The 55,438-nt window shown below is 64.4% G+C and carries 55 protein-coding genes, 2 tRNA genes and 1 other RNA gene (2 of these 58 running past the window's edge); 19 read left to right on the forward strand and 39 right to left on the reverse strand.

Going from position 1 to position 55,438, the window contains the following annotated elements; genetic code table 11:
- The 8 genes from murD to rnpB all read right to left on the reverse strand — a co-directional run.
- A protein-coding gene (gene murD, locus B3H47_RS08860) for a UDP-N-acetylmuramoyl-L-alanine--D-glutamate ligase (protein WP_286986757.1) crosses the window boundary here: on the reverse strand, positions 1 to 402 show its 5' end (the start). It extends 1,143 nt beyond the left edge of the window; the window shows 402 of its 1,545 coding nt (coding positions 1–402); the start codon lies at positions 400 to 402; the stop codon falls past the left edge of the window.
- Positions 399 to 1,577 (reverse strand): phospho-N-acetylmuramoyl-pentapeptide-transferase, encoded by a 1,179-nt coding sequence (gene mraY / locus B3H47_RS08865; RefSeq protein ID WP_013104531.1) that lies wholly within the window; start codon positions 1,575 to 1,577, stop codon positions 399 to 401. The genes murD and mraY overlap by 4 nt, the downstream gene beginning before the upstream one ends.
- The gene (gene murF, locus B3H47_RS08870; RefSeq protein WP_286986758.1) at positions 1,567 to 4,494 is read right to left on the reverse strand and encodes a bifunctional UDP-N-acetylmuramoyl-L-alanyl-D-glutamate--2,6-diaminopimelate ligase MurE/UDP-N-acetylmuramoyl-tripeptide--D-alanyl-D-alanine ligase MurF; all 2,928 of its coding nucleotides are present in this window, start codon (positions 4,492 to 4,494) and stop codon (positions 1,567 to 1,569) included. Before murF ends, mraY begins: the two co-directional genes overlap by 11 nt.
- Entirely contained in the window at positions 4,491 to 6,281 is a 1,791-nt protein-coding gene (locus B3H47_RS08875) for a peptidoglycan D,D-transpeptidase FtsI family protein (protein WP_286986759.1), read from the reverse strand. The genes murF and B3H47_RS08875 overlap by 4 nt, the downstream gene beginning before the upstream one ends.
- Entirely contained in the window at positions 6,278 to 6,613 is a 336-nt protein-coding gene (ftsL, locus tag B3H47_RS08880; RefSeq protein WP_276706056.1) for a cell division protein FtsL, read from the reverse strand. The genes B3H47_RS08875 and ftsL overlap by 4 nt, the downstream gene beginning before the upstream one ends.
- 10 nt (positions 6,614 to 6,623) lie before the next feature.
- Positions 6,624 to 7,577 carry a 16S rRNA (cytosine(1402)-N(4))-methyltransferase RsmH gene (gene rsmH / locus B3H47_RS08885; protein ID WP_286986760.1) on the reverse strand — a complete coding sequence of 318 codons (954 nt, stop codon included), beginning with the start codon at positions 7,575 to 7,577 and terminating at the stop codon, positions 6,624 to 6,626.
- Positions 7,578 to 7,583: 6 nt separating this feature from the next.
- Entirely contained in the window at positions 7,584 to 8,012 is a 429-nt protein-coding gene (gene mraZ / locus B3H47_RS08890; RefSeq protein ID WP_013104526.1) for a division/cell wall cluster transcriptional repressor MraZ, read from the reverse strand.
- Positions 8,013 to 8,335: 323 nt separating this feature from the next.
- Positions 8,336 to 8,680: RNase P RNA component class A (gene rnpB / locus B3H47_RS08895), an RNA gene on the reverse strand.
- Between the two features lie 148 nt (positions 8,681 to 8,828).
- On the opposite strand from rnpB, the gene B3H47_RS08900 reads away from it, so the two are divergent.
- On the forward strand, positions 8,829 to 9,620 hold the full coding sequence (locus tag B3H47_RS08900) for an MBL fold metallo-hydrolase (RefSeq protein ID WP_286986761.1): 792 nt from the start codon (positions 8,829 to 8,831) through the stop codon (positions 9,618 to 9,620).
- A gap of 46 nt (positions 9,621 to 9,666) precedes the next feature.
- Here B3H47_RS08900 and pyrC read toward each other — a convergent pair whose 3' ends face one another.
- The 6 genes from pyrC to B3H47_RS08930 form a co-directional block, all read right to left on the reverse strand.
- Positions 9,667 to 10,749: a dihydroorotase gene (pyrC, locus tag B3H47_RS08905; protein ID WP_286986762.1), complete on the reverse strand. Its 1,083-nt coding sequence runs from the start codon at positions 10,747 to 10,749 to the stop codon at positions 9,667 to 9,669.
- A gap of 69 nt (positions 10,750 to 10,818) precedes the next feature.
- A complete protein-coding gene (locus B3H47_RS08910) occupies positions 10,819 to 11,553 on the reverse strand; it encodes an amino acid ABC transporter ATP-binding protein (RefSeq protein WP_156055283.1) in 735 nt (244 codons plus the stop codon).
- A gap of 66 nt (positions 11,554 to 11,619) precedes the next feature.
- On the reverse strand, positions 11,620 to 12,306 hold the full coding sequence (locus B3H47_RS08915; protein WP_013122133.1) for an amino acid ABC transporter permease: 687 nt from the start codon (positions 12,304 to 12,306) through the stop codon (positions 11,620 to 11,622).
- The gene (locus tag B3H47_RS08920) at positions 12,306 to 13,034 is read right to left on the reverse strand and encodes an amino acid ABC transporter permease (RefSeq protein WP_013104520.1); all 729 of its coding nucleotides are present in this window, start codon (positions 13,032 to 13,034) and stop codon (positions 12,306 to 12,308) included. Before B3H47_RS08920 ends, B3H47_RS08915 begins: the two co-directional genes overlap by 1 nt.
- 86 nt (positions 13,035 to 13,120) lie before the next feature.
- On the reverse strand, positions 13,121 to 14,014 hold the full coding sequence (locus B3H47_RS08925) for a transporter substrate-binding domain-containing protein (protein ID WP_013122132.1): 894 nt from the start codon (positions 14,012 to 14,014) through the stop codon (positions 13,121 to 13,123).
- 98 nt (positions 14,015 to 14,112) lie between these two features.
- The gene (locus B3H47_RS08930) at positions 14,113 to 15,951 is read right to left on the reverse strand and encodes an ABCB family ABC transporter ATP-binding protein/permease (protein WP_156054158.1); all 1,839 of its coding nucleotides are present in this window, start codon (positions 15,949 to 15,951) and stop codon (positions 14,113 to 14,115) included.
- Positions 15,952 to 16,092: 141 nt separating this feature from the next.
- Here B3H47_RS08930 and B3H47_RS08935 point away from each other — a divergent pair, with 141 nt between their 5' ends.
- Positions 16,093 to 16,497, forward strand: coding sequence for an acyl-CoA thioesterase (locus B3H47_RS08935; RefSeq protein WP_013104517.1), 405 nt, complete (start codon positions 16,093 to 16,095; stop codon positions 16,495 to 16,497).
- Between the two features lie 85 nt (positions 16,498 to 16,582).
- Here B3H47_RS08935 and B3H47_RS08940 read toward each other — a convergent pair whose 3' ends face one another.
- The 6 genes from B3H47_RS08940 to B3H47_RS08965 form a co-directional block, all read right to left on the reverse strand.
- Positions 16,583 to 17,200 (reverse strand): 50S ribosomal protein L25/general stress protein Ctc, encoded by a 618-nt coding sequence (locus B3H47_RS08940; protein WP_013104516.1) that lies wholly within the window; start codon positions 17,198 to 17,200, stop codon positions 16,583 to 16,585.
- 104 nt (positions 17,201 to 17,304) lie between these two features.
- On the reverse strand, positions 17,305 to 18,276 hold the full coding sequence (locus tag B3H47_RS08945) for a ribose-phosphate pyrophosphokinase (protein WP_013104515.1): 972 nt from the start codon (positions 18,274 to 18,276) through the stop codon (positions 17,305 to 17,307).
- Positions 18,277 to 18,382: 106 nt separating this feature from the next.
- Positions 18,383 to 18,459, reverse strand: a tRNA-Gln gene (locus B3H47_RS08950).
- 84 nt (positions 18,460 to 18,543) lie between these two features.
- The gene (gene ispE, locus B3H47_RS08955) at positions 18,544 to 19,575 is read right to left on the reverse strand and encodes a 4-(cytidine 5'-diphospho)-2-C-methyl-D-erythritol kinase (RefSeq protein WP_286986763.1); all 1,032 of its coding nucleotides are present in this window, start codon (positions 19,573 to 19,575) and stop codon (positions 18,544 to 18,546) included.
- Between the two features lie 20 nt (positions 19,576 to 19,595).
- Positions 19,596 to 20,123 carry a lipoprotein insertase outer membrane protein LolB gene (locus B3H47_RS08960; protein WP_286986764.1) on the reverse strand — a complete coding sequence of 176 codons (528 nt, stop codon included), beginning with the start codon at positions 20,121 to 20,123 and terminating at the stop codon, positions 19,596 to 19,598.
- Between the two features lie 56 nt (positions 20,124 to 20,179).
- Entirely contained in the window at positions 20,180 to 21,886 is a 1,707-nt protein-coding gene (locus B3H47_RS08965; protein WP_286986765.1) for a tetratricopeptide repeat protein, read from the reverse strand.
- A 108-nt stretch (positions 21,887 to 21,994) separates the two neighbouring features.
- Here B3H47_RS08965 and mutM point away from each other — a divergent pair, with 108 nt between their 5' ends.
- From mutM to B3H47_RS08985, 4 genes are all read left to right on the forward strand, one after another.
- Complete coding sequence (gene mutM / locus B3H47_RS08970) at positions 21,995 to 22,870, forward strand: bifunctional DNA-formamidopyrimidine glycosylase/DNA-(apurinic or apyrimidinic site) lyase (RefSeq protein ID WP_286986766.1); 876 nt, start codon at positions 21,995 to 21,997, stop codon at positions 22,868 to 22,870.
- A gap of 59 nt (positions 22,871 to 22,929) precedes the next feature.
- Positions 22,930 to 24,855, forward strand: a complete 1,926-nt coding sequence (locus tag B3H47_RS08975; RefSeq protein ID WP_286986767.1) for a dynamin family protein — start codon at positions 22,930 to 22,932, stop codon at positions 24,853 to 24,855.
- Positions 24,856 to 24,935: 80 nt separating this feature from the next.
- A complete protein-coding gene (gene mutY, locus B3H47_RS08980; protein WP_286986768.1) occupies positions 24,936 to 26,051 on the forward strand; it encodes an A/G-specific adenine glycosylase in 1,116 nt (371 codons plus the stop codon).
- Entirely contained in the window at positions 26,048 to 26,917 is an 870-nt protein-coding gene (locus B3H47_RS08985) for a DUF429 domain-containing protein (RefSeq protein ID WP_286986769.1), read from the forward strand. The genes mutY and B3H47_RS08985 overlap by 4 nt, the downstream gene beginning before the upstream one ends.
- 28 nt (positions 26,918 to 26,945) lie before the next feature.
- Here B3H47_RS08985 and B3H47_RS08990 read toward each other — a convergent pair whose 3' ends face one another.
- The 3 genes from B3H47_RS08990 to B3H47_RS09000 all read right to left on the reverse strand — a co-directional run bounded on the left by B3H47_RS08990 (position 26,946) and on the right by B3H47_RS09000 (position 29,893).
- Positions 26,946 to 28,082 (reverse strand): PilT/PilU family type 4a pilus ATPase, encoded by a 1,137-nt coding sequence (locus B3H47_RS08990; protein ID WP_156054149.1) that lies wholly within the window; start codon positions 28,080 to 28,082, stop codon positions 26,946 to 26,948.
- Between the two features lie 60 nt (positions 28,083 to 28,142).
- Positions 28,143 to 28,781, reverse strand: a complete 639-nt coding sequence (locus B3H47_RS08995; protein ID WP_013104505.1) for a Crp/Fnr family transcriptional regulator — start codon at positions 28,779 to 28,781, stop codon at positions 28,143 to 28,145.
- Between the two features lie 65 nt (positions 28,782 to 28,846).
- A complete protein-coding gene (locus tag B3H47_RS09000) occupies positions 28,847 to 29,893 on the reverse strand; it encodes a type IV pilus twitching motility protein PilT (RefSeq protein ID WP_013104504.1) in 1,047 nt (348 codons plus the stop codon).
- Between the two features lie 150 nt (positions 29,894 to 30,043).
- Between B3H47_RS09000 and B3H47_RS09005 the strand changes: the two genes are divergently transcribed.
- Positions 30,044 to 30,775 carry a YggS family pyridoxal phosphate-dependent enzyme gene (locus B3H47_RS09005; protein ID WP_286986770.1) on the forward strand — a complete coding sequence of 244 codons (732 nt, stop codon included), beginning with the start codon at positions 30,044 to 30,046 and terminating at the stop codon, positions 30,773 to 30,775.
- A 20-nt stretch (positions 30,776 to 30,795) separates the two neighbouring features.
- Positions 30,796 to 31,062 (forward strand): acylphosphatase, encoded by a 267-nt coding sequence (locus B3H47_RS09010; protein ID WP_286986771.1) that lies wholly within the window; start codon positions 30,796 to 30,798, stop codon positions 31,060 to 31,062.
- Here the strand turns inward: B3H47_RS09010 and B3H47_RS09015 are convergent.
- Genes B3H47_RS09015 through ettA form a run of 3 tightly spaced genes read right to left on the reverse strand, consistent with a single transcriptional unit; the run spans position 31,050 to position 34,199 of the window.
- Complete coding sequence (locus B3H47_RS09015; RefSeq protein ID WP_286986772.1) at positions 31,050 to 32,135, reverse strand: 3-deoxy-7-phosphoheptulonate synthase; 1,086 nt, start codon at positions 32,133 to 32,135, stop codon at positions 31,050 to 31,052. The two genes, B3H47_RS09010 and B3H47_RS09015, sit on opposite strands and share 13 nt — an antisense overlap.
- 31 nt (positions 32,136 to 32,166) lie before the next feature.
- Positions 32,167 to 32,520, reverse strand: a complete 354-nt coding sequence (locus B3H47_RS09020) for a thioredoxin domain-containing protein (RefSeq protein WP_286730003.1) — start codon at positions 32,518 to 32,520, stop codon at positions 32,167 to 32,169.
- Between the two features lie 14 nt (positions 32,521 to 32,534).
- Complete coding sequence (gene ettA / locus B3H47_RS09025) at positions 32,535 to 34,199, reverse strand: energy-dependent translational throttle protein EttA (RefSeq protein WP_286986773.1); 1,665 nt, start codon at positions 34,197 to 34,199, stop codon at positions 32,535 to 32,537.
- A gap of 271 nt (positions 34,200 to 34,470) precedes the next feature.
- Here ettA and B3H47_RS09030 point away from each other — a divergent pair, with 271 nt between their 5' ends.
- Both B3H47_RS09030 and B3H47_RS09035 read left to right on the forward strand, forming a co-directional pair.
- Positions 34,471 to 36,048: a DEAD/DEAH box helicase gene (locus B3H47_RS09030; RefSeq protein WP_286986774.1), complete on the forward strand. Its 1,578-nt coding sequence runs from the start codon at positions 34,471 to 34,473 to the stop codon at positions 36,046 to 36,048.
- A 116-nt stretch (positions 36,049 to 36,164) separates the two neighbouring features.
- The gene (locus B3H47_RS09035) at positions 36,165 to 36,479 is read left to right on the forward strand and encodes a DUF3817 domain-containing protein (RefSeq protein ID WP_013104478.1); all 315 of its coding nucleotides are present in this window, start codon (positions 36,165 to 36,167) and stop codon (positions 36,477 to 36,479) included.
- 20 nt (positions 36,480 to 36,499) lie between these two features.
- Here B3H47_RS09035 and B3H47_RS09040 read toward each other — a convergent pair whose 3' ends face one another.
- The 5 genes from B3H47_RS09040 to B3H47_RS09060 form a co-directional block, all read right to left on the reverse strand.
- Positions 36,500 to 36,976: an LEA type 2 family protein gene (locus B3H47_RS09040; protein ID WP_286731782.1), complete on the reverse strand. Its 477-nt coding sequence runs from the start codon at positions 36,974 to 36,976 to the stop codon at positions 36,500 to 36,502.
- A 2-nt stretch (positions 36,977 to 36,978) separates the two neighbouring features.
- Positions 36,979 to 37,524, reverse strand: coding sequence for an adenine phosphoribosyltransferase (locus B3H47_RS09045; protein ID WP_286986775.1), 546 nt, complete (start codon positions 37,522 to 37,524; stop codon positions 36,979 to 36,981).
- Positions 37,525 to 37,548: 24 nt separating this feature from the next.
- Positions 37,549 to 38,373 carry a hypothetical protein gene (locus B3H47_RS09050; RefSeq protein ID WP_286986776.1) on the reverse strand — a complete coding sequence of 275 codons (825 nt, stop codon included), beginning with the start codon at positions 38,371 to 38,373 and terminating at the stop codon, positions 37,549 to 37,551.
- A 52-nt stretch (positions 38,374 to 38,425) separates the two neighbouring features.
- Positions 38,426 to 39,862, reverse strand: coding sequence for an MFS transporter (locus tag B3H47_RS09055; protein WP_286986777.1), 1,437 nt, complete (start codon positions 39,860 to 39,862; stop codon positions 38,426 to 38,428).
- Between the two features lie 89 nt (positions 39,863 to 39,951).
- A complete protein-coding gene (locus B3H47_RS09060; RefSeq protein WP_276728945.1) occupies positions 39,952 to 40,761 on the reverse strand; it encodes an EAL domain-containing protein in 810 nt (269 codons plus the stop codon).
- Between the two features lie 143 nt (positions 40,762 to 40,904).
- Here B3H47_RS09060 and B3H47_RS09065 point away from each other — a divergent pair, with 143 nt between their 5' ends.
- From B3H47_RS09065 to miaB, 5 genes are all read left to right on the forward strand, one after another.
- Positions 40,905 to 42,782, forward strand: a complete 1,878-nt coding sequence (locus tag B3H47_RS09065) for a M61 family metallopeptidase (RefSeq protein WP_286986778.1) — start codon at positions 40,905 to 40,907, stop codon at positions 42,780 to 42,782.
- Positions 42,783 to 42,819: 37 nt separating this feature from the next.
- Positions 42,820 to 43,605 carry an enoyl-CoA hydratase gene (locus B3H47_RS09070; protein WP_286986779.1) on the forward strand — a complete coding sequence of 262 codons (786 nt, stop codon included), beginning with the start codon at positions 42,820 to 42,822 and terminating at the stop codon, positions 43,603 to 43,605.
- Positions 43,606 to 43,636: 31 nt separating this feature from the next.
- Positions 43,637 to 43,713 (forward strand) — tRNA-Met (locus tag B3H47_RS09075).
- 159 nt (positions 43,714 to 43,872) lie between these two features.
- Positions 43,873 to 44,238, forward strand: a complete 366-nt coding sequence (locus B3H47_RS09080) for a hypothetical protein (protein WP_286986780.1) — start codon at positions 43,873 to 43,875, stop codon at positions 44,236 to 44,238.
- A gap of 14 nt (positions 44,239 to 44,252) precedes the next feature.
- Positions 44,253 to 45,596 carry a tRNA (N6-isopentenyl adenosine(37)-C2)-methylthiotransferase MiaB gene (miaB, locus tag B3H47_RS09085; protein ID WP_286986781.1) on the forward strand — a complete coding sequence of 448 codons (1,344 nt, stop codon included), beginning with the start codon at positions 44,253 to 44,255 and terminating at the stop codon, positions 45,594 to 45,596.
- A gap of 20 nt (positions 45,597 to 45,616) precedes the next feature.
- Here the strand turns inward: miaB and B3H47_RS09090 are convergent, their stop codons facing one another.
- Positions 45,617 to 46,858, reverse strand: coding sequence for a D-alanyl-D-alanine carboxypeptidase family protein (locus B3H47_RS09090; RefSeq protein WP_079668500.1), 1,242 nt, complete (start codon positions 46,856 to 46,858; stop codon positions 45,617 to 45,619).
- A 73-nt stretch (positions 46,859 to 46,931) separates the two neighbouring features.
- Between B3H47_RS09090 and B3H47_RS09095 the strand changes: the two genes are divergently transcribed.
- Complete coding sequence (locus tag B3H47_RS09095) at positions 46,932 to 47,210, forward strand: hypothetical protein (RefSeq protein WP_286986782.1); 279 nt, start codon at positions 46,932 to 46,934, stop codon at positions 47,208 to 47,210.
- 76 nt (positions 47,211 to 47,286) lie between these two features.
- Here B3H47_RS09095 and B3H47_RS09100 read toward each other — a convergent pair whose 3' ends face one another.
- From B3H47_RS09100 to B3H47_RS09115, 4 genes are read right to left on the reverse strand one after another with little or no spacing between them, the layout of a single operon-like run.
- Entirely contained in the window at positions 47,287 to 47,967 is a 681-nt protein-coding gene (locus B3H47_RS09100; protein ID WP_286986783.1) for an alpha/beta hydrolase, read from the reverse strand.
- Between the two features lie 15 nt (positions 47,968 to 47,982).
- On the reverse strand, positions 47,983 to 48,321 hold the full coding sequence (locus B3H47_RS09105; protein WP_286986784.1) for a (2Fe-2S) ferredoxin domain-containing protein: 339 nt from the start codon (positions 48,319 to 48,321) through the stop codon (positions 47,983 to 47,985).
- Between the two features lie 2 nt (positions 48,322 to 48,323).
- A complete protein-coding gene (locus B3H47_RS09110) occupies positions 48,324 to 49,475 on the reverse strand; it encodes a VanZ family protein (protein ID WP_286986785.1) in 1,152 nt (383 codons plus the stop codon).
- Between the two features lie 42 nt (positions 49,476 to 49,517).
- Positions 49,518 to 49,955, reverse strand: coding sequence for a CopD family protein (locus tag B3H47_RS09115; protein ID WP_013104465.1), 438 nt, complete (start codon positions 49,953 to 49,955; stop codon positions 49,518 to 49,520).
- Positions 49,956 to 50,196: 241 nt separating this feature from the next.
- Between B3H47_RS09115 and hemB the strand changes: the two genes are divergently transcribed.
- Both hemB and B3H47_RS09125 read left to right on the forward strand, forming a co-directional pair.
- Positions 50,197 to 51,210 carry a porphobilinogen synthase gene (hemB, locus tag B3H47_RS09120; RefSeq protein WP_286730851.1) on the forward strand — a complete coding sequence of 338 codons (1,014 nt, stop codon included), beginning with the start codon at positions 50,197 to 50,199 and terminating at the stop codon, positions 51,208 to 51,210.
- Positions 51,211 to 51,227: 17 nt separating this feature from the next.
- The gene (locus B3H47_RS09125; protein WP_286986786.1) at positions 51,228 to 51,905 is read left to right on the forward strand and encodes a cytochrome b/b6 domain-containing protein; all 678 of its coding nucleotides are present in this window, start codon (positions 51,228 to 51,230) and stop codon (positions 51,903 to 51,905) included.
- Positions 51,906 to 51,907: 2 nt separating this feature from the next.
- Here the strand turns inward: B3H47_RS09125 and thpR are convergent, their stop codons facing one another.
- Positions 51,908 to 52,468 carry an RNA 2',3'-cyclic phosphodiesterase gene (gene thpR / locus B3H47_RS09130; protein ID WP_286986787.1) on the reverse strand — a complete coding sequence of 187 codons (561 nt, stop codon included), beginning with the start codon at positions 52,466 to 52,468 and terminating at the stop codon, positions 51,908 to 51,910.
- A 109-nt stretch (positions 52,469 to 52,577) separates the two neighbouring features.
- On the opposite strand from thpR, the gene B3H47_RS09135 reads away from it, so the two are divergent.
- Positions 52,578 to 53,555, forward strand: coding sequence for a ChaN family lipoprotein (locus B3H47_RS09135; RefSeq protein WP_286986788.1), 978 nt, complete (start codon positions 52,578 to 52,580; stop codon positions 53,553 to 53,555).
- 30 nt (positions 53,556 to 53,585) lie between these two features.
- On the opposite strand, the gene B3H47_RS09140 is transcribed toward B3H47_RS09135, so the two are convergent.
- Positions 53,586 to 54,104 (reverse strand): NADH-quinone oxidoreductase subunit B family protein, encoded by a 519-nt coding sequence (locus B3H47_RS09140; RefSeq protein ID WP_286986789.1) that lies wholly within the window; start codon positions 54,102 to 54,104, stop codon positions 53,586 to 53,588.
- Between the two features lie 7 nt (positions 54,105 to 54,111).
- Positions 54,112 to 55,438, reverse strand: the 3' portion of a protein-coding gene (locus B3H47_RS09145) for an NADH-quinone oxidoreductase subunit C (protein WP_286986790.1). 200 nt of this gene lie beyond the right edge of the window; only the last 1,327 of its 1,527 coding nucleotides appear in the window; the start codon falls outside the window, past its right edge; its stop codon occupies positions 54,112 to 54,114.

Below are 55,438 nucleotides of genomic sequence, written 5' to 3' on the forward strand. Positions count from 1 at the left end.
GACGGTGGTCTTGCCGTTGGTGCCGGTGATGGCGACGATCTTGGGCGCATAGCCTCGCTCTGCGCGCAGCGCGTCGAGCGCCCACTGGAACAGATGCAGCTCACCGGCCATCGGCACGCCGCGTTCGGCGGCTGCCTGTGTGAGCGCGGCAAACTCGGCCGCGTGCGGCGCGATGCCGGGGCTGCGCAGCAGCAGTTGCGCGTCGCCCAGCAGATCGGCGCTCAGGTTGCCGCAATGCACCTGCGCCGCAGGCACTTCGCGCTGCAGCGCAGCCAGCCCGGGCGGCGCGCTGCGGCTGTCGGCCACGCGCACCCGCGCGCCTTGCGCCGCACACCAGCGCGCCATCGCCAGGCCGGATTCGCCCAAACCGAGCACGAGAACGGAGAGTGAGTTCAGGTTCATCGCAGCTTCAGACTCGCCAGGCCCACCAGACAGAGCATCATGGTGACGATCCAGAACCGCACCACCACCTGCGACTCTTTCACCCCGAGTTGCTCGAAGTGATGGTGCAGCGGCGCCATTTTGAAAATGCGCCGTCCCACGCCGTACTTTTTCTTGGTGTACTTGAAGTAGGTCACCTGAATCATCACCGACACGGTTTCAGCGACGAACACGCCGCCCATGATGGCCAGCACGATTTCCTGGCGCACGATCACGGCGATGGTGCCCAAAGCGCCGCCCAGCGCCAGCGCGCCCACGTCGCCCATGAACACCTGCGCCGGATAGGCGTTGAACCACAGAAACGCCAGCCCGGCGCCGACCATCGCGCCCACGAAAATCAGCAGCTCCCCCGTTCCCGGAATGAAGGGGAACAGCAGGTATTTGGAATAGACCGCATTGCCGGTGACGTAGGCAAACACGCCCAGCGAACTGCCGACCATGACCACGGGCATGATGGCCAGGCCATCGGCGCCGTCGGTGAGGTTGACCGCGTTGCTGCTGCCCACGATGACCAGATAGCTCAGCACGATGAAGCCGGTCACGCCGAGCGGATAACTGACCGATTTGAAGAACGGCACGATGAGGTCGGAAGCGGGGGGCAAGGGCATGCTCATGCCGCTCTGCAACCACGCCACGAACAGATGCCAGACCTCGGCGTTGCCCTTGCCCGACACGGCGAAAGCCAGGTAGAACGCGGCGGCCACGCCGATGAGCGTCTGCCAGAAGTATTTGTCGCGCGAGCGCATGCCGTTGGGGTCGCGGTAGACCACCTTGCGGTAGTCGTCGGCCCAGCCGATGGCGCCGAAACCGAGCGTGACCAGCAGCACCAGCCAGACGAAGCGGTTGCTCAGATCCATCCACAGCAAGGTGGACACGCCGATGGACAGCAGGATGAGCACCCCGCCCATGGTGGGCGTGCCGGTCTTGATGAGATGCGTCTGCGGCCCGTCCTGACGCACGGCCTGGCCGACCTTCATCGCGGTGAGTTTGCGGATGACTGCAGGGCCCGCGAGCAGGCCGATGAACAGCGCGGTGAGCGTGCTCATCACCGCGCGGAAAGTGATGTAGTTGAACACCCGAAAAAAGCGCAGATCGGGCGAGAGCTCCATCAGCCACATGGCCAGACTATGCAGCATGGTGCACCTCCTGCGTGGACGCGCCGTTGCCATTCGCCGCCAGCGCGGCGATGGCCTGCACCGCGCGCTCCATGCGCATAAAGCGCGAGCCTTTGACCAGCACGGTGTCGAATTCGCGCAGCGCCGCGGCCTCCAGGGTGAAGTCCATCAAGTCGGGCTGATGCTTTGCTGCCGCCAGGCCCGCCGCTTGTGCGGCCGCGACCGCCTGCGCCGTCATGGCGCCGCAGGCCCACAGCGCCGCCACGCCGCGCTGGGCCGCATACGCACCCACTTCGGCATGGAAGGCCGGGCCGTTGTCACCGACTTCGCCCATATCGCCGAGCAGCAGCAGGCTGCGCCCGGGAAGTTCGGTCAACACGTCGATGGCGGCGCGCACCGAGTCGGGGTTGGCGTTGTAGCTGTCGTCGATCAGCAGCAGCGTGTGCTCGTCGACGCAACGCAGACGTCGCGGCACCAGACGCCCGGCCACCGGAGCAAAGGCTTCGAGTCCGCGGCAGATGGCATCCAGCGGAGCGCCTGCGGCCAAGGCCGCTGCTGTCGCCGCCAGCGCATTGCGCGCGTTGTGCCGCCCCAGCAGTTGCAGGCCCACTTCAGCATGGCCCGCCGGGGTATGCAATTGCAGCCGCAACTGGCCCTGCCGATAAAACGCATGGCCGCTGACTTCAGCCTCCACGTCCGCCTCAGCCTCTTCGCGCAGGGCAAAGCGCAACACACGCCGACCGGCGGCTTGCGCCACCCAGATCGCATTCTGGGCGTCGTCTGCGGGAAACACCGCCACCCCGGTCTGCGGCAATGCGGCGAGCACCGCGCCGTTTTCGTACGCGACCGCTTCGACGCTATGCATGAATTCCTGATGTTCGCGCTGGGCGTTGTTCACAAGCGCCACGGTGGGTTCGGCCAGACTGGCGAGCCAGGCGATCTCGCCCGGATGGTTCATGCCCAGCTCCACCACGGCGGCCTGATGTTGCGGCCGCAAGCGCAGCAAAGTGAGCGGCAGACCCACCTCGTTGTTGAAGTTGCCCTGCGTCGCCAGACGCCGGTCTTGGCCCTGCCACGCCGCCAGAATGCTTGCGAGCATCTGCGTCACCGTAGTCTTGCCGTTGCTGCCGGTCACCGCGATCAGCGGCAACGTCTGCTGCCGCCGCCAGCCTCGCGCCAACAGGCCCAATGCGCGCAGGGTGTCGGGCGCCTCGATGCCCGGCAGCCCGCTTGCCGCCACGCCTTGCTCGGCCAGCAGGGCGCGCGCACCAGCGGCCGCTGCCTGCGGCAGAAAGTCGTGCGCATCGAAGCGGGCGCCGCGCAAGGCGACGAACAGCGCGCCCGGCGTGAGTTTGCGGCTATCGGTCTCGATGGCGCTCACCGCCACCTCGGCCTCGCCGATGAGGCGGGCCTCGGGCCCGATCCAGTCGCGCAATTCGCCCAGGCTGCAAAGCCCTGCGCCGCGCGCGGCCAGTGCCATGCGGGCATGGAAGGCGTCGCTGAAGGCCTGCTTGTGTCCGGCGATCTCTTGCGTGTTTTCGTGCCCCTTGCCCGCGATGAGCACCACGTCGTGCACAGCGGCGTGCGACAGGGTCTGGGCGATGGCGGCGGCGCGATCTTCGATCAGCAGGGCTTGCGCGGGTTGCTGCAGACCGGCGAACAGGTCTTGCAGAATGGCGCCTGGCGCTTCGCTGCGTGGGTTGTCGCTGGTGAGTACCACGCGGTCGGCGTGAGCCTCGGCGGCCTGTGCCATCAGCGGGCGTTTGCGCGCATCGCGGTCGCCGCCGGCGCCGAACACGCACCACAACTTGCCTTTGCGCTTGGCGGTGACAGGCCGCAGGGCTTGCAGCGCTTTGTCCAGCGCGTCGGGCGTGTGGGCGTAGTCGATGACCGCCAGCGGCGCACCGATGCCGCCCAGCATCTGCATGCGACCCGGCACCGCGCGCACCGTGCGCAAGGCGGCGGTAATGGCGGCGTCATCCAGCCCCGTGGTGTGCAGCAGCGCGGCAACCACCAGCAAATTGCGCAGGTTGAAGGCGCCCAGCACGGGCAGATCCAGCGCGTGGCGATGGTGGTGATGCACCAGAGTGAGGCGCTGGCCAGTGGAAGTCTGCACTACGTCCTCCGCACACCAGTCGGCCTTGGCGATCAGCGCGGTGGTTTGCACCTGCAGCCCCCGGCTGCGGCAATCGGCGAGCAAGACGCTTGCGGCGTAGGGATCGTCGATATCCAGTACGGCATGCTGCAGCCCCGGCCAGATGAACAGCGCCCGCTTGGCGCGCGCATAGGCCGCCATGTCGCCGTGGTAGTCGAGATGGTCTTGCGTCAGATTGGTGAATGCAGCCGCATGAATAGCGCAACCCGCCAGCCGATGTTCGTCCAGGCCGATGCTCGATGCCTCGATGGCGCACCAGAGCGCGCCTTGCTCGCGCAGCCGCGCCAGGATCGTCTGCAGACGCACCGGGTCGGGCGTGGTGAAGCCGGTGGGCTGCAGCGCGTCCGGCCATCCGGCGCCCAGCGTGCCGATCACCCCGCAGCGCTGCCCAGCCGCGTTCAGGGCCTGCGCTGCCCACAAAGCGCAGGAGGTCTTGCCATTGGTGCCGGTCACGGCCAGCAGCTTGACGACCTCGGAAGGATGTCCGTACCAATCCGCCGCAAGCGGCCCGGCCAGCGCCTTGAGCCCGTCAACAGCCAGAATGCGCGGATCGGTGAAGCCGAAATGCTGCACTCCCTCGGCCTCGACCAGCGCGGCCGCTGCCCCCGCCGCCAAGGCCTGCGCCACGAACTGACGCGGATCGCGCGCCGCCCCCGGCCAGGCGACGAACACCTCGCCGGGCTGCAGGCTGCGGCTGTCGGCGCTCCACGTCGCATCGGCCGCGACGCCCAAGGCGCGCAACGCTTGCAGCACGGTATCGACCGCTTTCGGCGTGTGATTCATGCGCCCCCCTTCATCGCCCGGCCCGCCGGGAGTTGCAGGGCTTGCGCGGTTTGCGCGGGAACGAGATCGGGCTTGACCGGCAGGTCGGGCTGTACCCCGAGAATGCGCAGCGCCTGCGGCACCACCGCACCGAACACCGGGGCCGACACCTGACCGCCGAAGTGCTTGCCGCCCGTCGGTTGATCGACCGAAACCGCCATCACCAGCACCGGGTGGTGGATCGGCGCCAGCCCGACGAATTGCGCCCGGAACAGCTTTTTGTCGTACTTGCCATCCTTGGCAATCCAGGCGGTGCCGGTCTTGCCGCCGGTGGAGTAACCCGGCACGGCCGCCGCCGGGGCGGTGCCGCCGGGCTGCGTCACCAGCGCCAGCATGCCGCGCATTTCGCGCGCCACGGTGGGCGAGACGACCTGCACGCCTTCGGGCGCCTCATCGTGCTTGAACAGCGTGACCGGGAAAATGCGGCCACGGTCGGCGAAGATGAGATAGGCATGCGCCAGCTGCAGGGTGGAGATACCCAACCCGTAACCGAAACCCATGGTGATGCGGTCGATCGGGCGCCAGCGTTTCATGGGCCGCATCAGCCCGCTGGTCGCGCCGGGAAACTCGATCTGCGGACGTTGGCCGAAGCCCACCGCGGTGTACATATTCCACTGCACTTGCGCTGGCATCTTGCTCACCACCTGCGAAGTGGCGACGTTGCTCGAATACTGGATGACTTGGGGCAGTTCGATATTGCCGTTGTTGCTGTCATCGCAGATATTGGCGCCGTAAAACTGCTGGCAGCCCGGCGCGGTATGGAACACTGTCGTCGGGGTGATGATGCCAGCCTGCAAGGCTGCGCTGAGGGTGATGGGTTTGAGCACCGAGCCGGGTTCAAAGGCATCGGTCACGGCGTAGTTGCGGATGTCCGCCTCGGTCATGCTCTTGCGGCTATTCGGATCGAAGCTGGGGTAGTTGGCCATTGCCAGAATCTCGCCCGTTTTCGCATCGATCACCACCGCACTGCCGTTCTTGGCCTTGTTGTCCTCGACCGACTGCTTGAGCGCCTGGTAGGTGAGATACTGGATCTTGCTGTCGATCGACAGGCGCACATCCTGTCCGTCCACCGGCGGCACCCCGCCCGACACATCCTCGATCACATTGCCCAGCCGGTCTTTCACGACCTTGCGCACCCCGGGGTGCCCGGCCAGCCGCGCTTGCAGCGCCAGCTCCATGCCGTCCTGCCCCTGGCCTTCGATATTGGAAAAGCCGATGAGCTGCGCCGCCGCCGAGCCTTCCGGGTAGTAGCGTTTGTAGCTGGGCGATTCATAAATGCCTTTGATGCCCAGCGCCTTGACCTCCTTGGCCACGTCGATGTCCACCTGCCGCTTGAGATAGACGAACTGCTTGTTGGAGTCGAGCCGGCGCTGCAGATCGGCGGCGTTCAGGCCGAGCAACCGGGCGAGTTGCTGCACCTTGTCGTTGCCCGACTCGACCTGCGTGGGATCGGCCCAGATGGTCTTGGCTGGGATGCTCGACGCCAGAATGTTGCCGTTGCGGTCGAGAATGCGGCCGCGCATCGCCGGCAGCTCGATGGTGCGCACAAAGCGCAGATCGCCCTGGTTCTGATAGAACTGCGTCGTCCACACCTGCACCCAGAAGGCGCGCAGACCCAGCGCCGCAAACGCCGCAAACAGCAGCCCCTTCACCAGCCAGGCGCGACCTGGCGGCAACTTCACATTCAGCAGCGGGCTCTTGCCATAGCTGGCTGCCGACTTGGGCGCACGCATAGCCGGATTCTTCATCGCCGCGCTCCTTGACTGGCCGGTTTCGGCTGGGACTGCGGCATGACGGGCAGCGGCGGCAGGGTGACCTGGCCTTCGTGTACGAAGATGGTGCGCGCGGCCGTAATGGGGCGCATGTCGAGCTGGGTGCGCGCGATTCTCTCGATGCGGCCCGGCGCACTCATCGCGCGGTATTCCACCTGCAGACGATCCTTGTCCATCTGCAACTGCTCGGCCCTTTGCTGCGCCACATCCAGCGCGGCAAACGTGCGCCTGCCCTGGTACTGCGCACGCACCACCGACATGGCGCACAGCACCACGACAAACAGCAGCAGGAAGTTGATTCGGGTCATCGCGTGTTCCTCAGACCCGTTGTGCCACGCGCAGCATGGCCGAGCGCGACCGCGCATTGCCGCTGATTTCCGCCGCCGAAGGCCGCATCCGCACCACCTCCTCGAGTTGCGGCTGGAACTCGGCCGAAACGCCGGGGACGAAGGGCTGGCGCCGATCGACCGCCGGTGCGCGGGCATGGCGGTGAATAAAGCGTTTGATCAGCGCGTCTTCCAGCGAATGAAAGCTGATCACGGCCAGCCGCCCGCCCGGCCTCAGGCAGACGAGCACCTGACTCAACGCCGTTTCGATTTGCGCAAGCTCGGCATTGACGTGAATCCGAAGAGCTTGAAACGTGCGGGTGGCCGGGTCCTGACCCGGCTCACGGCTCTTGACGGCACTGGCAACCAGTGCGGCGAGTTCGCCGCTGCGCGCGAGAGGCGCTCCGGCATCGCGGCGAGCCACAATCTTCTTTGCAATCTGGACAGCCGCCCGTTCGTCTCCATAATCCCTCAGCACGGTTGCAATTTCATCCACGCTGGCCGTGGCCAGATACTCAGCGACGGTTTGCCCGCTGCTGTTGTCCATCCGCATATCCAAAGGCCCGTCAGCGCGGAAACTGAAACCGCGCTCGGGCTGATCGAGTTGCGGCGACGACACGCCCAGATCGAACAGCAGCCCATCGGCCTGCGCCACGCCCTGCTCGTGCAGCACCCGCGCGAACTCGGAGAATGGCGCGTGTTTGATCACAAAACGCGCATCGTGAATCTGGGCCGCGGCTTCGATGGCCTGCGGATCGCGGTCGATCGCAATCAGCCGACCGGCGGGCGACAGCCGCCGCAGAATTTCCCGGCTGTGTCCGCCACGCCCGAAAGTCGCGTCGAGGTACACCCCGTCCGGGTTGGTGATCAGTTGGTCGACCGTCTCGTGCAGCAACACGGTGCGGTGCGCCGTTTCGGCGCTGGGCATGGAAGTGGTGTGGGGCATACACGGTCACAACACAATGTCGCGCACGGCATCGGGCATGCCTGCCTCGACCACCGCAGCCTCTTGCGCCTGATGTTTGGCGCGATCCCAGATTTCGAAGTGACGCCCCATGCCGATGAGATCGACCTCGCGCTCCAGACCGACGGCCTGACGCAATTCGGGCGAAATCAGCACGCGCCCGGTGCCGTCCATTTCGGTTTCGGTGGCATGACCGAGATAGATGCGCTTCCAGCCCTGCGCCGACATGGGCAACTGCATCACCCGGTCGCGAAAACTCGTCCACTCATCGTCGGAAAACATCAGCAGACAACCGTCGGGGCTCTTGGTCAGCGTGAGCCGCCCCTGCGAGCGCGCCATCAGCAGATCACGATGCCGGGCAGGCACGGTCATACGACCTTTGCCGTCCAGAGTGAGTGCCGAAATGCCAATAAACATGAAGTCGCCCGCGGTTGCCGTGCTGCAGTGGGGCCGGTGAAATGGCGCAGCGCTCTGCACTATTCCCCACTTTTTTGCACTATTCGCCACTTTAGGGGATCGCGACAGCTGCGGTCAAGCCTGAAACCCTGAAATTTCTTTTACAAAACAAGGACTTAGATACTGTTTATGGAACCAGTAAATGAGCATGTTTCTTATAAAAATGAACAATTTAGAGTCTGCCTTGAATGTTCTTTCTAGAAATGGAAGCGCATCTGCACCTTGACGGATGACGGGCAGCACCGATCCGTACCCGATCGGGATTGCAAAAACTGAGGGGAAAAGTGCGAAGCGGGGCTATAAGCCGGATTCTGTGCAGCGCGGGCTTGCACCCGCACCGTGGCAGCCATTCCTCTAGGCCGCGCATTGCTGCGCGGCTCAAGCCACCTACCCGCAGACTCGCGCGGGCCGCGCTGTGCCAGCGTTGCCGCTGGCGCGTCTGCCTATTTGGTGTTGCTCCGGATGGAGGTTGCCGCGTTTCACGTCCACGCCGGTTGCCCGGCGTTTACTCGTCTCTGTGGCCCTGTTCGTCACGTCACCGTGCACGGCCGTTAGCCGTCATCCCGCCCTATGGAGTCCGGACCTTCCTCGATGCGCCTGAAGCACACCGCGACTGCCCACCCCACTTCGCAGGCCGCATTATGACGGAGAAATCTCGCCGACCCGGTTGCAGACCCCAGAATGCCCTGCCTTTGATGCAGCGCAAAGCTTCATGTATTCAAAAGATCGGATGATTCGCCTTTACATTTTTTGCGGTTCAGCGAAAGAGCGAATTCCGTGGCGACAGAACTATTCAACAACGGCACGCATCTGTGCCTCATGTTCAGCGATCTGGTCGAAGACGACGGCGACGCCGTGCAGGCCAATCAATTCCTCCTCATCGACCACGGCCAGGGCGCGCTCATCGATCCGGGCGGCAATATGACGTTCAACGAACTCACGCTGACCATGCGCAAATACATGGCGCCGCAAGACTTGCACTACCTGCTGGCTTCGCATGCCGACCCGGACATCATCGCCTCACTAGACCGCTGGATGACCGCCTCCAAGGCCGATCTGGTGATCTCTCGTCTGTGGGCGCGTTTTGCTCCGCATTTCTGCAAACTCGGCAAGACCGACAAACGCATCATCGCCGTGCCTGACGCCGGAGGAACGCTGCGCCTGGGCAAGAGCGACATCGTGCTGCTGCCGGCGCACTTTTTGCACGCCGAGGGCAACTTCCAGTTTTACGACCCGATCAGCAAAATCCTGTTCTCGGGCGATCTGGGGGTTTCACTCGTCAGCGGTGCGCAGGCGGGCCGCCCTTTTGCGCAACTGGCCGATGCCCTGCCCCATATGGAAGCCTTCCACCGCCGCTACATGGTGTCGAAAAAGATCCTGCGGTATTGGGCCAGCATGGTGCGCACGCTGGACATCGAGATGATCGTGCCGCAGCATGGCTCCCCCATCAAGGGCAAACCGGCCGTGGCGCAATTCATCGACTGGGCCGAGGGCCTGAGTTGCGGCATCGACCTGATGACCACGAGCAATTACCGGGTGCCCGACCTGCCGATTCCGCTGGCCGGGTAGTTCGCGCAAAGCGAGATCGAACTCCGCGATATCGAACGCCACGGAATCAAACCCCGACCTGCACCTGCCAATCCATCGCTTCGCCCGCGTGCAGAGGCACGATGTCGGCGTCGGCATAGGGCAGCGTGTCGGGCACCTGCCAGCTCCGGCGCTCCAGGGTGATCGAGCCCGTATTGCGCGGCAAACCGTAGAACGCCGCGCCGAAACGGCTGGCGAAATCGTCGAGTCGGTGCAAAGCATTGCGCTGCTCGAAAGCCGCGCAGTACAACTCCAGCGCATTGGCCGCCGTGAAGCAACCGGCGCAGCCGCAGGCCGTTTCCTTGGTGTTGCGCGCATGCGGCGCAGAGTCGGTACCGAGAAAGAAACGGTCGTCTCCGCTCGTGGCGACATCGAGCAGAGCCTGGCGGTGGGTCTCGCGCTTGAGCACGGGCAGGCAGTAGTAATGGGGCCGCATGCCGCCTTTGAACATGGCATTGCGGTTGTGCAGCAGATGATGCGCCGTGAGGGTTGCGGCCAGAAGAGGCGCACCCTGGGCATCCCGGTCGTGCGCCTCTTGAATGAACGCGGCGGCCTGGGCCGTGGTGATGTGCTCCAGCACGATCTTGAGCTCGGGAAAAGCGCGGCGCAGAGCGATGAGATGTCGCTCGATGAACACCGCCTCGCGGTCGAACACATCCACCTCGGGGTCGGTCACTTCGCCGTGAATCAACAGCGGCATGCCGACCTGCTGCATGGCGTCGAGCGCCGGATAGATGCGCTTGAGTTCGGTCACTCCGCTGTCCGAATTAGTCGTTGCGCCCGCCGGGTAGAGCTTGAACGCATGCACCACGCCGCTGTTCTTTGCCTCGATCACCATCGTCGGGGTGGTGTCGTCGGTGAGATAGAGCGTCATCAGCGGGGTGAAATCACTGCCCTCAGGCAAGGCGGCCACGATGCGTGCGCGGTAGTCCAGGGCCTGCCGCAGATGCACCACCGGCGGCTTGAGATTGGGCATGACGATGGCCCGGGCGAATTGCCGTGCCGTCCAGGGCAGCGCATCACGCATGGCGGCGCCATCACGCAGATGCAGGTGAAAATCGTCGGGGCGCGTGAGGGTGAGCGTGGGGGTGAGCGTGGGGTTCGAGGTCATGTCGGGCGGCGAAAACGGCAACGCCGACATGCTACGCCCCGCCCTGCCGCGCAATGAAGCGGCAGTCGTTCAGTGCTGCAGGATTTTTGCCAGGAAATGCGCGGCGCGCTCGCTGCGCTGTTCGCTGGTCGAGAAGAACTGCGGCGTCGGGCAATCTTCCACCACGCGCCCGGCATCCATGAACACCACGCGGTGCGACACCTTGCGCGCAAAGCCCATTTCGTGCGTGACCACCATCATGGTCATGCCCTCCTCGGCGAGCTTGACCATGACGTCGAGCACTTCGCCCACCATCTCCGGATCGAGCGCCGAGGTCGGTTCATCGAACAGCATGGCAATCGGATCCATCGCCAGCGCACGCGCGATGGCCACGCGCTGCTGCTGTCCGCCGGAGAGTTGGCCGGGGAATTTGTCCTTGTGCATCGAAAGACCCACGCGGTCGAGGTAGAGCAGGCCCTTTTCGCGCGCCTCGGCCTTGCTGCGCCCGAGCACCTTGATCTGGGCGAGCGTGAGGTTGTCGGTCACCGTCAGGTGCGGAAACAACTCGAAGTGCTGAAACACCATGCCCACGCGCGCGCGCAGCTTGGGCAGATTGGTTTTGGGGTCGGCAATCGACGTGCCATCCACCACCACGTCGCCCTTCTGAAACGGTTCGAGCGCGTTGACGCACTTGATCAGCGTGGACTTGCCCGAGCCCGACGGCCCGCACACCACCACCACTTCGCCGCGCGCAATCTGCGTGGAGCAGTCGGTGAGCACCTGAAAGTCGCCGTACCACTTGCTGATCTGGCGAATATCGATCATCGGCGCGCTAGCGCCCTGGGAAGAATTCTGGGTCATGGAACGATCCATTGAAAATGACTAATCGCCTTACCGCACGATGGCGATGCGCTGATGCAGGCGCTTGACGCCTTGCGACAGCAGGAAACTCAGCACGAAATACACCACGGCCACCAAGGTGTACATCTCGACCACGCGGCTGTCGCGCTGCGCGATTTTCATGGCGGCGCCGACGAAGTCGGTGACATTGAGCAGCGCCACCAGCGACACGTCCTGGAACAGCACGATGGTCTGGGTGAGCAGCACCGGCAGCATATTGCGCAGCGCCTGCGGCAGGATGATCAAGCGCATCGACTGCGCGTAGGTCAGGCCCAGCGCATAGGCTGCGCCGAGTTGCCCTTTGGGAATGCTCTGGATGCCCGCGCGCACGATCTCCGCGAAATACGCCGCCTCGAACAAAATGAAAGTGAAATAAGCCGAGCGCTCTGCTCCGATCTTGGGCGGATAGTCCGATCCGGTGATCGACTGCAGCATCACCGGCACCAGGAAGTAGAACCAGAAAATCACCAACAACAGCGGAATCGAGCGCATCAGATTGATGTAGCCCGCCGCCAGCAAGGACAACCACTTCAGGTGAGACAGCCGCGCCAGGGCCAGCAAAATACCCAGCAGCGTGCCGCCGATGGCCGCCACCACGGTGAGTTGGATGGTGTAGGTCAACCCCTTGAGCAAAAAGGGCAGGACCGAGACGATGGAGCCAAAGTCAAAATCACCCATCACTTGCTCCCGCCCATATAGCCCGGCACCGCCGTGGCGCGCTCCACCCACGCCATGATGCGGTTGATGGAAAACGCCACCGCGACATACAGCACCGTGGCCGCGCCGAAGGCCGCGAAGTAGCGGAAGGTCATCTCTCCCATCTCGCGGGTGCGGAAAAACAGTTCAGTCAAGCCGATGGAATAGGCCACTGCGGAGTTCTTCACCAGGTTCATCGACTCGGAGGTGAGCGGCGGAATGATGATGCGGTACGCCATGGGCAGCAGCACGTAGCGGTAGGTCTGCGTCGGCGTCAGCCCGAGCGCCAGCCCGGCGAAAGTCTGCCCGCGCGGCAGCGACTGAATGCCCGACTTGACCTGCTCGGCAATCCGCGCCGCGGTGAACAGCCCGAGGCAAACCACGGCCGTGAGAATCTGGAAGGTGCCCGGATCAACCGCATTGGCAAATCGCTTGAGCGGCGGAATCACGCTGGGTAGCACGAAATACCAGAGAAAAAACTGCACCAGAAGGGGGATGTTGCGGAACAGCTCCACATAGCCGTTGCCCAGCATCACCCAAAAGCGGTGCTTGGTGGTGCGCACCACCCCCAATACCGAGCCGAGCACCATGGCGATCACCCAGGCGCAGACCACCAGCAGCAGGGTGTATTCCAGCCCGGAGAGCAGCGACATGCCCCAGGTGGTGTCGCCGTCCGGCGTATCTTCCAAAAAAATGCCTAAACCCAGCATGTCATCCCCTCGTCTGCCCGCGTCATCTCACCATGGAAAAAAGCCGGCAAAGCTGCCGGCTTGGTTCCTTGCCAACCTGGCGGTGCTTATTCGACGCCCTTGTCGTTCGGGTGGGCGAAGGCTTCCTTGATCGCGGGGGTTTCCGGGAAGTTCAGGTTGATGCCCTTGGGCGGAATCGGGCTGGTGAACCACTTGGCGTAGATCTTGTTGATCTCGCCCGACTTCATCACGCCATCGATGGTCTTGTCGACCAGCGCCTTGAACTGCGGATCATCCTTGCGCAGCATCATGCTGTAAGGCTCTTGTCGCAGCGAACCGGGCAGGATTTTGTAGGCCGCCGGATCCTTGGAGTTGGCGATCTGCCCGGCCAGCAGAATGTCGTCCATGACAAACGCGGCCGCCCGGCCATCGGCCATCAGCAGGAAGCTCTCGGCGTGATCCTTGCCGTAGATTTCCTTGAATTCCATGTCCTTGGTCTTTTCGTACTTTTTCAGCAGCGGCACGGCGGTCGTGCCCGAGGTGGTGACGATGGTCTTGCCCGCCAGTTGCGCAAAATCGCTGATGCCCGAATCTTTTTTCACCGCAGCCGTCACGTTGATGACGAAGTAGGTCGGCCCGAAAGCCACCTGTTTCTGGCGCGCCACCGAGTTGGTGGTGGAGCCGCACTCCAGGTCGATGGTACCGTTTTCGAGCAGGGGAATGCGGTTGCTCGAAGTTACCGGGGTGTAGTTCACTTTCAGACCGGGCATTTTCAGGTCGGCCTTGACGGCATCGACCACCTTGCCGCACAGCTCCATCGCGTAGCCGATGGGTTTGCCGTTGTTGTCGAGGTAGGAGAAGGGAATCGACGACTCGCGGTAACCGACGGTGATGCTGTTGGTTTCCTTCACTTTTTTCAGCGTACCGGTGAGCTCGGCCGCCTGAGCGCAAGACATTGCGGCCGCAGCCAGGATGGTCAAACCAAACAGTTTTTTGATCATGCGAATCTCCGTGAATGTAGGAATGGGGTGAACGAATCGCACAAGTGTAACCGTGGGTCACAAATGCGCAATAGGTGTATGCAAACTCCGTTCCAGCATCAGGCCATCGCCGCAGACGCTTCGGGGTGAGCCGCCCTATCCTGCTGCAGATTCCACATGCGGGCGTACAGGCCGCGCGCCTGCAGCAGTTGCGCGTGGGTGCCGCGTTCGACCACGCGCCCGCTTTCCACCACCAGAATCTGATGCGCATCGACCACGGTGGACAGGCGGTGAGCAATCACAATGGCAGTGCGGTCGCGCGAGGCCGCGCGTATTTCCGCCTGAATCGCCTTTTCGTTGTGCGAGTCGAGCTGCGAGGTGGCTTCGTCGAAAATCAGGATGGGCGGATTTTTCAGCAGGGCACGGGCAATGGCCACGCGCTGCTTCTCTCCGCCGGACAACTTGAGGCCGCGCTCGCCCACCTGCGTCTCATAGCCCTGGGGCGTGCTGACGATGAAGTCGTGGATATGCGCGGCGCGCGCCACCGCCTCTACCTCGGCCGCGCTGGCGCCGGGTTTGCCGTAGGCGATGTTGTAGCCAATGGTGTCGTTGAACAGCACCGTGTCCTGCGGCACGATGCCGATGGCGCGGCGCACACTGGCTTGCGTGACTTGGGCGATGTCCTGGCCGTCGATCAGAATGCGCCCGGACTGCGGCGCGTAAAAGCGAAACAACAGACGCGCCAGCGTGGATTTTCCCGCGCCGGAAGGGCCGACGATGGCCACTGTTTCTCCGGCGGGCACGGTGAAGTCCAGCCCATCGAGAATGACGCGGTCGGCCCCATAGCCAAAGCGCACATTTTCGAAACGCACTTCGCCCCGTCCGACCTGCAAAGCTGGCGCCTGAGGCGGGTCCTTGATTTCCTGGTGCTCTTCCAGAATGGTGAACATGCGCTCCAGATCCGTGGTGGACTGCCGGATCTCGCGGTAGATCACGCCCAGAAAACTCAGCGGCGCGTAAAGCTGCAGCATGAAGGCGTTGACCAGCACCAGATCACCCAGATTCATGCTGCCACTGACCACACCGACGGTCGCCCGCCAGACCAGCAGGGTCACGGCGGCAGCGATGATCAAGCTCTGCCCAAGGTTGAGCAGCGACAGCGAGTTCTGCGACTTGATGGCCGCGCGCATCCAGGCTCTGAGGTTGTCGTCGTAGCGAGTCGACTCCAGCGCCTCGTTGCCGAACATTTTCACCGTCTCATAATTCAACAGTGCATCGATGGCGCGCTGGTTGGCGCGCGAATCCTGCGTGTTCATTTCGCGGCGTAGCTGCGTGCGCCATTCGGTCACGGTGACGGTGAACGCCACATACAGCACCAGCGCCACCAGCGCGATGCCCGCGAACCAGATGTCGTACTTGACCAGCAGAATGCCGATGACCAGCGCCATTTCCACCAAGGTCGGCAGAATGCTGTAGAGGGTGAACGACACCAGGCTGGAGATGGCCCGCGTGCCCCGCTCCATATCGCGCGACATGCCGCCTGTCTGGCGCTCCAGGTGATAGCGCATGCTCAGACTGAACAGATGGTCGAACACCTGCAGCGCAATCTTGCGCACCGCGCCTTGCGTCACGCGCGAAAACACCACCTCGCGCAACTCGGTGAACAGCGACACACTCAGACGAAGCAGGCCATAGGCCACCAGCAGCGCCACCGGCACCACCAGCACCGCACGCGGATCGCCCGGCTTGAGATCGAGCGCATTGACGATGTCTTTCAGCACAATGGGCACGCCGACGTTGGCCACCTTGGCGGCGATCATCATCGCCAGCGCCAACAACACCCGGCCGCGGTATTCCCACAGATAGGGCCAAAGCGCGGAAACCACCGCCCAGCGCGAACGCGCTGCCGTGGCATGGGAGGACGGCTCGGGCAATGCAGGAGAGGATCGGGCGTGCATGGACTAACGGGATTTGGCCAATAGGGGCCGATGAACGATCAGGGCGGAGCAGCGCAGCGCGGGGCACGAACTTCGTGAGCTGCCCCTAAACTTCGCAGCCTGATTATCCGCGCCGCAACGGCGCCCTGCTTGGAGCCCCTCATGACCACCGACCCTCGACTCCCCGACCGCGTGCCCACGCTGCGTACCCAGGCCCGACCTGCCGATGTGAACATGCACGGCGACATTTTCGGGGGCTGGATCATGGCGCAGGTCGACATCGCCGGGGGCATCGCTGCGGCCTGGCGTGCCAAGGGGCGGGTGGCGACCGTGGCGGTCAAGGAGTTTGTGTTCAAGCAGCCGGTGCTGGTGGGCGACGTGCTGTCGTTCTTCACCGAAATCGACCATGTGGGTCACACGTCGGTCACCGTGCGGGTAGAGGTCTATGCCCAGCGCACGCCATCGAACGTCGAGGTCATCAAAGTGACCGAGGCGCTGTTGACCTATGTCGCCGTGGGCGAAGACCGCCGCCCAAGGCCAGTTGATCAGCCGGTCGAGCGACCATAATCGCCCGAAGTCTCACCGCGGCTCCAAAAACAACAAGGCCGCCTTCAGGTTCCCCCAGGCGGCCTTGTGGCTGGAAAAAGCCGATTTACTTGCTTTCGCCTTCGGCAGCAGCCGCACCTTCTGCGCCCTCTTCACCCACACCACCCGGCGGCGGGCTGACGGTCACGACCGCAGGATTGTCCACCCCGTGCGTGAGCACCGACACACCCTTGGGCAGCTTGAGGTCGTTGACGTGCACGCTCTGGTGCAGAACCAATTCGCTCAGATCGACTTCGATGAACTCGGGCAGTTCGGACGGCAGGCAAGACACTTCCACTTCGGTCATCACATGGTTGACCAGGCCGTGGCTGAGCTTGACCGCAGGCGAATTTTCCGCGCCGGTGAAGTGCAGCGGCACCTTCATGGAAATCTTGTGTCCGGCGTCCACACGCTGGAAATCCACGTGCAGCACCAGTTGCTTGAAGGGGTGCATCTGGTAATCACGCAGCAGCACCTGGCTGGATTTGCCGGCAATTTCCAGCTGCAGCACAGAGGAGTGGAACTGCTCTTTTTTCAACGCGTGATACAGCGCGTTGTGATCGAGTTCGATCATCTGGGGCGCTTGCTCGCCACCGTAAATAATGCCGGGGGTCTTCCCGGCGCGACGCAGGCGGCGGCTCGCACCGGTGCCCTGCAAACTACGTTCGAATGCGACGACTTTCATGTCGACTCCTGAAAAAAGGGGACTCGCCCCGTGGTGAGCGGCGCCTGCGACCAGCGCCGTGACAACCTGCCGGAACATCCGACAGGTACAAAATCACAACAGCGTCAGAACAAGGTTTCCTGCTCGTTGAACAACTGCAGCACCGACCCGCCGTAGGCAATGCGCTGCAGCGTCTGCGCGATAAGCGGGGCGGCGGAGAGCTGGCGAACCTTGCCGCATTCGCGCGCTTCCTGGCGCAGCGGGATGGTGTTGGTCACGACCAGTTCGTCGATGGCGCTGCTTTGAAGACGCTGGATCGCCGGGCCCGACAGCACGGGGTGCGTGCAGTACGCCATGACGCGTTTGGCGCCGCGCGCCTTGAGCACCTCGGCCGCCTTGGTCAGCGTACCGGCGGTATCGACCATGTCGTCCATGATGATGCAGTTGCGTCCGTCGATTTCGCCGATGACGTTCATCACTTCCGAGACATTCGGCTTGGGACGGCGTTTGTCGATGATGGCCAGATCGCAGTCCATCAATTTGGCCAGCGCGCGGGCGCGCACCACACCGCCGATATCGGGCGAGACCACGATGAGGTCGCTGTAATTCTTTTCGCGCAGGTCGGAGAGCAGAATCGGCGAGGCGTAGATGTTGTCGACCGGAATGTCGAAAAACCCTTGCACCTGATCGGCATGCAAGTCCATGGTGACCACGCGCGCCACGCCTGCGGCCTGCAGCATATTGGCCACGACCTTGGCGGTAATGGGCACGCGCGCTGAGCGCGGACGCCGGTCTTGCCGCGCATAGCCGAAATAGGGAATGACCGCCGTGATGCGCTCGGCCGAAGCGCGCTTGAGCGCATCGACCATGATGAGCAGTTCCATCAGGTTGTCATTGGTCGGCGCGCAGGTGGACTGAACGATGAACACCTCTCGGGCACGCACGTTTTGCTGAATCTCGACGGTCACTTCACCGTCGGAGAACCGCCCGATATAGGCCTGACCGAGGCCAATGCCGAGTTGTTCCGCAACTTCCTGGGCAAGCGCCGGATTGGCATTGCCGGTGAACAGGATGAAGTCCGCCGGATTCGGTGTCATGGTGGAGTGTTGCGCTTATTCAGTGCGCCTGAAGTGCCGGAACTTTTGTTCTCTCCGGCAGAGCCCGCGGTCTGCAGCGCCGCAAGCGAAACGCTTTCAAAAATCGTGGCTGGGGAGGAAGGACTCGAACCCTCGAATGCCGGAATCAAAATCCGGTGCCTTAACCAACTTGGCGACTCCCCAACTTCATTCACCACCATCGACGATGGCAAATGATAAAAAACTGTCTGTCAAAATCTACTGCACTACGGCAGCGCAAGCTAGGCATTATGCGTCAATCCAATCGCACAACGGATGCTCGCGCAAACCCTTGCACAACCGGCCCTGCCAACCCTCAGGCAACAAGTCCGGCAAACCACCCAACACCTCATCAGACGGCCCGTGCCTGCTCGGCAAACCAGATCGATCTGACGCAACGATCAAAGCAAAAACTGCGCTGCCAGAACCCGTCATTCGCGCGTCGAAAAGCAACTCAGAACGCAACCTCGGCGAGTGTGCTGCCAGCGACCCCATCAACGCAGTACGCAAAATCTGCAGTGCCTGAGTCACCTCAGGCTCCAGCGCCTCGGCGCCGGGCTGCAAATCGTTTCTGCCCCAGACAGGGCAAAGACTGCTTTGCTGATCGACTTGTTGACAGTTTTTGCTCTGACTTTTCTGGTGCCGATTTTTCTGCCGCCCGTCTGGCGCGAAAAATTCGCCCAGCCATTCAGCAAAGCCTGCTATTGTTTCTTCGGGTTTTTTGGTTGTCAAGTCAAGTGTGGAAAACACCGCACGCGTGGACAGACCGCGTGCCGGATGCACCACAGCAAAACTCGGCGTGGGCAGACCGATTGGCTGCAACTGCTCGCCGACGCCCTCGGCCCAGGCGTTGCGGCCGTAGATGAAAATCGGCACGTCGGCGCCGAGTCGCAAGGCGAGTTGCATCAGGGTGGAGCGCGGCAGGTCGAGGCGCCAGAGACGGTTGAGGCCGATCAGTACCGTGGCAGCATCGGAACTTCCGCCGCCGAGCCCGGCCTGTTGCGGAATGCACTTGCGCAGATGAATATCGACCCCGCTGTCGCACTGCGTCGCCTGTTGGAGCAGGCGGGCAGCGCGCACGCAAAGGTCGTCTCGCGGCAGTTCGTCAGCGCCGATGCGGCGGATGAGACCATCCTCACGCCGGATCAGATCGAGCGTGTCGCACCAATCGATGAACTGAAAGACCGTCTGCAGGGTGTGATAGCCGTCTGGGCGCTTGCCGGTGACGTGCAAAAACCAGTTGATTTTCGCCGGGGCGGGCAAATTGAACAGGGCACGCATGAATGAGCCGACGCAGCGCTTCAGGGAGCGGTTTGCGGCGCTGCCGTTGCGGATTCGATCGCCATGCGCAGCTCCGCCGGGTCGCCCGCCAGACGTTGCGCCTTGAGAAGCGCGAGCTGGCCGTCACGCCAAGTGGGCTGCACCTTCCAGCCCAGTTGTTCGAAACCGCCGTCTGTCAGGGTTTGCGAGGGCAGGCTGGAAGCCGGTCTCCCCCGCACCCAATCCTGCAACGCAGCCTGCGGCAAGGCCACGCCCAGTGCGGCACGGGTCATTTCGTCGAAAGAGGCGTAGTGCTGTATTTGTCGGCCGTTATCCAGGCTGGCTTGACCGGAACTCCATTGCGCCTTGGCCAGCATTTGACCCAGCGGGGAAAAGACTTCGAACTCGCCGGAAACGGCCCCGCGCAACACCAATCGGAAACCACCGTAAAGCGCTTTCTGCGCATCGGGCGTGCCGCTGACGAGTGACAGCCGCCCTGCCAGCACGAGCGTATTGGCGGGCTCGGACGACTGCGGCAGTTGGGGCGTGGCGCAGCCGCCAAGGGCCATCGCGATCACCCCAACGACAGCCCCGGCGACAACCCCTGCAAAGAGGCGACGCCGCATCAGAATGTCACACCGTATTTGCGCAGCACCGCCTGCACCATGGTGTCGTGCGGCGCGCGCTCGATGGCCTCGTGCCAGATGGCGCGCGCCCGGTCGCGCTGGCCGAGCTGCCACAGCACCTCGCCCAGATGCGCGCCGATTTCTGGATCGGGCCGCGCGTCATACGCCTGCTGCAGCAAATCGAGCGCCTGATCGTTGTGGCCCATTTTGTGTTCGACCCAGCCCATGCTGTCGAGCACGAAGGGATTGCCGGGCGAGAGTTCCAGCGCGCGGGCGACGAGCTTGCGCGCCTCGGGCAACTGCTCGCCACGGTCAGCAAGGGTGTAGCCCAGCGCGTTGTAGGCCGGTTGCGACTCGGGGTCGAGCGCAATGGCCTTTCGCAGCATCTGCAGCATGTCTTTGATGTGCCCGCTTTTGTCGGCCATCATCGAGGCTTCGTACAGCAGATCGACATCGTTGGGAGTCTGCTTGAGACCGGATTGCAGCAGCTTGTAAGACGCATCGAAGCGCCCGGCCTCGCGCAACACCTGCGCCCGCGCCAGCAGCCGGTCTTTGCGCTGCGCCTCGGTCGCATCGGGCAAGGTTTCCGCCAGCTTGAGGGCGTCGTTCACCTTGCCCTGCTGCACCAGAATGGCCGCGCGGTTGCTGAGCACGGCAAGGTGGTTGCTGGCATCTGGCTCGATCTGATCGAGCCAGCGGTTGGCCTGATCCAGATCGCCCAGTTTGCGCGAAGCCTCCGCCAGCGCGATGTAAGCCGGGGTCAGCACGGGCGGCTCGGCCTGGGCGCGCGCCAGCCGCAGATAGGTTTGCAACGAGACCACCGCGCGCGCGGGCTGGCCGAATTCAGTCTGCAGGCTGCCCAATATCAGCCAGGCCGGGGCGAGATCAGGCGCATCGACCACCAGTTTGTCGAGCGCGTTCAGCGCAATGCCGTCGCGTTGCTGCGCCAGCGCGGCCTGCGCCCAGGCCAGACGCAGGCCGCTGTCTTTCGGCTGGGCTGCGGAAAATTTCTGCATCGCGCCGTCAGCCGCCTGCGGGTTGACGGTGTAGAGCTGTATCAGCAGCGCCGCCGCCGGGGCCAGCCCTGGGTTGAGCGTCAGGGCGTGCAGCGCATCGGCGAAGCCCCCCTTCTGGTCTCCGGCGCGCGCGCGCAGCAAACCCAGCACCACATCGGTCTGCGCGAATTGCCGCTGCCCGGTCAGCGCGGTGCGCATCATCGACAGCGTGGCGGCGGCATCGCTCGCCTGAGCGGCCAGGGGCAGCAGATCGGCAATGGCTTGCCCGCGCTGCGGTTCGGGGGTGTTGGCCAGGTCTTGGGCGATGGCCGAGCCAGCCTCGCTGGTTTTCCCCATGAGCAAAAGCAGTTGCACGACCCAGGCGCTGGCCTCTCGTGAACCGGGCATGGCTTTGCGCCAGGCCTGAGCGGCGATGAGCGCCTTGTCGGGCGCACTTGCGCGCAGGGCGATTTCCGCCGCGCGTCGGTAGAGCGGCTCGGAATCCAGCTCCTTCGCCGCCTTCAGCAACTCGGTGTAGGCCACGCCGGGATGCCCGGTATTGGCCGCAATCTCTCCAGCCAGAATGGCAAAGACTTGCCGCGCGGTTTCCTGCGCGCTGGCCCGAACGGCCGACTGCTGTGCATAGGCGGCAATAGGCACAGCGGTGAGAGCCGGAAACAACAGGGCCGACACAAGAACGGCAGCGCGCATGGGAGTCCTGAAAGTCTGAATAGAACGCCGTATCTGCACCAGCAGACAGGGCCGAGAATCGTGCGGATTGTAGAAGTCTGCCATTTCCCCCTGCGGCACAATGCCGACATGCCCGAACTGCCCGAAGTCGAAGTCACCCGCCAGGGTCTGGAACCTGCCTTGCTCGGCGCCCGCCTGACCGGCCTGCGCCTGGGCAAACCACTGCGCTGGCCGTTGAACATCGACCCGCAAACGCTGGTCGGGCTGCGCATCAAAGCGCTTGAGCGGCGCGGCAAATATCTGCTGCTGCGACTGTCGCAGACCGCCGCCGCGCCGAACACCGCCGGCGTGCTGATCGTGCATCTGGGCATGTCGGGTTCTTTGCGCTGGACACCGGCCGCGCAAGCGCCCGCCCCGCTGTCGCCGCACGAGCATGTGGAATGGCTGACCGACCGCGGGGTGCTGCGCCTGCGCGATCCGCGCCGCTTCGGCGCGGTGCTCTGGCACGCGGGTGAGGAAGTGCAGCGCCATCCCCTGCTGCGCGTGCTCGGGCCCGAGCCGCTGGGCGCCGACTTCGACGGTGCCACACTCTGCCGTGCTCTGGCCGGACGCAAGGCGGCGATCAAGCCGCTGCTGCTGTCGCAGCACATCGTCGCCGGAATTGGCAATATCTACGCCTGCGAGGCCCTGTTTCGTGCGCAGATCGACCCGCGCACACCGGCTTCGCATCTGCGCCCCGTCCATTGCGATCGCCTGGCCGCGGCGGTGCGCGAAACCTTGCAACAGGCGGTAGCGCTGGGCGGCAGCAGCCTGCGCGACTTTGCCCACAGCGATGGCGAACTGGGGTACTTTCAAATGCAGGCGCTGGTTTACGGCCGAGCCGGCCAGCCTTGTCGCGTCTGCGCCACGCCCATCCGACAGATCGTGCAGGGGCAGCGCAGCACCTATTTCTGCCCCAAGTGCCAAAAAATTCTCAAAGCCAAGCCCAAGGCGGGGATACGCTGATCGAAATTCAGAGTGCGCTGTGTTTTACTTTTACTCAGTTAATCCACGCGCCCCAAGCGATGAATCCGCACGTCGAAGCCCCCATCCTCACCGCCGGTCTGTTTGACTACGCCGAATGGCGCGCTGAAGCGCTGCAGCGCGTCAAGGCGCTGTTGACCTGGCTCGAAGAAAGCGGACTCGATCTCGAACAGGCACGGCCGCTGCTGCAGCGGCAGATCCACCGGCTCGACAACGACCGCATGACCCTGGCCTTCGTTGCCGAGTTCTCGCGCGGCAAGTCCGAGTTGATCAACGCCATCTTTTTCAGCGGACACGGCCAGCGCATCCTGCCCGCCGGAGCCGGGCGCACCACCATGTGCCCGATGGAACTGTTCTCCGACCCCGCGCAGCCCCGCGGCCTGCGGCTGCTGCCCATCGAAACCCGCTTGCAATCGCAGACCCTGGCGCAATGGAAGTCGAGCCCGCAGGTCTGGACGCATTTCGAGCTGCCCTCCCAGGATGCGCAGGGGTTGGCGCAGGCGCTCACCCATTTGTCCGACACCCAGCGCGTACCGCTGGAGCGTGCTCAAGACTTGGGCTTCTTCCATGATGCCGAAGACCTGGCGCAGCTCAATACCGATGCCCAGGGCGAAGTCGAAATTCCGCTTTGGCGTCACGCGCTGGTCAACTTTGCCCATCCGCTGCTCGATCAGGGCCTGAGCATTCTCGACACGCCGGGGCTCAACGCCGTGGGCGCCGAGCCCGAGTTGACCCTCTCGCTCATCCCCTCGGCCAACGCCGTGGTCTTCGTGCTCGGCGCCGACACCGGGGTGACGCGCAGCGATCTGGAAATCTGGAACCGCCACATCGCGACCACCAGCGGCGCGCAAACCCTGGTGGCGCTCAACAAGGTCGATGCGCTGTGGGATCCGCTGCTCACCGCGCCGCAAATCGCCGCCAGCATCGACCATCAGGTGCAGACCACCGCGCAAACGCTGCGTCTGCCGCCCGAGCGGGTGTTTCCCGTCTCGGCGCACAAAGCCCTGCTGGCGCGCATTCAGGGCGACGGCCCGCTGCTCGCCCGCTCGGGCCTGGGCGCGCTGGAAAACGCGCTCAATCGCGCGGCCAATATCGACCGTCGCAGCCTGCTCGACGGCGCCGTGCGCGATGCGGTCGGGCAGGTGCAGTCCGAACTTTCGCAGCAACTGCACAAGCAACTGCACGAGGCCCAGGGACAGCTCGACGAACTGCAGGGACTGCGCGGCAAGAACGCCAATATGGTGGTGCTCATGCTGCAGCGCCTGGCCGCAGAGCGCAACGAGTTCGACGCCGGCATGGCGCAGGTTCTGGCGCTGCGTGCAGTCAACAACCGCATGCTCGAGCAGTTGCGCGAGCGCTTTGCCGCCAAATCGGTGCTGCACGACCTGGAGCAGCTTGAGTTGCGCATGGGCGGCGCGCTGCTGAAAGTCGGCGTAAAGGGCGAACTCGCCCGCATCGGCGCCGATCTGCGCAAGCGGCTGGTGGACGCCGAAACGCAGATCGAAGAAATCCGCCAGATGCTCGCCGCCGCCTTCACCCGCGCCAATAGCGAATTCGGCTTCACCGTCACCGCGCCGCGTGTGCTGCGTCTCAGCGGGTTGATGCAGGAGTTCGACCGGGTGGTCAATGCCTACACCGAGCATCTCTCCGGCGTGAACTGGCTCAAACTGCAGAACAACGCCTACACCCTGCGCACCTTGCGCACCCTGTCGTCGCGGGTACGCGATCTGTTCGAGCGCGCCCTGCGCGATATCGAAAACTGGGACCGCTCAGCCATCGCCCAGCTCGACAGTCAGGTGCGCGAACGCAAAAAGCAACTCAACCGGCGCCTGGCCACGCTGCAACGCATCGAAGACACCAAAGACAGCCTGCACGACCGCATTGACGAATTGCAAAAGCAAATCGCCCAGATCGACGTGCTGCAAAGCGGGCTGAACGATCAGATTCGTCGCTTGATCGCCGCGTAAACGCTCGCCGCAAAGGGCTGGCACAATGCGGCGCTCAATTCGTTTGAGCGCCGCCGCGCCGCAGTGTCGATCTGCCCACCGTGCCCGATTCAGCCCCAGCCGCCCCCTTCACAGCGCCAACCCTGCCGCATTTCGCCAGTCGCCTGGTGCGCTGGCAGCGCCGGCACGGGCGGCACGACCTGCCCTGGCAGGTGCGCGATCCCTACCGGGTCTGGCTGTCGGAGATCATGCTGCAGCAGACGCAGGTCGCCACAGTCATCGATTACTACGCGCGTTTCACGGCCCTGTTTCCCACGGTGCAGGCGCTCGCCGCAGCGCCTGAAGATACCGTGCTCGCCGCCTGGAGCGGGCTGGGCTACTACCAGCGCGCCCGCAATCTGCACCGGTGTGCGCAGATCGTGGTTCAAACGCATGGCGGCGCGTTCCCGCAAACGGCGGAAAGCCTCGCCGCGCTGCCGGGCATCGGCCCCTCCACGGCGGCGGCGATTGCCGCGTTCTGCTTCGACGAGCGCGCCGCCATTCTCGACGGCAATGTGCAGCGCGTGCTCTGCCGCAGTCACGGCATCGACGATCCGGTTCCCTCCACGGCCACCACGCGCAAGCTCTGGTCGCTCGCGCGCAGCCTGCTGCCCGAGGCGCAAGACATGGCCGCCTACACGCAGGGGCTGATGGATCTAGGCGCCACCGTGTGCAGGCCGCGCCAGCCCGCCTGCACCGAATGTCCTTTTGCCATGGATTGCCGCGCTCATTTGGCGGGCGATCCGCAGCGCCTGCCCGTGCGCAAGGCGGCGCGCAAAAGTCGCCCGCAGCGCAGCACCGTCATGCTTTGGTTGCGCAACTCGCCGGACGGTCTTTGCTGGCTGGAAAAGCGCCCGCAACTGGGCCTCTGGCCAGGGCTGTGGAGCCTGCCGCAATTCGATGCGCCCGAGCAAGCGCTGCAGTTCGCCGCGCAGATCGGGCTGGTGATCGGCCAGCGAGAACTGGCGCCGTTTCGCCATGCGTTCACCCATTTCGAGCTGACCGTGCGCCCCTTGCTCGTCGACGTCCAGGCCCAGCCCCGGGCCGCAGAGCCACAAGGCCAATGGCTCGATCTTGAACAGGCCGCGCGGCTGGGGCTGCCCGCGCCCGTGCGCAGCCTGTTGCTGCAGCAAGTTCCGCCCGCTGACGCTCCACCCCCGGCCGTGCTGCACAAATGAACGGAGCAGACGACATCACCTTGTTCGGCGTCGATTTCAGCAGTGCGCCCAGTCGGCGCAAACCCATCGTGATCGCGCGGGGACGGCTGGCTCAAGACCCATCGCACACCGTGATCCTGCAGGACTTCAACCGGCTCGACACCCTGGCGTCGTTCGGTCAGTGGCTGCAGATGCCCGGCCCCTGGATCGGCGCCTTCGACCTGCCTTTCGGCCTGCCGCGCGAGTTGATCGACACCCTGCGCTGGCCCGGCCATCGGCAAGACGAAGCCCCGCTGCCTTGGGAGCGGCTGATCTCGCATCTGCGCCACCAGAGCCGCGCGCAACTGCGCGAAGTCTTCCGCAGCTTTTGTGCCGCCCGCCCGGCTGGGGCGAAATTCGCCCACCGCGCCTGCGATCTGCCTGCGGGGTCTTCGCCGTCGATGAAATGGGTGAATCCACCCGTCGCCTGGATGCTGCACGCAGGAGCGCCTTTGCTGCTCGATGCAGGGGTCACGCTGCCGGGTCTGCGTGGTGGCGATCCGCTGCGTGTGGCGCTCGAAGCCTATCCGGGCCATGCCGCCCGCGCCGTTCTGGGGCGGCGCAGTTATAAAAGTGATGACCCCGCGAAGCAGACCGCCGAACGCGAAGCCGCACGCGACTTGCTGCTGGCGGCGATGGAAAGCGGGCGTCACCCGCTGGGCATCCGTCTGCAGTGCACCGATGAGCAACGCAAGCCCATGCAGCTCGACGCGCGCGGCGACGCGCTGGACGCTGCGCTCTGCCTGATGCAAGCCGCGTGGGCCTGCCTGAGGCGGCATGAAGGCTATGGACTTCCGCACGCCATCGACCCGGTCGAAGGATGGATCGTCAGCGTGCCTCAGCCCTGATCCGCGACAACCCCCTGCGCCGCAAAAATCAGACGATGGCCAGGTGCCCGGTATCGCTGCCGATGTCGGCGTTGCGCGCGCGCTTGCTGTCGAGCTTGATGCGCAGCCGCAGATCATTGACCGAATCGGCGTTGCGCAGCGCGTCTTCGTAACTGATCTTCTCGGCATCGAATAACTCGAACAAGGCCTGGTCGAAGGTCTGCATGCCCATCTCGCGCGACCGCCGCATCACATCCTTGATCTCGGTGAGCTTGCCCTCGAAGATCTGATCGGCGATCAGCGGCGAGTTGATCATGACCTCCACCGCGGCCACGCGCCCCTTGCCGGTTTGCAGCGGCACCAGCCGCTGCGACACCAGCGCGCGCAGATTGAGCGACAAGTCCATCAGCAGTTGCGCGCGCCGTTCTTCGGGGAAGAAGTTGATGATGCGGTCGAGCGCCTGGTTGGCATTGTTGGCGTGCAGCGTGGCCAGCACCAGGTGGCCGGTCTCGGAAAAAACCACCGCGTGCTCCATGGTCTCGCGGTCGCGGATTTCGCCCATCAGAATGACGTCGGGCGCCTGACGCAGGGTGTTCTTGAGCGCCGCCTCCCAGCTGTCGGTGTCGAGCCCGACTTCACGCTGGGTCACGATGCAGTTCTTGTGCGGATGCACGAACTCGATGGGGTCTTCCACCGTGATGATGTGGCCGTGCGAATTTTCGTTGCGGAAATCGAGCATGGCGGCCATCGAGGTCGATTTGCCCGAGCCGGTGGCGCCGACAAAAATGATGAGGCCGCGCTTGTTCATCGCCAGCGTCTTGAGCACTTGCGGCAATCCCAGGCTGTCGATGGAGGGCAAGTCTTGCGGGATCTGCCGCAGCACGATGCCCACCTTGCCCTGCTGGATGAAGGCATTGCAGCGAAAGCGCGTGAGGCCCGCGGGAGAAATCGCGAAATTGCATTCCTTGGTGCGCTCGAACTCGGCCGACTGTTTGTCGTTCATGATCGAGCGCGCCAGCGCCAGGGTGTGCTGGCTGGTGAGCGCCTGCGACGACAGCTTGGAAACCGCGCCATCGACCTTGATGGCCGGCGGAAAATCGGCCGTGAGAAACAGGTCCGAGCCGCCCCGGCTGATCATCAGCTTGAGCAGATCGTTGATGAATTTGGAAGCCTGATCACGATCCATACGCCCCCCAGCGCTTGTTCAGGTTTTGAATACGGTGGTTCATGCCGCAAGCCGCGCGCATCAACCGCCGGGCGAAGTCGCGGCGACCCGCGCACTGAGCTTGCGCAGACGCAGCGACAAGCGGCGCGCCAGCGAGCCGATGAGACGGCAGGCCGCGGCCGGGTCTTGCGCAATCATGCGGTCGAGATCGCCAGCTTCGAGCACCGCAATCTCGCTGTCGGTCAGCGTGGTGCAGTACGACCAGCGCGGCGCGGCGTCAACCAGCGACATTTCACCCAGCATGCTGCCTGCGCGCACCTCGGTCAGGCGCAGTCTGTCGCCCCAGGGTTGCATGCGATCGACCGCCACCGCGCCTCGCAGCAGCACCACCATGAAGCTGCCCGTCTCGCCCTGCGCGATGAGGTCGGCACCCGCCTTGACGGTGTAGAAATGAAAATACTTGATGCAGCGCTCTTTGTCCGACTGGGTCAGCCCTGCCATGTATTTGTCTTGCTGCCAGAGTTCGAGCAGGCGCTGGCCGCCAGCGCTGCGCGACAGCTTGGTCACGCCGATCTCGGCCGAGCGCTGCGACCAGTCGACCACAGACTCTAGGCTGGAGACTTCCGCGTCATGGAAGCCGGTGGTGAAAAACTGAGACTCGGGCGCATCGTCCACCCCGTCTTTGCGCGAACCGGCGCGGAGTTTGTCGAATAGTTTCATGGCCTGCTGGGTGCGAGTGGGAATATCGGGAGAGTGCGGATTGCGCCGCTGGTGCGTCTGGGCTCTCAGGCGCCAGGGAAATTTTCGGGCTGTTTGGCCTTGGTGCGTGCTTCGGTGGCGGAGATCATGTTGCGCTTGACCAGATCGGCCAGATTCTGGTCAAGGGTCTGCATGCCGAAAGACTGGCTGGTCTGGATCATGGAATACATCTGCGCAATCTTGTTCTCGCGGATCAGATTGCGAATGGCCGGCGTGCCGATCATGATTTCATGTGCGGCCACCCGGCCCGAGCCGTCTTTTTTCTTGCACAGCGTCTGCGAAATCACGCCCACCAGCGCTTCCGACAGCATGGCGCGCACCATTTCCTTTTCTTCCGCCGGGAACACGTCGACGATACGGTCAATGGTCTTGGGCGCCGACGAGGTGTGCAGGGTGGCGAACACCAGGTGGCCGGTTTCGGAAGCGGTAAGCGCTAAGCGGATGGTTTCGAGGTCGCGCATTTCGCCCACCAGAATCGCGTCCGGGTCTTCGCGCAACGCCGAGCGCAGCGCGTTGGAAAAGCTCAGGGTATGCGGGCCGACTTCGCGCTGATTGATCAGCGCCTTCTTCGATTGATGGACGAATTCGATCGGGTCTTCGATGGTGAGAATGTGGCCGTACTCGGTCTCGTTGTAATGATTGATCATCGCCGCCAGGGTGGTGGACTTGCCCGAACCCGTCGGCCCGGTCACCAGCACCAGACCGCGCGGCTTGAGCGCCAGATCGGCGAAAATTTTCGGTGCGTTCAGATCGTCGAGGGTGAGCACCTTGCTCGGAATGGTGCGGAAAACCGCGCCCGCGCCGCGCGCCTGGTTGAAGGCATTGACGCGAAAACGCGCCAGTTGCGGCACCTCGAAGGAAAAATCGACCTCGAGAAACTCTTCGTAGTGTTTGCGCTGCGAATCGCTCATGATGTCGTACACCATGGCGTGCACCGCCTTGTGGTCGAGCGGCTCGACGTTGATGCGCCGCACGTCGCCATGCACGCGAATCATCGGCGGCAGGCCCGCCGAGAGGTGCAGATCGGAGGCGTCGTTCTTGACGCTGAATGCGAGCAGTTGTGTGATGTCCAAGCGATGTCTCCCCCGAGCAAGCTTGTGCGTGACGGTGCGTCCGCCGCGCGGCTATCGAATGGGCTATCTTAAGGTCAGAACCACGGTTTCCCGCAATTCGGCGGGCTGACCCGGGTGGAATTGTTGTATCGATCCAGATTTTGTCGGCCCATGTCCCTCGCCTCCCCTCTTGTCTCTCCTCTCGCCCACCCTCTGTCCGCGGTGCGCCAGCGCATCGCACAAGCCGCCGCAGCAGCCGGGCGCGATCCGCACTCTGTCACCCTGCTGGCGGTGTCCAAAACCTTTCCCGCAGAAGACATCGCCCGCGCCGCCGCACTCGGGCAAACCGCCTTCGGCGAGAACTATGTGCAGGAAGCGGTGGACAAGATCGCCGCCCTGCGCCCCGACTGGCCCGCGCTGCAATGGCATTTCATCGGACCGCTGCAAAGCAACAAGACCCGCGATGTCGCCGAGCATTTCGACTGGGTGCACAGCATCGACCGCCTCAAGCTGGCCCAGCGTCTGAGCGACCAGCGGCCCGCAGAATTGGATCCGCTGCAGGTCTGCATCCAGGTCAATGTGGACTTTGAGGCCACCAAAAGCGGCGTGCGCCCGGAAGACGCCTCGGCGCTGGCTGCGTCCGTGGCCGCGCTGCCCCGACTGCGTCTGCGCGGGTTGATGTGCATACCCGAGCCCAGAGCCGACGCCGCTGCACAACGCGCGCCCTTCGCCCGGCTGCGCGAGCTGCGCGACGCCATCGCCGCCGAGCACGGACTGACGCTCGACACCCTGTCGATGGGTATGAGCGCCGATCTTGAAGCGGCGGTTCTGGAGGGCGCCACCATCGTGCGGGTGGGTTCGGCGATTTTCGGTGCGCGCCCTGCTTTGGGCGCCAAGGCCTGATGGGCAACCCCGAGGCCAATTTGTCCCGGCGTGCCTGGGTGAGCGGCCGGGTGCAGGGTGTGTCGTTCCGCGCCGCAACCCGCGCCAAAGCGCTGTCGCTGGGGTTGCGAGGGCAGGCCGTCAACTTGCAGGATGGCCGGGTGGAAGTGTGGATTTGCGGTGATGCGCAGGCGGTGCAAGCCCTGCTCGAATGGCTGCGGATCGGGCCTCCCGCTGCGCGGGTGGACGCGGTGCAGGTCGAGCCTGCCGACGCCGAAGGCTGCCCCGAAGGATTTCAGGTGGGTTGATTTTGGCCGATGCGCCGCCCGCGACCGTTGCGAACCGCATCGGCGAGTTGCTCCAGCACCCTCACCGTGGCCTCCCAGCCGATGCAGCCGTCGGTGATGCTCTGCCCGTACTGCAGCGCCGACAGGTCTGCCGTGAGCGCCTGCTTGCCTTCGACCAGATGGCTCTCCAGCATGACGCCGAGAATGTGGCGGCTGCCCGCGGCGATCTGCGCACCGATCTCGGCCGCCACCTGCGGCTGGCGCCGATAGTCGCTGCGGCTGTTGGCATGGCTGCAATCGATCATCACCCGGCCGGGCAGATCGGCCGCCTGCAGCGCGGCCACGGCTGCTTCCACGCTGGCGGCATCGAAATTCGGCCCCGCGTCGCCGCCCCGCAGGATGAGGTGGCAATCGGCATTGCCGGTCGTGGTGATCACCATGGCCCGGCCGTCGAGCGAGATGGAAGGAAAGCGGTGAGATTGCGCCGCCACCACGATGGCGTCCACCGCCGTCTGCAGCTTGCCGCTGGTCGGGTTCTTGAACCCCAGCGGGGCCGACAGCGCCGAGGCCATCTGCCGATGCAGCGGGCTTTCGGTGGTGCGCGCGCCGATGGCGCCCCAGCTCAGCAACTCGGCGTAGTACTGCGGCGTAACCAGATCGAGAATTTCAGAAGCGGCTGGAACGCCCAGGCGCGCGCATTCCACCAGCAGGCCTCTAGCCTTGAGCAAACCCTTGTGAAGGTCGCCGCGCCCGTCCAGATCAGGGTCGTAGATCATGCCCTTCCAGCCCAGACGGGTACGCGGCTTCTCGAAATACACCCGCATCACCAAAAACAAGGCATCGTCGAAGCGCGAGGCTACCTCGCGCAGACGCCGCGCGTACTCAATCGCCGCAGCGCTGTCGTGGATGGAGCAAGGCCCGACAACGACCAGCAGCCGGTCGTCATCGCCCCGCACGATGTCGCGCACGGTCTGGCGCGCGCGGGCGACCACCTGCGCCTGGGCCTCGCTGACGGGCACTTCGGCCCGCAATTCGTTCGGCGTGGGCAACAGCTCTTCCCGCGCAATGTGGAGATCGGCAATACGCGTCGGCATGAGCGTCCTTGGATGAGAAATTCCTAAAAAACTAGATCAGGCTCCGCAGATCGGGCAGCCCGGCCTTGGCAGCCTGCTGCGCCAGTTGCCGGGCCGCCGCACCGTCCACGCGAGCCAGCTCGGTCAGCACCCGCAGCCAGAGCGCAGGCTGCTGCGGCAGCGGCGCGCAGTAAAGCAGGTCGCCGCCACGCTGCACCGCCAGAACCGGAAAGTTGGGCGGCTCAAAATCGCCCAGCGCATCGGCGCGATCCTCGACGTCGATCCAGTACCAGCGCACCGCGACATCGGGCGGCAGTTGCGTCGCCAGCGCCTCGAAGCCTGCACGCCAGTCGCGGCAGATGCCGCACCACTGCGCGCACAGACAGGCGACGAGCAGCGGCTCCATCACCAGCGGGCGGCTTACCGCAGCGCCTTGAAGCGCAGACGGTGCGGGCGCGCGCCTTCTTCGCCCAGACGGCGTTTTTTGTCGGCCTCGTATTCCTGATAGTTGCCGGAAAAGAACGTCCACTGCGAATCGCCTTCGGCCGCGAGAATGTGGGTGGCGATGCGGTCGAGAAACCAGCGGTCGTGGCTCGACACCATGATGCAGCCCGCGAACTCGAGCAGCGCATCTTCGAGCGCGCGCAGGGTTTCGACGTCGAGGTCGTTGGACGGCTCATCGAGCAGCAGCACATTGCCGCCAGAGATCAGGGTCTTGGCCAGATGCAGCCGCCCGCGCTCCCCGCCGGAGAGCTTGCCCACGATCTTCTGCTGATCGCCGCCCTTGAAATTGAACCGCCCGCAGTAGGCGCGCGAGGGCACCTGGAACTTGCCCACGTTGAGAATGTCCAGCCCGTCGGAAACCGCTTCCCACACCGTCTTGTCGTCGGGCAGGGCCTCACGGCTCTGGTCTTCGTACACCAGCTTGACCGTGGGGCCGATGACGATCTCGCCCGCATCGGGCTTGTCCTTGCCAGCAATCATGCGAAACAGCGTGGACTTACCCGCGCCATTGGGGCCGATGACGCCGACAATGGCGCCCGGCGGCAGCTTGAAGCTCAAGTTTTCGATCAACAGCCGCTCGCCGTGCGCCTTGCGCACGTTCTTGAACTCGATGACCTCATTGCCCAGGCGATCGGCCACGGGAATGAAAATCTCGTTGGTCTCGTTGCGCTTCTGGTACTCGATGCTGGAGAGCTCTTCGAATCGTGCCATGCGCGCCTTGCTTTTGGACTGGCGCCCTTTCGGGTTTTGCCGCACCCACTCCAATTCCTGCTTCATGGTCTTGAGGTGAGACGCCTCGCTGCGCGATTCCTGCTCCAGCCGGGCTTCCTTCTGCTCCAGCCAGTTGCTGTAATTGCCCTTGAACGGAATGCCCTGGCCACGGTCGAGTTCAAGAATCCACTCGGCCGCATTGTCGAGGAAATAGCGGTCGTGGGTGACGGCCACCACGGTGCCGGGAAAACGGTGCAGAAACTGCTCCAGCCAGTCCACGCTCTCGGCGTCGAGGTGATTGGTCGGCTCATCGAGCAGCAGCATGTCGGGCTTGGAGAGCAGCAGGCGGCACAGCGCCACGCGACGCTTTTCACCGCCCGACAGCGGGCCGACAATCGCATCCCACGCGGGCAGCCGCAGCGCATCGGCAGCCACTTCCATCTGCAGATCGGTGTTGTCGCCCTCGCCTGCAGCGATGATGGCTTCGAGCTGCGCCTGCTCTTCCGCCAGCTTGTCGAAGTCGGCATCGGCGTTTCCGTATTCCACATAGACCTCTTCCAGCCGTTTCTTGGCGGCGAGCACACCGCCCAGACCTTCTTCCACCGCCTCGCGCACGGTCTGCGCCGGATCGAGCTGCGGCTCTTGCGGCAGGTAGCCGATGCGCAAGCCCGCCATCGGCACGGCTTCGCCTTCAATATCGGTATCCACCCCGGCCATGATCTTGAGCAGGGTCGATTTGCCTGAGCCGTTCAGGCCCAGCACGCCAATCTTGGCGCCGGGGAAAAAACTCAGCGAAACATCCTTGAGAATCTGACGCTTGGGCGGCACGATCTTGCCGACCCGGTTCATGGTGAAAACGTATTGAGCCATCTGTGTTTCAGACCTGTTTGAGGAAAGACTGCGCGCCCACATCCCATGGGGCAAACCGCTATTGTCGCTGCAAGGCCACGGCCATGACGCGCAGCAGCAAGAATTCCATTACCATACTGCTCAGCGGCCATGTCCAGTCTCCCAGCCGCAGTCACTTTTGACTCCTGCCGAGCCTCTCGGCCCACTCCATCTGTTGCAGACTGGCGCGCTTGTTCAAGCGCGGTGGCAGAGTCCTGGATCGGTTCACACACCGCTCCCGAAAGTTTTTCACATGTCTTTTCAAGATCTGGGCTTGATCGAGCCCCTCGTGCGTGCTGTTGCCGAACAAGGTTACACCGTACCCACTCCCATTCAACTCCAGGCCATTCCGGTTGTGCTCGCAGGGCATGATCTGCTGGCCGCGGCGCAGACCGGCACCGGCAAAACGGCCGGCTTCACCCTGCCCATGCTGCAGCGCCTGAGTGGCGGCGAACCCGCTCGCAACGCCAAGGGCAAGATCATTCCCCGCGCCCTCATCCTCACTCCCACCCGCGAGCTGGCTGCGCAGGTGCATGAAAACCTCGCCGCCTACGGCCGCCACCTCAAGCTGCACAGCATGGCGATGTATGGCGGCGTGGGCATGCAGCCGCAGATCAACGCCCTGGCGCGCGGCATGGACATCGTCGTGGCCACGCCCGGCCGCCTGCTCGACCACCAAAGCCAGCGCAATATCGACCTGTCCGCGGTGCAGATGCTGGTGCTCGACGAAGCCGACCGCATGCTCGACATGGGCTTCGTCCACGACATGCGCCGCATCGTCGCCCTGCTGCCTAAGCAGCGTCAGAACTTGCTGTTCTCCGCCACCTTCTCTGAAGAGATCAAGCGGCTGGCCGGCGACTTTTTGGTCAACCCGCAACAGGTTGCCGTCGCACGCCAGAACGCCACGGCCGATCTGGTCGAACAGATCGTGTTCCCGGTCGACCGCGAGCGCAAGCGCGACATGCTGGTCCACCTCATCCGCGAACGCAACTGGCCGCAAACTCTGGTGTTCACCCGCACCAAGCACGGCGCCAACCGTCTGGCCGAACAACTCGACAAGGACGGCATCGTCGCCACCGGCTTTCACGGCAACAAAACCCAGTCCGCCCGCCTGCGCGCCCTGGCCGACTTCAAGAGCGGCAAGCTGCAGGTGCTCGTCGCTACCGATATCGCCGCGCGCGGCATCGACATCGACCAGCTTCCGGTCGTGGTGAATTACGAACTACCCAACATCCCAGAAGACTATGTGCACCGCATCGGCCGCACCGGCCGTGCGGGCAGCAATGGGCAAGCTATTTCGCTGGTCTGCGTGGACGAACTCGGCTTCCTGCGCGACATCGAAAAGCTAGTGCGCAACCCCATTACGCAAGAAGTCATTCCGGGCTTCGAGCCCGACCCCAACGCCAAGGCGCAGCCCATCGTCATGGGCCGCACCGTACTGCACGGCGGCGAGCGTCGCGGCGGCAAGGGTGAAGGCGGCGCGGGTGGTGGCCAAGGTCAACGCCGCAGTGGTGCAAACGCAGGCAATCGCGGCGCAAGCCGCAACGGCCCCGGTCAGGGCCAGGGACGCGCCCAGACACCCGCCAGCGCCAAACCGCAAGGCCAGCGCCAATCGGGCAACGGCAACAAACCTTCTGGCGCACCCGCTGGTGCAGGCGGCCTACCGCCGGAACGCCGTGCCGATTCCTGGCAAAGCACCCCCTGGGTCGAACTCGACCTGCCTCCGCACATGCGCAACGGCCAAGGCCGTGGACGCCGCCCTTCTGGCGGTGGACAAGCTGCTGGCTTCGGCGGTCAGCGCCGCCAGGGCGGGGGTCAGCGCACTCGCTGACGCAGGAATTGCGATCGGGCAATTCCTCGGGACTCGCTCGGTCGCATTGGCGTCGTAGGGGATTTTTCGGGACATAGCATTTCGCGCATCTATCTCGATTCATCGGAGTTTCGCGCATGTTCAAGTCCCCGCTTCACCATCTCAGCGTCATGGCGCTGGTCGAAGGCTCGTCGCTCATCGCCCTGGTGCTGCTGGCCGTGCCGCTGAAGTACGCGGCCGATTGGCCTACGGGCGTGAAAATCATCGGGCCGATTCACGGCGCCCTGTTCATCTGGGCCACGATCGCACTGGTGGTGACGCTCTCGCGCGGGCAGCTCTCGCCCTTGCGCAGCCTGGGCGTTTTCCTCGCTTCGCTCATTCCGTTTGGCGGACTGTGGTCGCACCGCATGATGCGCCGCCAGCTCGACAAAGCGCCTGCGACAGCAGTCTGAGCGACTGCGCTACTACAGGGCTACTGCAGAGCCAGTTGCACCGCCCCGCTGTGGGTGAAGGGAATCTGCAGCATCGTCTGGCCGATCTCGGCTGTTCCCTGAATCACGTAGCGCACCGTGCCGTCCGACGGCAGGGTGGCGATGAGGCTCAGCAGTGTTGCGCTGTTGACCTCGACCTGCACCGGAACCTGCGCCTGCTGCTGCGCGGCGATGGTGACGGGCGCGGTGCTCACGCCCTGCGCCACGTCCAGGCCGTTGAACTGGATCTGAAACCGCAGTTTCTGCAGCGGCAGGGCCAGCCCCCCGGTGTTGCGAATATTCAGGGTGAGGTCGAGGATGGCGGTTGCGCCTTGCAGGGCAATGCTGTCCACACTGCGAATCGACACCTCCGGCGCCACGGCGGCTTGCTGCGCCTGCGCAGGCGGCGAGGCGAACAGGGTCGCCGCCCACATCAGGGCGGGCAGCAAACCTCGCCAGTTTTTGATCAGCCGCAGCACCATCAATGCCCGGAGAAATCCACCAGGGTGAACAACGGTAGGCCTGCATCGCGCAGCAGCTGTGAGCCGCCGAGCTCGGGCAGATCGACGATGGCCGCGCCTTCGATCACGCTGGCCCCGAGCTTTTCGAGCAGACGCTTGCCGGCCATCATGGTGCCGCCGGTGGCGATGAGGTCGTCGATGAGCAGCACGCAATCGCCCGGCCGCACCGCGTCGGTGTGAATCTCCACCGTGGCGCTGCCGTATTCCAGCTCGTACTCCTCGGACACCGTGTCGAAAGGCAGCTTGCCCTTCTTGCGGATGGGCACGAAGCCGATGTTGAGTTCGTAGGCGATAACGGCGCCGAGAATGAAGCCGCGCGCGTCGATGCCCGCCACCACGTCCGGGCGCAGATCGGGGGCCATGTAGCGATGCACGAACTGGTCGATGAGCACGCGGAACACCCGCGGGTTCTGCAGCAGCGGCGTGATGTCGCGGAACTGCACGCCGGGTGACGGCCAGTCGGGCACGGTGCGGATGTGTTGGCGCAGATAGTCGATGACATTCATGGTGATCCGTTCAACAAACAAAATTCAGGTCGCCGCCTCGTCGCCGAACACGTCGTGGTACGAGGCAAACGACGCACCCGACAGCACGGGAAACAACACCAGCAGGCCGAGGCCGAACGGCAACATGGCCACGATGGAAATGGGCAGCAGCAAAACGGTGAACAAGGTAATGGGCGCCAGATTGGTGAACCCGGCTCGCACCGACAGCTTGACCGCGTTCCACGGACTGACACCCCCGAGCGCCACCAGCGTATTGACGAACCAGAACGCCACGCTGAACAGATAGAGCGCCAGCAAAACCAACAGCAGCAAGGTCATGAGCGAACCCGCCAAGGCGCCCAGACCTGCGGCCATGCCTACGCCGGGGGTCATGACTTTGGCAAACGCGCCAAAGCTGGCCAGCCCCAGGCCGAACATCGCGCCCAGCCCCATCACGATCGCCGCGCCGATCACCCCGCCCAGCGCCAGCACCAGCAGGGAGACCAGCAACAGCGGGCCGATGCGGCCGGTCCACCGCTGCGTGGTCGACGACAGCGTGCCTTCATTTTGAGGTTCGACCGGCATGCCTTGCGGCGTGATCGTTTGCGCTTGCGCCGCCCGCTTGCGCAGCAGCGCCGCAAAAATCACGCCAAAAGCCAGCAGCGGCAGACTCAACCATTGCGAAAGCAGCCCGCCCATCGGCAACTCGCCCAATAGCCACAGCAGCACGAGCAGCGCCACGGCCAGGCCCAGCCAGGGCAGCGGCGCCTGCATGAAACTGCGCCAGCCATCCATCCACCAGCGCAGGCCGAATCCAGCGGGAACGCGGCGAAATACGGGGTCTGGAACGATGAGATCAGTGGAGGTCATGGCGGGCAATGGGGAATGAAGACGGCCCATTATCCGACGCCGATTTGAAAGCCTACCGAGCGATATCCTCCAGCCGCCGCTGCGTCACCCGCGGCCCCATGATGACGATGACCAGCGCCACGCCGACCATCGCGGCGGCGATGAAAGTGAACACGCCAACGTCGCCCGAGGTCTTGAGCAGATCGGCGATGACGAAGCCGGTGAACACCGCGCTGATGCGGCTGAACGAATAGACAAAGCCCACTGCCCGGGCACGGATGCGGGTGGGGTAGAGCTCGCTCTGGTAAGCGTGGAAGGCGTAACTCATGATGTTGTTGAAAAACGCCACCGCAATGCCAAACACAATGATCGCGGCCGCCCCTTGCGCATGGGCGAACAGCAGGCCAAACAACGCCACGGCCAGCGCGGGCACGGCGATCAGCCATTTGCGCTCGAAGCGGTCGCCGAATGAGGCGCCGATGAGGGACGAAATCGGATAGGCGAAGGCGATGATGAAGGTGTAGAGCAGCGACTTCGGAATGTCCAAGCCCTTGGCGATGAGATAGGTCGGCGCCCAACTGGCAAAGCCGTAGTACCCCACCGTCTGCAGAATATTGAACAGGATGAGCATCACCGTGCGTTTGCGATACACGCCTTCCCACATCTCGCCCCAGCGCGCCTTGACGTGCTCGACATCGCCCACAAAGCCCTTCGGCTCGGGCAGGGGTTGGCCGGTTTCGCGTTCCACCTGCTTCTCGATGCGGCTGAGAATCGCGTCAGCCGCGTGATGACGGCCCTTGTCTTCCAGCCAGCGCGGCGACTCGGGCAGGCGCAGCCGGATGAACCAGATGACGATGGCGCCCAGCGCGCAGATGATGGCCACCCAGCGCCAGCCATCGAGCCCCGCGATCTGATGCGGCACCATCAGCCATCCCAGAAAGGCGACCACCGGCACGGCGCTGAAGGTGATGAACTGGTTCATCGCGAAATACGTGCCCCGCTTGGCCTGCGGCGCCAGTTCCGAGACATAGGTGTCGATGTTGACCATCTCCAGGCCGATCCCGATGGAGGCGATGAACCGCCAGATGTCGATATTCATCGCGGTCTGCTGAAACGCCATGATGAGGGTGGCGATGCAATACCAGAGCAAGGCCCAGGTATAGACCGCACGCCGCCCATACCGATCCGACAGCCAGCTCACGAACAGCGTGCCCACCCACAAACCGAGAAACAGGGCCGCGACAAAGCTGGCAATCCCCTGAAAGCCGAACAGCCCCTTGGTGGTCGCGGTGAACACCCCGCTTTTGAACAAGCCGGGCGCGATATAAGCGGTCAGAAACAGGTCGTAAAACTCGAACAGCCCGCCCAGCGAGAGCAGGATGACCATATTGCGCACGGTCTTCGAAGGAGGCAGGCGGTCGATGCGCGCCGCGATGGTGGGCGCGCCGTGGTGGCCGGGACGGGGGCCTTCAGACGCCTCTGCGCCGACTGGCGCCGGGATGGTGCTCATGCATGTCTCCTGTATTTATCGTTCCTCCATGATGGATGGAAAAAACAGGAGACGGGGTGTCGAAATGTGACTTGGGGTGACGCGTTGCTTCAACTGGGCTGCAACACGCTGGCACCGGGCTGTTTGAGCAGTTGCGCCCATTCCTCGAGCTCGCGCGGCTCGCCGAACAGATAGCCCTGCATGCTTTGCAGGCCCATGCCGTGCAGCGCCTGGGCGCATTCGCGCGTCTCCACCCCCTCGGCGACCACGTTGATCGACAGGCGTCGGGAGATATCGACGAGCCCGCGCACGATTTCTGCGTTGCGCACGTCCTTGGTCACATCCGCCGTGAAGCTGGCCGGAATCTTGATGTCGCTCGGATCGAGAATCTTGAGGTATTCGAACGAGGCGTAGCCCTCGCCGAAATCGTCCATCGCCACCCGCACGCCCGACTTGCGCAGCGACTGCACATTGCGCGCCACACTGGGAAACGCTGGGATGGCGCGGCGCTCGGTCACTTCGACCATCAGGCGCTCGGGCGCCCAGGCGTAGCGCTGCAGGGTACTGCTGATGTGCTCGATCAGGGCCGGATCGCCGATCTGATCGGCCTCGATATTGACCGAGATGTAGCCGTTCCAGCCCGTCCAGTTGGACAGCACCCGCGCCTCGGAGATGGCTTCTTCCATCACCCAGAAAAACAGCTCACTGGTCTGTGCAGGGGTCAGTTGCGGCAGAAACATCAGCGGGGAATGCCGCTTCGGCGCATCTTCCGCGCGCCAGCGGAACAACACCTCCAGCCCGATGACCTGCCCCGCCGGGAAACTCACCTGCGGTTGATAAACCAGCGCCGGAGCCCCCGCTCCCGCATGTGCGGCAATTTCAGAAAAAACGTCGCGTTCCACAATGAAGGTGCCGCTCAATCGTTGTTGAAGAGTGTTGTTGAAAGGACCAAGCCTGAATATTTCCGGCAGGTTAGCATGGGTTTTGAAACGTTCAAATCCGGACTTACAAATTCCGTGCTCTCTGACAACAACGCGCCCGATCGATGCCAGCGCACGACACCATGACCTCCTCTGCCTCACCTCGCTCCCGTACTGCCGCCCTTGTCCAAGCCCCTCCCGACAGCTCGCAGACCGGCCCGAGCTACCGGGTATCGGTTGCCGATGCACTCGCGCACCAGTTTCTGGTCGAGCTCGACCTGCCCCACCCGGAACCAGCGGGGCAGGAGTTCTGGCTCCCGGTCTGGATTCCCGGCAGCTATCTGGTGCGCGAATTCGCCCGCCATATCTTGCAGCTGCAGGCCTGGTGCGCCGACAAACCCATCGCACTACACAAAATCGCCAAGAACCGCTGGCGCGCCGCTCCGTGCAACGGGCCGCTACGGCTGCGCTACCGGGTGTATGCCTTCGATCTCTCGGTACGCACCGCCTACCTCGATACTCAGCGCGGCTTTTTCAACGCCAGCAGCCTGCTGCTCGCAGCCGCTGGACGCGAGCAGCAGCCGCACACCGTCACCCTCGCCTGCGCCGACTTCGCGCCGCACTGGACAGTGGCCACCACCTTGCCCGCGCTTGAATGCGACACCGATGGCTTCGGCAGCCGACGCGCGGCAAACTACGACGCACTGATCGACCATCCCGTTGAAATGGGCGAACTGCTGCGGCTGGAGTTCAGTGCGGGCGGGGCCCCGCACGTCATGGTCATCGCCCTGGGCAATCAGCCGCACGACACCGTGGATACCCGGCGGCTGGCGCGCGACCTCAAGCGCATCTGCAGTGCGCAGATCGCCCTGTTCGAGCCCCGCAGCAAGCGCGCACCGTTTGCCGAGTACCTGTTCATGGTCGCACCGACCGCCGAGGGCTACGGCGGGCTGGAACATGCCGACAGCACCGCCCTGATGTGCGCCCGCCGCAGCCTGCCGCACCCGCGCCTGCAAGACACCGACAGCGCCCATAGCGCCCACAGCGACTATCGCGACTTTCTCGGCCTGTGCAGCCACGAATACTTCCACGCCTGGAACGTCAAGCGCATCAAGCCGCAGGCCTTCACGCCTTACGACCTTCAAGCCGAAAACCCCACCACTCTGCTGTGGCTGTTCGAGGGCTTCACCGCGTATTACGACGATCTGATGGTGTTGCGCGCGGGGCTGATCACGCCGCAGCAATACCTCGACGGTCTGGCCCGCACCCTCGGCGCGGTGCTGCGCACGCCCGGGCGCCAGGTTCAAAGCGTGGCCGAGGCCAGCTTCGATGCCTGGACCAAGTATTACCGCCCCGATGAAAACACCGCCAACGCCACGGTGAGCTACTACCAGCTCGGCGCGCTGGTCGCCTTGTCCATCGACCTGCGGCTGCGCCGCGAAAGCGCGGCCACGCTGGACGACGTGATGCGTCGGCTGTGGACGCGCTATGGCCGCGCCGACGCGCCGCTGCGCGCCGAAGGCGTGGCCGAAGACGCCCTGCCCGCGCTGCTCAAGGAAGTGAGCGGCCTCGACTGGCGCGCCTTCTTCCGCCGCCATGTTCACGGCACTGAACTGCCCCCGGTCAAGACGCAGTTCGCTGATTTCGGCATTCAATGGGCCTCGCAAGAAGACACTCCGCTCGACGCGCTGGGGCTGGCTGCGCAGGAACAGGCGGGCGGCTGGCTCACCGTGCAGCGCGTGCGCAACGGCGGCTGGGCCGAACGCGCCGGGCTGGCCGCTGGCGATCTGCTGCTCATGCTGGACGGCGAGCGGGCGCGCAAAGCCGTGATCGAGCGCCGCCATGCACAGGCCCGAGCGGGCGATGTGTGGCGTCTCACCTGGCTGCGGCAAGATCTGGAGCAGCACAGTCAAACGCCTTGGTTTGCGCTGCCCGACAGCCGCGTGCAACTGCGGCTAGCCGACAAGCCGCGCCCCGCGCAGCGCCAACGTCTGAGCGCCTGGATGGGCACCGCACTGTGACGCACAATGTTCTCTAACGCCCCTTTAGGAGATGCCCATGGAGACCCCTGACGACGCCACCGTCCTGACCGAAACCCGAGGCCACGTCGGCCTCATCACCCTCAATCGACCCAAGCAACTCAACGCCCTGAACGACGCCCTGATGGACGCGCTGGGCGCCGCGCTCAGAGCGTTTGACGCTGATCCGGCCATCGGCTGCATGGTCGTCACCGGCAGCGACAAGGCTTTCGCCGCCGGGGCCGACATCACCGCCATGGCGAAAAAGACCTTTCCCGCCAGCTACGCGGAGGACTTCATCACCCGCAACTGGGAAGCGATGATGCAGATTCGCAAGCCGGTGATTGCGGCGGTGCGCGGCTTCGCGCTGGGCGGGGGCTGCGAGCTGGCGATGATGTGCGATCTCATCGTCGCCGCCGACAACGCCCAGTTCGGCCAGCCCGAAATCAAGCTCGGCATCATTCCCGGCGCCGGCGGCACCCAGCGGCTGACGCGCGCCGTGGGCAAAGCCAAGGCCATGGATCTGATCCTCACCGGCCGGATGATGGACGCGCATGAGGCCGAGCGCAGCGGCCTGGTCGCGCGGGTCGTGCCGCTGCAGCAGACACTCGATGAGGCCGTGGCGATGGCCGAAACCATTTCCAGCTTCTCGCAGGCTTCGGTGCTCATGGCCAAGGAAAGCGTGAACCGCGCGTTTGAATCGTCGCTGTCCGAAGGTTTGCGTTTCGAGCGTCGGCTGTTTCAGTCGCTGTTCGCTACGGCCGACCAGAAGGAGGGTATGGCGGCTTTCCTGGAAAAACGAAAACCGCTTTTCACGAACAAATGATGCGGTATACTGCGCGGCTTGTTTGCGTGTTGGCGCTTTAGCTCAGTCGGTTAGAGCGACGGAATCATAATCCGCAGGTCCGGGGTTCGAGTCCCTGAAGCGCCACCATAGTTTTCCAGCCCACATCGTTTTTTTCGTAGGCTTCTCGTTTGCACCCTTCGCGCCGAATTCGTGGGCGCTGATCCAAGCCCATGCGTTGTTGCCTGGGCTTTTTTGTTTTGCGCGCCCTGCGAACCGCTGAACCGTTGTTTGTCCAAGGAGTTGGCCATGAAACTTCAACCGTTGCTGCGTCGGATGGCCCTTGGGGCGGCGCTGTGTCTGGGCAGCCTGGGCGCGGCTCACGCGCAGATGAACTACCCGATGGGCAGCCTGCAGGGCCTAGCGACGTTTGGCGCGTTTCCGAGCGTCAGCATCAACTGCACCGATTACACCCTCGGCCCAGGCGCGCGGGTGATCAGCCCGCTAAACCGCATCATTCCCCGCAACCAGCTCAACGGGCTGCAGGCCCCGGTGGTGTTTCAGACCGACGCGATGGGCAATGTGTTTCGCGTGTGGCTGGTGAGCGATTCCACAGCCAGCCAGCTTCAGTTGCCCAAGGCGCCGGGACAGTGCGGGCTGTTTTTCAGCAATTGACGGACGCTTCCATCGTGACAAAAAAGGTCTTTATCAAGACGTTCGGCTGCCAGATGAACGAGTACGACTCGGCCAAGATGGCCGACGTGCTCGGCGCGGCTGAAGGCTATGAACCCGTGGCAACGCCGCAGGAAGCCGATCTCATATTGCTCAACACCTGCTCCATTCGTGAAAAGGCGCAGGAAAAAGTGTTCAGCGATCTGGGACGCCTGCGCGAGCTCAAGGCCGACAAGCCGAGTCTGCTGATCGGCGTGGGCGGCTGTGTGGCGAGCCAGGAAGGCGAGGCCATCGTCAAGCGCGCGCCTTATGTCGATCTGGTGTTTGGCCCGCAAACGCTGCACCGGCTGCCGCAACTCATTGCGCAGCGCCAGGCGCTCGGGCGCGCGCAGGTCGATATCAGCTTTCCGGAAATCGAAAAATTCGATCATCTGCCGCCCGCACGGGTGGAGGGCCCGAGCGCCTTCGTCTCCATCATGGAAGGCTGCAGCAAGTATTGCAGCTATTGCGTGGTGCCCTACACCCGCGGCGAGGAAGTCTCGCGGCCCTTGGTCGACGTGCTCACCGAGGTGGCCGAGTTGGCCTCGCTGGGCGTGCGCGAAGTGACGCTGCTGGGCCAGAACGTCAATGCCTGGCTGGGCTCGGGAGAGGGCGAAGATTTCGCCTTTCTGCTGGAATGCGTGGCCGAGATCGACGGCATCGAACGCATCCGCTACACCACCAGCCATCCGAAGGAATTCACCCAGCGGCTGATCGATGCCTACGGCCGTATCCCCAAACTGGTCAACCATGTGCACCTGCCGGTGCAGCATGGCAGCGACCGCATTCTGGCAGCGATGAAGCGCGGCTATACCGCGCTGGAGTTCAAGAGCATCGTGCGGCGGCTGCGCGCGGTGCGGCCCGATATCTGCATCGGTTCCGACTTCATCGTCGGCTTTCCGGGCGAGACCGAGGCCGACTTCGCGCAGTTGATGAAACTGATCGAGGACCTGCAGTTCGACGCCAGCTTCAGCTTCATTTTCAGCCCGCGCCCCGGCACTCCGGCGGCCAATCTGGCGGATGACACCCCGGCCGACGTCAAGCTCAAGCGGCTGCAGACCTTGCAGGCGCAGATCGAGAAGCAGGCTTCGGCCATCAGCGCCGCCATGGTGGACACGGAACAGGCCGTGCTCATCGAAGGGCCGAGCAAGAAAGATCCCTCGGAACTGCAGGGCCGCACCGAAAACAACCGCATCGTGCACCTGAAGGCCAACGCGCGCTTGATCGGCCAGATCGTGCCGGTGCGCATCACCACGGCCTACCCGCACTCGCTGCGCGGCGAAGTGTGCGTGGCTGAAGCGGATCAGGCCGCGGCGGTCTGATTCGCTTCAGCCTGTGCGCTCTACTTGATCATCAGGCGCAAGCTGTCCCAAGCGCGGCCGAACAGACCCGCTTCGGGCACGGCCTTGATGACCTCCAGCGGATAGACCGCCAGCGGCTTGCCGCTCATGCTCACGTCGAGTTGGCCGACGCGCTGCCCGGCCTGCAGCGGCGCCACCAGCGGGTCGGGCCGCACCACCTTGGTCTGAAGGTCTTTGCCCATGCCGCGCGGCACCGAAATGACCACCGGCACCGAGGAGCCCAGTTCCACTTTGTTATCCACGCCCTTCCAGACGGGCGCAGTCAGTACCGGCTTGCCGGGCGAGGCCAGCACGATGTCGTCGAAGTTCTGATAAGCCCAGTTGAGCAGCACCTGGCTCTCCTCGCCGCGGGCCCGCTCGGTGGGTGTGCCCATCACCACGGTGAGCAGACGGCGCGGGCCGTTGGGAAATTGGCGCAGCGCCGAGGTGATCATGCAGTAACCCGCCTCGGAGGTGTAACCCGTTTTCATGCCGTCCACGGAAGGATCGGTGAACAGCAGGCTGACGCGGTTGGGCTGGGTGATGTGGTTGTAGGTGAATTCCTTGACCTTGAAATAGCGCGCGTAATCGGCCGGAAAGTCGCGGATGATGTGGGTAGCGATGATGGAGAGGTCATACGCCGTGGTGTGGTGGCCGGGATCGGGCAAGCCCGTCGGGTCCATGAAATGCGTGCCTTTGAGGCCCCACTGCTGCGCCTGGCGGTTCATCATGGCGACGAAGGCGCTCACCGAGCCGCCCACCGTCTGCGCCAGCGTCATCGCGGCGTCATTGCCCGATTGCACGATCATGCCCAACAGCAGGTCGTTAACCGACACCGGCACTCGCGGGTCGATGAACATGCGCGAGCCACCGGTCTGCCAGGCCTCTTTCGATTCGGTCACCATCTGGTTGAGCTTGATGGTGCCTTCTTTCAAGGCCTTGAAGGTCAAGTAAGCCGTCATCAGCTTGGTCAGCGAGGCCGGCGCCTCCTGAGCGTGGGCATCGTGCTCGGCGAGGATCTGCCCACTGGTCAGATCGACCACCAGCCAGGCCCGCGCATCGAGCTTGGGCGGCGGAACGGTGGCCAGCATGGCCTGCATCGGCGTGAGGGGAGCGGCTGCGGCACTCGGGGCCGGAGTCGTTGCGGCGGGAGCTGCCGCTGGAGTGGGGGCGGCCTGCGCCAAAGGCGACAGCGCGAGCAGACAGGCCGCGCTGCAGGCGGCGACAAACGATTGAACGGACATAGGCGAATCCTGAGACTCAAAACAGAAAACCGACACCCTAGCAGCCTGAGGGCGTGACAGGGGTGACGAAGTTTTGCCGCGCACGCTGGGAGCCTGTCGGGCTTTGGTCGTCGATAGCGAAAATGGGGCCCAGCTTGGACAGTTTTTGCCGGATTTGCAGGCCCATAGCCCTGCTATGGGTCAAAAAGCCGGTGAAAAATGGACTGCTGCGATCCATTTGCAGCCGACGATTCCAAAGCCCGACAGGCTCCTCGATGTCGCGGCAGAGGGTCAGAGCGCGGGGCGGCGAGAAGGTTCGCAGGAACGAAAAAACAAAGGCGCGTTTCAGACGCGCGTGCTGCTGGCGTTCTGAGAAACTCGCCGGGCCGCCCCAAGAGTTTCTCACCCCCTCGGGGGGCCTGGCGCGCAGCGACAGGTCTTGGGGGCGCTTAGGGGTTTTCTGCCCCGTGCCACTGACAGACCCACTCGCGCAGGGGCAGCAGCAGGCCGTGGAAAAAATGCCCCGCGCCCGGAAACACGACCACGGGCAACTGCTGCGGCCGTGCCCAGTCGAGCACGCCGGACAGCGGCACCACATCGTCTTGCTCACCATGCAGCACAAGCACGCGCTGTGCGAGCGGCGTGGCGTTGGCCGGTTTGATCTGCGGCACGTCGAAACGGGTGACGGCCGTGCCCACTAAAGTGAGATGCTGCAAGGTGGCGCCCCGCTGCTGCAAGGCCAGCGCACAACGCGCGGCGACGGCGGCGCCGAAGGAAAATCCGGCCAGCGCCAAGGGCAGGATCTCGCGCTCAAGCCCGGCTTGCTGCGCGACCTGAGGAATGAAGTCGTCGAACACGGCCAGCAGGTCGGCGGTTTCGCCCACGCCGTGGTCAAACGCTCCGGCCGTGGCGCCCACACTGCGAAAGTTGGGCCGTACCGCCAAGAAACCGAGTTGCAGCCAGGCGCGGGCCAGGGTCTGCGCTACCTTGTTGTCGAGCGTGCCGCCGAACAGTGGATGAGGGTGCGCTACCAGCGCCAGCCCGCGGGGTGGCCCCTCGGGCGCATCGACCGCCACTTCGATCGCCCCCGCCGGGCCCTTCACCAGCAGCTTGCGGGTCTGCGCGTTCATTTGCATCGGCCCGAATTACTGATCCGCGTCAGGGAGATCCGGCAGACGCAGACGCTCCACCACCTCGCCACGCAGCAGATGGCTGTGCACGATGTCATCGATATCGCTCTGATCGACATAGGTGTACCAGACGCCCTCGGGATAGACCACGCAGACCGGCCCCTCCTCGCAGCGATCGAGGCACCCCGCCCGGTTGACGCGCACCTTGCCCGCACCCGCCAGCCCCAGCGTCTTGACGGCTGATTTGCAGTGCTCGAATGCAGCCTCCGCCCCGCTGGCGGCGCAGCACGGCCGTGCGGCGCTGGCGTCGCGCTGGTTCAGACAGAAAAAAATGTGGTGTTTGTAGTAGTTCATGATTAACCCAGATTGTCGTGGCGAACGGGCCGCAATGCTCGCGCCATCAAATAGATCAGGGCGGCGAACGGCCATAACCAACTCAGCCACTGCGGCAAACCATACAGCCGGATGAACAGACCCTGACTCCAGGCCTGCAGATTCAGCGCGTAATACGGCCCCGGCCCCGACCCATTGATCCACCCCAGCGCCAGCGCCAAACTGAGCGCTCCGAGCGCGGCGCCCCATCGCGGCGGCAGATACGACAGCGGCAAGCCGATCATCAACCCCAGCGCCACACTGCGCAGGGTGGGCACGGTCGCCCAGGCCAAGGCGTGTTCTGGGCCGAAACTCAAGGCGGCCGACAGGCTGACGGCCAGCAGGCCGGCGAAGGTCAGTGCCAGCGCCAGCCGCAGCCGGGGCGCGCCTGGCCGCAGCAGCGCCGCAAGCAGCAAAAGCGAACCGGCGAGCATGGCCGCGGTGATGCTGCTCTGGCGCAGCCCGCTCATCGGCGCGAAATCCGGCAATCGCAGGCCGCTGTTGACAAACCAAGCCGACAGAATCCGCCAAGTATCGGTATCGAGCGCAGGCTGCAACAGGGTCGGCCCGATCTGCCCGGTGCCGAACAGCACGGCGGCGGGCCAAAGCAGCGCCAGCGGCCACAGCGCCAACAGCAGCAAGCCATAGCCCACATGAGGCGCAAACCAGCGTTCCCGCCACAGCCGCAGCAGCGCCGCGAGCCGCAGCCGTGGCAGCAGCCAAACGCAGATCGCGGCGCCCAGCAGACCGCCGAGCGAATTGGTCAGCCAGTCGAGGTTGGACGACACGCGCATGGGCAGAAAAGCCTGCAAGGCTTCCATGCCGAAAGACACGCTGCTGGCCAACGCGCTGGCCGCCAGCCACGATGCCCAGCGCGGCCAGTGTGCCGGCAGATTGCGGGCGATGAGATAGCCCAGCGGCAGATAGCCGCCGACATTGATCAGCAAGTCGCTGAAGGTGATGTAGCGCGGCAGCGGCGCGAGCACGAAATCAAACGGCATCAGCCCCTGCCAGCGCCATCCCGAAAAGGGATAGAGGCTGGCATAGACGATCAGCAGCACATAGCCCGCCAGCGCATAACGCATGAAGCGGGAAACCGGGCGCGCACTGTGCGCAGGGCGATGCGGCGAAGGCATGAGACAACATGAACGCCAGCAAGCGGCGCGCCCGTAAAACCGTCAGAACGGCTTGATGACCACCAGCGGAATGATGATGAACAGAATGATGGTGGGAATTTCGTTGAACCAGCGATACCACTTGTGGCTGCGGGTATTGGTTCCCTGCTCGAACTGGCGCAAGATGCGCTTGCACCAGAACATATAGATCACCAGCAGCACGACCAGGGTGACCTTGGTGTGAATCCAGCCGTTGCCCGGGCCGCGCAGGCCGATGCCGTAATACAGCCACAGCACCAGGCCGAGAATGATGGCCGGCCACATCAGGATGTGGGTGAAGCGGTAGAGTTTGCGGCCCATCATCAGCAGACGCTCGCGCTCGGCTGTGCTGTCAGCGGGCACCATGGCCAGGTTGACGAAAATGCGCGGCAGGTAGAACAGCCCGGCGTACCACGCGATCACAAAAATGATGTGCCAGGTCAGCACCCACTGAAAAGCCATCTTGAACTCCCTTTCGCAGACAAGGTCGCAGTGTAAAAGAGCCTTGGCGCAAGCTTGTTGCCAGGGGACAAACGAATATTGCGGGCAAAAAAATCCCCGGCAGTGCTGGCCAGGGATTCAAGCCTTGAAACAAGGCCCCGCTCAGGGAGGAGAAGCGGGGGATGGCACATCTTGCAACGCACCATCCAGTTGAAAAAGATAGCATTCATCGCATCAAGTTCCACTCCATGACAAACCAAAGATGAAAAACTTTGTGAACCTGCCCGGATTTCCCGGCACCCGCATGCGGCGTTTGCGCCGTGACGACTTCAGCCGCCGCCTGGTGCGCGAGCACCGACTGGCAGCGGACGATCTGATCTACCCGGTGTTCATCCTCGATGGCGAGAACCAGCGCCAGAGCGTGGCGTCGATGCCCGGCGTGGAGCGTTTGAGTGTCGATCTGCTGCTGCCGGTGGCCGAGGAATGCGTGAAGCTGGGCATTCCGGTGCTGGCGCTGTTTCCCGTGATTGATCCCAAGCTCAAGACGCCCGACGGCATCGAGGCCGCCAACCCCGACGGACTGGTGCCCCGAGCGGTGCGCGCGCTCAAAGCGGCGTTTCCACAGCTCGGTGTGCTCACCGATGTGGCGCTCGACCCCTACACCTCACACGGCCAGGACGGTCTGCTCGACGACACCGGCTACATCATGAACGAGCCCACCGTGGCCATGCTGGTGAAGCAGGCGCTGGCGCAGGCCGCCGCCGGAGTGGACATCGTCGCCCCGAGCGACATGATGGACGGCCGCATCGGCGCGATCCGCCAGGCGCTGGAGGCCGACAGCCATATTCACACCCGCATCATGGCCTACAGCGCCAAGTACGCCAGCGCGTTCTACGGCCCGTTCCGCGACGCCGTGGGCTCGGCGTCCAACCTCGGCAAGGCCGACAAAAAGGTCTATCAGATGGACCCGGGCAACTCCGACGAAGCGCTGCGCGAAGTGGCGCTGGACATCGCCGAAGGCGCCGACATGGTGATGGTCAAGCCGGGCATGCCGTATCTCGACATCGTGCGCCGGGTGAAGGACGAGTTCCACATGCCGACCTTCGCTTATCAAGTGAGCGGCGAATACGCCATGCTCAAGGCAGCGGCGCAAAACGGCTGGCTCGACCATGACGCGGTGATGATGGAAAGCCTGCTGGCATTCAAACGCGCGGGGGCCGACGGCATCCTCACCTATTTCGCCGTCGAGGCGGCGCGCAAGTTGCGGCAAGGCTGAGCGCCCGGAGCCGCGCCATGAAAGTTCGTGTCTGGGATCTGCCGCTGCGCCTGTTTCACTGGGCACTGGCCGCCTGCGTGACCGTTTCCATCGTCACCGGGCTGATCGGCGGCAACGCCATGCAGTACCACTACTGGAGCGGCTACACCCTGATTGCGCTGCTGGTGTTCCGGCTGGTGTGGGGCGTGGTGGGCAGCCGTCACGCGCGGTTCTGGAACTTCGTGCACGGGCCGCGCGCCATTTGGCGCTATGTGCGCGGCGACGATCCGCGACCCGAACATCTGCGCGTCGGCCACAACCCGCTGGGCAGTCTGTCGGTACTGGCGCTGCTTACCGTGGTCGCGCTGCAGGTCATCAGCGGGTTGTTTGCGAACGACGAAATTTTCAACCAAGGCCCGCTGGCCAATTATGTGAGCGACCGCACCAGCGCGATTTTCACCTTCTATCACACCACCATCGGCCAGCCACTGATCTACGCCCTCGTCGGCCTGCACCTCGCGGCCATTGCCTATTACGCCATTTTCAAACGCGAAAACCTGGTGCGCCCCATGCTGACGGGCGATATCGACACCGTGGCCGGCGTGACGCCCGCGCGCGACACCTGGGGGCTGCGACTGCTTGCGCTGCTCATCGTGGCGGCGGGTGGCGTGCTGGCCTGGTGGGTTTCCACCCTGGGCAGCGTGGGCGGCTATTGAAGTCATCGATTCAGCGGCCAGCGCCCGATGACGTCGTAACGCCCGGTGCCCAGCACGGAGTGCACCAGCGCGAAGCCGCGCACCGTCCAGTGCAGCGGCGGGAAAGTGATCGGCGGCTGCGTCGCCTGCGCGCGCCGCGCCAGCGTGACATGCGGCGCGAAGGCGCGGGCATCGAACGGCAGACCGCGCTGGCCGACCTGCTCCGCCAGCGCGGCGCGCAACGACAGCAATTCCGCCGGGGGCTGCGACGGCGTGAGGTGCGCGATGCCGCCGTGGCGCCACACCGCTGCCCGGTCGAGCGTGAGCGCAAAGTCCACCCAGTTGCGCGCCACCCGTTCGCCCACCTCCAGCAGCGTCGTCACCCGGTCTGCGGGCACCCCCTCCATGAACAACACGGTGAGATGCAGTTTGGTCGCAGCCGCCGGTCGCGCGGGCGGCGCCCACTGCCAAAACGTCTGATGCTCGGCGATATGTCGGCGCAACGCCTGCCCCGGCCAGAGCGCGAAAAACAGCTGCAGCGCAACGGTTGGCTCAGGCGGGAGTTCGAGCGGCGTGTCAAACATGGGGCTTGACCTGTCTGAATGGGGGAATAGCGGCTTGCGCTAAGGTTCATCTCGTCATGCTACTCAACCTCCTGCCATGCCAAGCCGCCACGCCCCTACCCCGCCGTCTTTGTCTCCAGATGCCAACCGCAGGCGTCTGAACCTCGCCCTCGGCCTGTCCGCGGGCGGGCCGCTCTGGCTCGGGAGTCTGGCGGCGCAGGCCGCCGCCTTGCCGCCGCTGCCGCGCTACACCCAGCCGGTCGAGGCCCATTCACCACTAGTCGGCCGCATTCTGCAAAGCGGCCAGCAATTCATCGCCCCGCAACAACTGGTCAGTGACTGCGGACGGGCCGCTCTCTGCATGCTGGGCGAGCAGCACGATCACCCCGATCATCACGCGGTGCAGGCCTGGATCATTACCGCCCTGGCCCAGCGCGGCGATTTGGCCGCCGTCGCCCTGGAAATGGCGGACGCCGGACAGCGTTTCGACGGCCCGCGCGACGCGCCTGAAGCCGTGGTGCGCGGGCGGCTGCACTGGAACGAAGACGGTTGGCCGTGGAAGCTGTACGCCGCGCCGGTGATGGCCGCGGTGCGCGCCGGGGTGCCGGTGGTCGGCGTCAACCTACCGCAAGCTGCGATGCGCCCCGCCATGCAGCAGGCCCGTTGGGACGCCAGCGTGCCGCCTGCGGTGCGCCAACGCATTCTCGACGACGTGGCCGAAAGCCACTGCGGCCTACTGCCCGCCTCGCAACTTCCGGCGATGGCACGCATCCAGTTCGCCCGCGACGACTGCATGGCCGCGCACAGCCTGGCGCTGGCGCGGCCGGGCAAGACCGTGGTGCTGCTCACCGGCAGCTTCCACGCCAACCGCACTCTCGGCATCGCGCTGCATCTGGCAGCGCATGCGGCGCAGACCCCGCCGGGGGTGGCGCAGCCGCTTGCAGTGTTCAGCCTGCTGCTGCAAGGCCTGGCGCCCGATGTGCAGGCCGAGCTCCCAGCGGGCTATGACGCGGTGTGGTTCACCCCCGGCACCCCGCCGATCGACCACTGCGCCGAACTGCGGCGAATGATGCAGGGCGAGAAACCATCGGGCCAGCCAAAACCCTAAAACGTCTTGCGGCGCGGCGTTCGCGCCGGATCAAGCCCGCCGCTGCACCGCCTGCATGATGCCTTGCAACAAGGCCACCGGGCTGGGCGGACAGCCGGGCACGGTGACGTCCACCGGCAGCACCTCGGCCACCCGGCCACAGACCGCATAGCCCTCGCAGTGAATACCGCAACCCGCGGCGCAATCGCCTGCGGCGACCACCAGCCGGGGTTCGGGCATGGCGTCATAGGTGCGGCGCAGCGCCAGCTCCATATGGCGCGACACCGGGCCGGTGACGAGCAGCAGGTCGGCGTGGCGCGGGCTGGCGACGAAATGCACCCCCAGACCTTCGAGGTTGTAGTAGGGATTGGACAGGGCGTTGATCTCCAGTTCGCAGCCGTTGCACGAACCGGCATCGACCACGCGGATGGCCAGCGCCCGCCCGATCAGATGCAACAGATCAGCCGAAATGCGCTGCTCCTCGGCGTCGGTCGGCGCTGGCAAGGACGAGATTTGCGGAGCCTCACTGATGCGGCCCACGCGGGCGATTTGTCGCAGGGTCTTCCACATGGCGGCCTCAGAGATCGTGCCCGGAATAGGACAGATTGAAGGATTTGTTGATCAGCGGAAAGTCGGGGACGATGTCGCCGATCACCGCCCATCCGATGGCCGGCCAGTTCTGCCACGACGGATCGTGCGGGTGGCAGCGGGCGATGCGCCCCTGCGAGTCGGCCTCCAGCGCGATGCACTGCGGCCCGCGCCAGCCCTCCACCAGCCCCAGCGCCAGACCGGGGGCCAGGGTTTGCGGCCAATCTGCCCGCACGCTGCCGCCGGGCAGGCTGGCCAGCAGGTCGCCGCACAGCCGCAGGCTGGTGATCACTTCGGCAAATCGCACCGCCACGCGCGCGCCGACGTCGCCCTCCTGCGCCTGCGCCGCCTCCACGCCCAGCGCGGCGTAGGGCGCAAAGCGCGCAGCGGTGCGCAAATCCAGCGCCTGCCCGCTGGCGCGCCCGGCCAAGCCGATCATGCCCAGCCGCGCCGCCAGCTCGGGCAAGACCCGGCCCGTGGTCTTGAAGCGGTCTTGCAGACCTTCGTGCTGATCCAGAATGTCCTTGAGCCGCCGCACCTCTCCGCCCAGCAAAACCCCCTGGCTGTGCAGCATGGCCACGGCGTCGGCGTCCAGATCGAGCCCCACGCCGCCGGGCTGCACCGCGTCCATGGGATAACGCGCGCCGAATACCCGCACGTTGAGGCGCAACACGTCTTCCTTCAGACGGCCGAACTGCGCCAGCGCAAAGCCGAAGCCACCATCGTTGGCAATGGCGCCGATGTCGCCCAGATGATTGGCCAGGCGCTCGCGTTCGAGCAGCAACGCGCGCAGATGTAGCGCCCGCGGCGGCGGCTGCACCCCGGCCAGCGTCTCGCAGGCCATGCAATACGCCCAGGCATTGGCCACGGCGCTGTCGCCGCTCAGCCGCGCAGCCAGTCGCACGCCATCGTGCAGCGTCATGCCTTCGAAGCGCTTTTCCACTCCCTTGTGGGTGAAACCAAAGCGTTCTTCCAGCCGCAGAATTTTTTCGCCGACGATGGAAAAGCGCCACTGCCCCGGCTCGATCACCCCAGCGTGCACCGGCCCGACCGCTACTTCGTGCACGCCGTCGCCATCGACCGGGACGAAGGCATAGTGTTCGGCCTGCGGCTGGCCGCAGGGCGTCGGCGGCAGGGCGGCATCGTGCCGCAGCGGATAGACGTCGGCGCTCCAGGCGGTGTGACGCAGCCAGGGACGCGGGTCCATGCCCTGCGCCTGCACCCCCAGCAGGTCGCGCAGGGCGCGCTGCAGTCGGTCGGCCACGGGAAATTCGGCGTGCAGCCCGGGGTAATGCGTCACCCCCGAAGCCAGATCG

It is taken from the genome of Thiomonas sp. UBA7699, assembly GCF_002482605.1.
In the GTDB taxonomy this organism is placed as follows: Bacteria; Pseudomonadota; Gammaproteobacteria; order Burkholderiales; family Burkholderiaceae_C; genus Thiomonas; species Thiomonas arsenitoxydans.

Bases quoted from the DNA above. Each gene is read 5' to 3' on its own strand.
- hemB (WP_286730851.1), top strand. From the start codon at position 50,197: ATGAAAAACTTTGTGAACCTGCCCGGATTTCCCGGCACCCGCATGCGG.
- ftsL (WP_276706056.1), bottom strand. From the start codon at position 6,613: ATGACCCGAATCAACTTCCTGCTGCTGTTTGTCGTGGTGCTGTGCGCC.
- B3H47_RS08985 (WP_286986769.1), top strand. From the start codon at position 26,048: ATGAACGGAGCAGACGACATCACCTTGTTCGGCGTCGATTTCAGCAGT.
- B3H47_RS09030 (WP_286986774.1), top strand. From the start codon at position 34,471: ATGTCTTTTCAAGATCTGGGCTTGATCGAGCCCCTCGTGCGTGCTGTT.
- B3H47_RS08940 (WP_013104516.1), bottom strand. From the start codon at position 17,200: ATGAAAGTCGTCGCATTCGAACGTAGTTTGCAGGGCACCGGTGCGAGC.
- pyrC (WP_286986762.1), bottom strand. From the start codon at position 10,749: ATGACCTCGAACCCCACGCTCACCCCCACGCTCACCCTCACGCGCCCC.
- B3H47_RS08995 (WP_013104505.1), bottom strand. From the start codon at position 28,781: ATGAAACTATTCGACAAACTCCGCGCCGGTTCGCGCAAAGACGGGGTG.
- thpR (WP_286986787.1), bottom strand. From the start codon at position 52,468: ATGTTTGACACGCCGCTCGAACTCCCGCCTGAGCCAACCGTTGCGCTG.
- mraZ (WP_013104526.1), bottom strand. From the start codon at position 8,012: ATGTTTATTGGCATTTCGGCACTCACTCTGGACGGCAAAGGTCGTATG.
- B3H47_RS08990 (WP_156054149.1), bottom strand. From the start codon at position 28,082: ATGGATCGTGATCAGGCTTCCAAATTCATCAACGATCTGCTCAAGCTG.
- B3H47_RS09015 (WP_286986772.1), bottom strand. From the start codon at position 32,135: ATGCCGACGCGTATTGCCGATCTCCACATTGCGCGGGAAGAGCTGTTG.
- B3H47_RS09065 (WP_286986778.1), top strand. From the start codon at position 40,905: ATGACCTCCTCTGCCTCACCTCGCTCCCGTACTGCCGCCCTTGTCCAA.
- B3H47_RS09140 (WP_286986789.1), bottom strand. From the start codon at position 54,104: ATGTGGAAGACCCTGCGACAAATCGCCCGCGTGGGCCGCATCAGTGAG.
- B3H47_RS08960 (WP_286986764.1), bottom strand. From the start codon at position 20,123: ATGGCCCTTGGCGGCTGCGCCACGCCCCAACTGCCGCAGTCGTCCGAG.
- B3H47_RS09110 (WP_286986785.1), bottom strand. From the start codon at position 49,475: ATGCCTTCGCCGCATCGCCCTGCGCACAGTGCGCGCCCGGTTTCCCGC.
- B3H47_RS08965 (WP_286986765.1), bottom strand. From the start codon at position 21,886: ATGCGCGCTGCCGTTCTTGTGTCGGCCCTGTTGTTTCCGGCTCTCACC.
- B3H47_RS09055 (WP_286986777.1), bottom strand. From the start codon at position 39,862: ATGAGCACCATCCCGGCGCCAGTCGGCGCAGAGGCGTCTGAAGGCCCC.
- B3H47_RS09005 (WP_286986770.1), top strand. From the start codon at position 30,044: ATGTCCCTCGCCTCCCCTCTTGTCTCTCCTCTCGCCCACCCTCTGTCC.
- B3H47_RS08930 (WP_156054158.1), bottom strand. From the start codon at position 15,951: ATGCACGCCCGATCCTCTCCTGCATTGCCCGAGCCGTCCTCCCATGCC.
- B3H47_RS09080 (WP_286986780.1), top strand. From the start codon at position 43,873: ATGAAACTTCAACCGTTGCTGCGTCGGATGGCCCTTGGGGCGGCGCTG.
- B3H47_RS08945 (WP_013104515.1), bottom strand. From the start codon at position 18,276: ATGACACCGAATCCGGCGGACTTCATCCTGTTCACCGGCAATGCCAAT.
- B3H47_RS08915 (WP_013122133.1), bottom strand. From the start codon at position 12,306: ATGGGTGATTTTGACTTTGGCTCCATCGTCTCGGTCCTGCCCTTTTTG.
- B3H47_RS09125 (WP_286986786.1), top strand. From the start codon at position 51,228: ATGAAAGTTCGTGTCTGGGATCTGCCGCTGCGCCTGTTTCACTGGGCA.
- B3H47_RS09090 (WP_079668500.1), bottom strand. From the start codon at position 46,858: ATGTCCGTTCAATCGTTTGTCGCCGCCTGCAGCGCGGCCTGTCTGCTC.
- rsmH (WP_286986760.1), bottom strand. From the start codon at position 7,577: ATGCCCCACACCACTTCCATGCCCAGCGCCGAAACGGCGCACCGCACC.
- murF (WP_286986758.1), bottom strand. From the start codon at position 4,494: ATGAATCACACGCCGAAAGCGGTCGATACCGTGCTGCAAGCGTTGCGC.
- B3H47_RS08910 (WP_156055283.1), bottom strand. From the start codon at position 11,553: ATGATCGATATTCGCCAGATCAGCAAGTGGTACGGCGACTTTCAGGTG.
- B3H47_RS09070 (WP_286986779.1), top strand. From the start codon at position 42,820: ATGGAGACCCCTGACGACGCCACCGTCCTGACCGAAACCCGAGGCCAC.
- B3H47_RS09020 (WP_286730003.1), bottom strand. From the start codon at position 32,520: ATGGAGCCGCTGCTCGTCGCCTGTCTGTGCGCGCAGTGGTGCGGCATC.
- B3H47_RS09105 (WP_286986784.1), bottom strand. From the start codon at position 48,321: ATGAACTACTACAAACACCACATTTTTTTCTGTCTGAACCAGCGCGAC.
- B3H47_RS09100 (WP_286986783.1), bottom strand. From the start codon at position 47,967: ATGAACGCGCAGACCCGCAAGCTGCTGGTGAAGGGCCCGGCGGGGGCG.
- B3H47_RS08975 (WP_286986767.1), top strand. From the start codon at position 22,930: ATGAATCCGCACGTCGAAGCCCCCATCCTCACCGCCGGTCTGTTTGAC.
- B3H47_RS09035 (WP_013104478.1), top strand. From the start codon at position 36,165: ATGTTCAAGTCCCCGCTTCACCATCTCAGCGTCATGGCGCTGGTCGAA.
- B3H47_RS09050 (WP_286986776.1), bottom strand. From the start codon at position 38,373: ATGACCTCCACTGATCTCATCGTTCCAGACCCCGTATTTCGCCGCGTT.
- ettA (WP_286986773.1), bottom strand. From the start codon at position 34,199: ATGGCTCAATACGTTTTCACCATGAACCGGGTCGGCAAGATCGTGCCG.
- mraY (WP_013104531.1), bottom strand. From the start codon at position 1,577: ATGCTGCATAGTCTGGCCATGTGGCTGATGGAGCTCTCGCCCGATCTG.
- ispE (WP_286986763.1), bottom strand. From the start codon at position 19,575: ATGCGTGCCCTGTTCAATTTGCCCGCCCCGGCGAAAATCAACTGGTTT.
- B3H47_RS08920 (WP_013104520.1), bottom strand. From the start codon at position 13,034: ATGCTGGGTTTAGGCATTTTTTTGGAAGATACGCCGGACGGCGACACC.
- B3H47_RS08875 (WP_286986759.1), bottom strand. From the start codon at position 6,281: ATGAAGAATCCGGCTATGCGTGCGCCCAAGTCGGCAGCCAGCTATGGC.
- B3H47_RS08935 (WP_013104517.1), top strand. From the start codon at position 16,093: ATGACCACCGACCCTCGACTCCCCGACCGCGTGCCCACGCTGCGTACC.
- B3H47_RS08925 (WP_013122132.1), bottom strand. From the start codon at position 14,014: ATGATCAAAAAACTGTTTGGTTTGACCATCCTGGCTGCGGCCGCAATG.
- B3H47_RS09045 (WP_286986775.1), bottom strand. From the start codon at position 37,524: ATGAATGTCATCGACTATCTGCGCCAACACATCCGCACCGTGCCCGAC.
- B3H47_RS09115 (WP_013104465.1), bottom strand. From the start codon at position 49,955: ATGGCTTTTCAGTGGGTGCTGACCTGGCACATCATTTTTGTGATCGCG.
- mutM (WP_286986766.1), top strand. From the start codon at position 21,995: ATGCCCGAACTGCCCGAAGTCGAAGTCACCCGCCAGGGTCTGGAACCT.